This window comes from Streptomyces sp. NPDC005799, assembly GCF_040630525.1.
GTDB classification, from domain to species: domain Bacteria; phylum Actinomycetota; class Actinomycetes; order Streptomycetales; family Streptomycetaceae; genus Streptomyces; species Streptomyces griseorubiginosus_B.
In genome coordinates, this window is sequence record NZ_JBEXXQ010000063.1 from 1 (window position 1) to 57,671 (window position 57,671).

Consider the following 57,671-nt stretch of genomic DNA (forward strand, 5'->3'; position numbering starts at 1 on the left):
GTACGGCCCCCCGTGGCCGTACGACACCGCGCGGCCGTTCGGTGACGAGCCCGGCGGGCAGTGGCCGGACGACGGCGGGCCGCAGAGCCCGGCCGGGTCCGGTGGCGGCAAGCGCCGGCACGACGGGGCCCGTGGCGGGGCCCGTACAACGGGCGGCTCCCGTGGGCGTCGGCAGCGGCGCCGCGGTGAGCCGGCCGGTGAGGACGGTGGCTCCTCTTTCTCGTCGAGGGCCGAGCGGGAGGAGCCGTCGGCGGACCCGGTGGAGCGGGCCCGGGCGATCTGCCTGCGCCTGCTCACCGGGACCCCGCGCACGCGCAAGCAGCTCGCGGGCGCCCTGCGCAAGCGGGAGATCCCGGACGAGGTGGCCGAGGAGGTGCTGTCCCGGTTCGAGGAGGTCGGGCTGATCAACGACAGCGCGTTCGCGGACGCCTGGGTGGAGTCCCGGCATCACGGCAGGGGGCTGGCCCGGCGGGCGCTCGCCCAGGAACTGCGGACCAAGGGCGTCGACTCCACGCTGATCGACGCGGCCGTCGCACAGCTCGACTCCGAGCAGGAGGAGGAGACGGCGCGGGAACTCGTCGCCCGCAAGCTGCGCTCCACGCGCGGTCTCGACCGTGACAAGCGGCTGCGCCGTCTCGCGGGCATGCTCGCCCGCAAGGGCTATCCCGAGGGAATGGCCCTGCGGGTGGTCCGGCGTGCGCTGGAGGAGGAAGGGGAGGACGCGGAGTTCCTCGAGGACGAGGGGTTCTAGCGCTCGGCGTCGAGTGCGGCCCTAGGACGCCACCGGCAACCCCGTCGCCTTCCAGGCCTGGAAGCCGCCGACCAGATCGGTCGCCCGGCGCAGCCCCAACTGGTGCAGTGACGCGGCCGCGAGGCTCGACGCGTACCCCTCGTTGCAGATCACCACGACCCGCAGATCGTGGCCCGTGGCCTCGGGGGCGCGGTGACTGCCCTGCGGGTCGAGGCGCCACTCCAGCTCGTTGCGCTCGACGACGAGGGCACCGGGGATCAGCCCGTCGCGCTCGCGCAGGGCCGCGTACCGGATGTCCACCAGCAGCACCTCACCGGCGAGGGCGCCCTCGTACGCCTCCCTCGCCTCGACCCGGTCGAACCCCGCGCGCACCCGCTCCAGCAACTCGTCGATACCCAGGGGCCGTTCGCCCGCACTGCGCGACGGCCCCGCCACCGTGTCCGTCACTGCCAGTCCTCCGGACGCTCGACCTGCTCCAGGCGCAGGACCTGGCCCACGCGGCTGTACCGGCGGATCTGCGGGAGCGGGGGGTAGTAGGCGTGGACGGAGACGGCGTGCTGGTCGGTGGACTCGTTCAGCACCTCGTGGACGTGGTGACGACCGAAGGCGCGCCCCTTGCCTGCGGGCAGCCGCCGCTCCCGGTCCACCCCGTCGGTCAGTTCGAGGGTCTTCCAGCCGTCGGCGGGCAGCCGCGCGGCGAGCGAGTTCTCCTTCAGCTCGCCCGAGGCAGTGAGGAAGGCGCCGACGGACTCGGCGTGGTCGTGCCAGCCGGTGCCCGTGCCGGGCGGCCAGCCGATCAGCCAGGCCTCGCTGCCGCCGGGACCCTCCAGCCGTACCCAGGTGCGGCCCTCGGGATCGAGCGGGAGCGAGGCGATGAGCTCGGCGTCGGCGGCCGTGCGGCGTACAAAGTCGAGGAGATCGGCCTGCGTCGGCGTGGGGGCCGCGGGAGCCGTCGTGGGCGCGGAGGGGGAGACAGACACGTGACACCGTCCTGAAGAGCGTTCGCGGAGCGCGCGCGACAGCACGGAAGCGGCGCGCGCGGGTGAACAAGGGGATGCGAATTCAGCAGGACTCGCGACACAGGCAGCCCGGGTAGCGGACGAGGTCCAGATGGACCCTCCGCCACAGGCGCACACAGGTGTCGGTCACGATGCGGAGTACACCATGTCGGTGCAGACCGGTCAACTCGCTGTCACTATGTGGACCGCACAGTGACCGGGGGTGCGACGTACGTGCGTACGAGAGTGCCGCAGACCCCCTGCGACACAGACCTCGCGACTCAGACCCCGCGCCACATGCCGCGACGCCCCTGCGCGCTCCGCGTCCGCCTCAACGCGCCCCCGCGCCCGCCTCGGCCTCTGTCTTGGCCGGGTTGCCCAGCGTCGCCTCCGCCGCCGTGTACAGGTCGGCCGGACGAACCCCGCCCAGCGCCGTCACGAGGTGGCCGTCGGGCCGTACCAGGAGCACGGTGTGCGCGGGGGCGCCCGGGTAGCTCTCGGCGACCAGCAGTTCGGCGGGATGGGGCAGCGCGGTCACGGCGGCCGCCAGCCGGGGCATGATCCCGGCGGTCACCCAGTGCTTGCGGTCCCACACGCCCGTACCCGGTGCGACCAGGACGACGAGCAGCGCGCCGCGTCCGAGGCGCTCCCGCAGCTCCACGAAGGAACCGTCCTCCGCGGTCACCAGCACATCGGCGACCGGCGCCCCGGGAGCGGTGGCCACCGGCACCTCGCCCCCGAGGTGCCGGGGCGCGAGCGGCGAGGAGGCGTACGCCCCCGGCGTGCCGAGCGTCCCGCGCCCCAGGTGACCGTCCGTGAGCAGCGCTTCGGCGCCCCGGGCCGCGCCGGGCACGTACGCGCGCAGCCCGCCACCGCCGCGCAGCAGGGGCAGCACCTGGTCGGCGGCGCGCAGCCGGGCGGCGACCGCGCCGCGCCGCTCCGCCTGGTAGCTGTCCAGCAGCGCCTCGTGCGGCCCGTGGTGCCAGGCCAGCGCCAGCTTCCAGGCGAGGTTGTCGGCATCCCTGAGCCCCTCGTCGAGCCCCTGGGTACCCAGCGCGCCGAGCAGGTGCGCCGCGTCCCCGGCGAGGAACACCCGGCCGACCCTCCATCGGCGCGCCAGCCGATGGTGGACGGTGTGGACGCCGGTGTCGAGCAGGTCGTACGGCGGTGTGGAGCCCCCCGTCCAGCCGGCGAGGGTCTCCCGGACGCGGGCCAGCAGCAGCTCGGGTGTGACCAGGTCCTTGCCCGGCGGCAGCAGCCAGTCCAGGCGCCACACCCCGTCCGGCAGCGGTCGCCCGGTGACCTCCCCACCCGAGGATCCGGCCGTCCGCCACGGCGGCATCCGATGGAGCAACGCCTCACCGTCCCACGGAAGTTCCACACGCAGGGCGGCCACGGCGTGTCGCTCGACCGCCGTACGGCCGGGGAAGCGGATGTCCTGGAGTTTGCGCACGGTGGAGCGCGGGCCGTCGCAGCCGACCAGGTAGCTGCCGCGCCACCAGGTGCCCTGCGGGCCGCGGGTGTGGGCAGTGACTCCCGAGGGCTCCTGCTCGACGGAGTCGAGACGGCTGTCGACGGCGATCCTGGCGAGCCGTTCGCCGGCCAGGGCCTGGCGCAGGGCGCCGGTCAGGACGTGCTGGGCGATGTGCAGCGGGGCGGGCTCGTCGTCGCCGAACGCGATCTCGCGCATCACCTGCTTGCGCCGCAGCGACCGCCATCCGGCCCAGCGCAGTCCGGCCTCCTCCACCGGCAGGCCGGTCAGCCGCTCCATCAGGGCGGCGGTGTCCTCGCGCAGCACGACCGTGCGGGCGGGACGCGGCTCGTCCTTGCCGGGCCCCTCGTCCAGCACGACGGAGGGCACTTCCTGACGGGCCAGCGCCAGGGCGAGCGTGAGCCCGACGGGTCCCGCGCCGACGATGATCACCGGGTCCACGGCGCGGCGCCCCCTGCCCGCGACGGTGTCCTGAGGGACATATGTGAACAGGAAGTTGGAGCAGGGTGCACGATCACAGAACGTATGCAACCCATTGGCGGTGTTTGCGTCAAGTGACCGAGGCAGTGGCGATCATGCCACTGCCTCCGTGCGGATCAGCCGAGTTGACTGATCATCAGATGGTGCCGCCGCCCCCGGCCCCGAAGGTGCCGCCGACCGCCGCGGGGTTGAGTTCCTCCATGTCCTCGGCGCCGAGGACCGCGCCCGTGCTCCGCTTGCTGCGCCGCAGTCTGCGCTCCAGCCAGCTCGCGAAGCTGGTGAGGACGAAGTTGACGACGATGAAGATGATCGCAACAACGACGAAGCTCTGGATCACGTTGGCGTAGTTGGCCGCCAGGGTGCTGCGCGTGTTGAGCAGTTCGGGGAAACCGATCATCACGCCGCCCAGCGCGGTGTCCTTCACGATGACGACCAGCTGGCTGACGATGGCGGGCAGCATCGCCGTGACCGCCTGCGGCAGCAGGATGCCGGTCATCGTCTGGCCCTTGCGCAGGCCGATCGCGTACGCGGCCTCCGTCTGTCCCCTGGGCAGGGCGAGGATGCCGGCGCGCACGACCTCGGCGAGCACCGAGGCGTTGTAGAGCACCAGACCGGTGACGACCGCGTACAGCGGGCGGTCCTCGCTGGTCACGCCGGTGGAGCGGGCGTAGAACTCGTTGGCGAACAGCATCAGCAGCAGGACCGGGATCGAGCGAAAGAACTCGACCACCACCCCGGCCGGGACCCGCACCCAGCGGTGGTCGGACATCCGTGCGATACCGAAGACCGCGCCCAGCGGAAGCGCGATGACCATGGCGAGCGCGGCGGCCTTCAGCGTGTTGCCCAGACCCGGCAGCAGATACGTGCTCCACGCCTCGGACGTGGTGAAGGGCTGCCACAGGGACCACTTCAGCTGGCCCTTGTCGTCCAGCTTCAGCCAGACGAACCACACCACCAGGGCGAGCAGGACGACGAAGACGACCGAGAGCAGGGCGTTGCGTTTCCCGGCCCCGGGGCCGGGCGTGTCGTACAGGACCGAACTCATCGCTTCACCGCCAGTCGCTTGCCCAGCCAGCCCAGGATGAGCCCGGTGGGAAGGGTCAGCACCACGAAACCGAGGGCGAAGACCGCGCCGATGAGCAGCGTCTGCGCCTCGTTCTCGATCATCGACTTCATCAGGTAGGCGGCCTCGGCGACACCGATCGCGGCGGCCACGGTCGTGTTCTTCGTCAGGGCGATCAGTACGTTGGCCAGCGGGCCGATGACCGCGCGGAACGCCTGCGGCAGCACGACGAGCCGCAGGGTCTGGCTGAAGCTCAGCCCGATGGCGCGGGCCGCCTCGGCCTGCCCCAGGGGCACGGTGTTGATGCCGGACCGCACCGCCTCGCAGACGAAGGCCGCCGTGTAGGCGATGAGGCCGAGCACGGCCAGCCGGAAGCCCTGCACCTTGAAGTCGGAGGCGCCCATGGTCACGCCGAAGATGTCGGCGAGGCCGAGCGAGGTGAACAGAATGATGACCGTCAGCGGGATGTTCCGGACGATGTTGACGTAGACGGTGCCGAAACCGCGCATCAGCGGGACCGGGCTGACCCGCATCGCGGCCAGCAGGGTGCCCCAGACCAGGGAGCCGACGGCGGAGAGTGCGGTCAGCTTCACCGTCATCCAGAACGCCCCGAGGACGTCATAACCTTGCAGAAAGTCGAACACGATCTCCCGCGCTTCCGGGTGTGTGGCGTACGAGAAGGGCATGGCGCGCCGCCGCCGTGATCGCGAGGTACGGCGGCGCGCCCGGGGAACCCTGGAGAGCCGGGCCCTGCCTTGCTTGAGGATCCGGCTACTTGACGATCTGGCCGATCTTCGGCGCCGGCTCGTTCTTGTAGCCGGCCGGGCCGAAGTTCTTGTCGACCGCCTTCTGCCAGGAGCCGTCGCTGACCATGGTGGTCAGGGCGCCGTTGATCTTCTTGAGAGTCGCGCTGTCGCCCTTCTTCACACCGACGCCGTAGTTCTCGTTGCTGAGCTTGAGCCCGGCCAGCTTGAACTGGTCCTTGTACTTGTCCTGCGATGCGAAGCCCGCGAGGATCGAGTCGTCGGTGGTCACGGCGTCCACGGCACCGCTCTGCAGGGCGGCGATGCACTCCGAGTAGCCGCTGTACTCCTTGAGGTTGGCCTTCGGGGCGATCGTCTTCTGGACGTTCTGCGCCGAGGTGGAACCGGTCACGGAGCACAGCTTCTTGCCGTTGAGGTCCGTGGCCTTGGAGATGTCCGAGTCCTTCTTGACCAGCAGGTCCTGGTGGGCCAGCAGGTAGGGGCCGGCGAAGTCGACCTTCTGCTTGCGCTCGTCGTTGATGGAGTAGCTGGCCGCGATGAACTTGACGTCGCCGCGGGAAAGCGCGTTCTCCCGGTCGGCGCTCTTGGTCTCGACCCACTCGATCTGGCTGGGCTTGTAGCCGAGTTTGCCCGCCACGTAGGTCGCCACGTCCACGTCGAAGCCGGAGAAGGAGCCGCTCGGCTCCTTCAGGCCGATGCCCGGCTGGTCGAACTTGATGCCGACCTTGATCTTGTCTCCGCCGCCCGAGGAACCACTGTCGTTCTTGTCGCTCGACCCGCACGCCGTGGCGGCCACGGCGAGGGCGAGTACGGCGGCCGAGGCGGCGGTGACCTTGCGGAGCTGCATGGTGAACATCCTTTGGCTGGTGAGGAGAGGGGGACCGTCGACGACGGAGCCGGCGCGGGTCAGTGGTGGAGGATCTTCGACAGGAAGTCCTTGGCGCGGTCGCTGCGCGGGTTGCTGAAGAACTGGTCGGGGGTGGCCTCTTCGACGATCCGGCCGTCCGCCATGAACACCACGCGATTCGCGGCCGAGCGCGCGAAGCCCATCTCATGGGTGACGACGATCATGGTCATGCCGTCCCGGGCGAGCTGTTGCATGACCTCGAGGACCTCGTTGATCATCTCGGGGTCGAGGGCCGAGGTCGGCTCGTCGAAGAGCATGACCTTGGGGTCCATGGCCAGGGCGCGGGCGATGGCGACGCGCTGCTGCTGGCCGCCGGAGAGCTGCGCGGGGTACTTGTCGGCCTGGGTGCCCACGCCGACCCGGTCGAGCAGCGCGCGCGCCTTCTCCTCGGCCTGCTTCTTGTCGGCCTTGCGGACCTTGATCTGGCCCAGCATCACGTTCTCGAGCACGGTCTTGTGCGCGAAGAGGTTGAAGGACTGGAAGACCATTCCGACGTCGGCGCGGAGCCGGGCCAGCTGCTTGCCCTCCTGGGGCAGCGGCTTGCCGTCGATGGTGATCGCGCCCGAGTCGACGGTCTCCAGGCGGTTGATGGTGCGGCACAGGGTGGACTTGCCGGACCCGGAGGGCCCGATCACCACGACGACCTCGCCGCGGGCGATCGTCAGGTCGATGTCCTGGAGTACGTGCAACGCGCCGAAGTGCTTGTTGACGCTCTTCAGGACGACCAGTTCGCCGGCCTGGGGCACAGCATCTTCCTTGGCCACCGATACTTCGGTCATCGCTATCGGGCTCCGTCCTCCTCGGTTTCGGAGGACAGTAGTGAGCGGCCGCGACCAGCGTCATTACATCTGAGGGAGATCTGAGCATCACGATCCGATAGCAATCGGACACGAGTCGTAGCAGTTGTCCGCGCAGCTGTATCGGCCGGATAACGGAAGCGGCGCGCGACAGGAACCCGCTTGACTCCGTCTGCGTCCATCAGCGTGACTGCTGGGTGCGAACGCGCGCGTGGACCGCGTTTCTACCCGTCCTGAACGTACGGCCGATGAACCGAAGGGGGCCCGGATGAGACTGCTCCTCGTCGAGGACGACAACCATGTCGCCGCCGCTCTCTCAGCGGTTCTGGCACGGCACGGTTTCGACGTCACACACGCGCGCAGCGGCGAGGAGGCTCTTCAGGCGCTCGTCCCGGAGGGCGACGGCTTCGGCGTCGTCCTGCTCGACCTGGGCCTGCCCGACCAGGACGGATACGAGGTCTGTGGCAAGATCCGCAAGCGCACCAGCACTCCGGTGATCATGGTCACGGCGCGCTCCGACGTCCGCTCCCGCATCCACGGCCTGAACCTGGGCGCCGACGACTACGTGGTCAAGCCGTACGACACCGGGGAGTTGCTCGCGCGCATCCACGCCGTCAGCCGGCGCACCGCCCACGAGGACGCAGCGCACGGTGAGGACAGCGCGCTGCGCCTGGGTCCCGTGCTCATCGAACTGCCCACCCGGCAGGTCACCGTGGACGGTTCGGTCGTCCAACTGACCCGCAAGGAGTTCGATCTGCTCGCCCTGCTCGCGCAGCGCCCCGGGGTCGTCTTCCGCCGGGAGCAGATCATCAGCGAGGTCTGGCGCACCAGTTGGGAGGGGACCGGACGGACCCTGGAGGTGCACGTCGCCTCCCTGCGTGCCAAGCTGCGCATGCCGGCCCTGATCGAGACGGTCCGCGGCGTCGGCTACCGGCTCGTCGCCCCGGCCTCGTAAACGGGCACGCGTGCGTACACGTCTTCTTCCGCTGCTCATCGTCCTGATGGCGGCCGTGCTGCTCGCACTCGGCATCCCGCTCGGGGTGAGCGTGGCCGCGGCACAGCAGCAGAAGGTGGTCGTCGACCGGATCGACGACACCGCGCGCTTCGCCTCCCTCGCCCAGTTCGTCACCGACGCCTGCAGCTCGACCCGCACGTCCACGGACGAGCGCCTGGAGACACTGAGCAGCGAACTGACCAGCTACCACGACGTCTACGACATCCGGGCCGGGGTCTTCTGCCGTACCGACATCCCCATGGCCCAGGCACCGGCGAGCTTCTTCCTGCCCGATGAAGGAGTGGTGCGCGACGCGTTCGACGAGGCGAAGCTCAGCCGCCGCAGCCATGACCCGAAACAGGTGTGGCCTTGGCAGCGGGGACGTCTCGTCGTCGCGTCGCCCGTGATCCGGGACGGTGACGTCGTCGCGGTCGTCGTCACCGACTCGCCCACCGGGCAGATGCGTTCACGCATCCTGCACGGCTGGCTGGTCATCGGCCTCGGCGAGATCGCCGCGATGCTGCTCGCGGTCGGTGCCGCGCTCCGGCTGACCGGCTGGGTGCTCCGGCCCGTAAGGGTCCTCGACGCCACCACCCACGCCATCGCCAGCGGCCGGCTCAAGTCCCGGGTCGCGGCCGCCGGCGGTCCGCCGGAACTTCGGCGCCTGGCCCGTGCGTTCAACGAGATGGCGGACAACGTCGAGGACGTGCTGGAGCAGCAGCGGGCCTTCGTCGCCGACGCCTCGCACCAGCTGCGCAACCCGCTCTCGGCGCTGCTGCTGCGGATCGAACTGCTCGCGCTCGAACTGCCGGAGGACAACGAGGAGATCGCATCGGTCCGCACCGAGGGCAAGCGCCTGGCCGAGGTGCTCGACGACCTGCTCGACCTCGCCCTGGCCGAGCACACCGAGGCCGACCTCAGGACCACCGACATCGGCGCGCTGACCGCCGAGCGCGTCGCCGCGTGGACCCCGACCGCCGAGGCCAAGGGCGTACGGCTGGTGGGCGACTGCCCGCCGACCACCGCCTGGGCCGACCCGGTCACCCTCTCCAGCGCGCTGGACGCGGTGATCGACAACGCGGTCAAGTTCACGCCGGAGGACCAGTGCGTCCAGGTGCGGGTCGGGGCCGACGGCGACAGGTCCACCGTCGCCGTCAGCGACCACGGCCCGGGACTGACCGACGAGGAACTCGCCCGCGTCGGCGACCGCTTCTGGCGCAGCGGCCGCCACCAGAACATCAAGGGCTCCGGACTCGGCCTGTCCATCTCCCGCACCCTGCTCGCGGCGGGCGGCGGCACCATCTCCTACGCCCACCATGAGCCGCACGGGCTGACGGTGACGGTCTCCGTGCCGCGCACCCGCCCTACGGCTTGACCGAGCGGTAGTAGCGCTTGGCGCCCTCGTGCAGGGCCAGCGGATCGGTGTAGATCGCGGTGCGCAGGTCCACGAGCTGCGCGGAGTGCACATGCCAGCCGATGTCGTCACGGCTCTTGATCACCGTACGGGTCACCCACTCGGTGAGCCGGGGGCTGACGTCCGCCCGTGTGATCAGGATGTTGGACACCGCGATCGTCGGTACGGCGACACCGTTCTGGATGCTCGGGTAGGCCGACTCCGGCATGTTGGTGGCGCGGTAGTAGCGGGTGGCGCCGCCCTGTTCGTGCAGTTTGGCGACGAGATCGGCGGGGATCGGAACGAACCTGAAGGTGAAATGCTCCGCCAGGTTCTCCAGCCCCTGCGTGGGCAGTCCGCCCGACCAGAAGAACGCGTCGATCTCGTTCCGTTTCAGCTGATCCGGGCCGGTGTCGATGCCGTCGGCGGACGGCTTGACGTCCTTCTGCGGGTCGAGGCCGGCCGCCTTCAGCACCCGGTCCGCTATCAGCCGTACACCGGAACGGGCCGGCCCTATGGCCACCCGCTTGCCCCGAAGGTCGGCGACGGACCGCACGGTGGAGTCGCGCGGGACGATCAGCTGCACATAGTCGTCGTACAGGCGGGCGACCCCGCGCAGCCGGTCGTGACCGGTCCGATGGCCGAGCTCGTACGTGTCCACGGCGTCGGCCGCCGCGATGGTGAAGTCGGCGCCGCCGGTCGCCACCCGCCGGACGTTCTCCTGCGAGCCGTCGCTGGTCCGCAGGTCCACCTTCAGGTCAGGCATGTCCTTGTGGAAGGCGTTCCGCAGGCGTACGCCGTACTGCTGGTACACCCCGGCGGGCGTTCCGGTGCTGAAGCTGATCGTGCCGCTCGGCGGATTCTCGCCCAGCGGCAGCAGCCACCACATCAGCAGCCCGAACACGACGAAGCCGGCGGCCGCGCCCTGCAGGGCCCGACGCCTGCCGATCCGGGCGAGCACATGGGACATGCGGGCGATCCTGCCAGCCCGCGCGCGGTGCTGACCAGGGCGGAACGCACGGGAGCGCTGTCAGTGGCGGCCGATACAGTCGCGGTATGAGCTCATCGCCCGCCGATCTGGTCCGTGCGTTCCACCTCGCCGTCGGGCTCGACGCCCGCACCACGCCCATGGAGATCCCGCCCCGGCTGGCCGCCCACCGGCGGGAACTGCTCGCCGAGGAGGCCGCCGAGGTCGCCGAGGTCTCGGTGACCGGCCCCCTCGACCGGCTCGCGCACGAACTGGCCGACGTCGTGTACGTGGCGTACGGCACCGCTCTCGTCCACGGCATCGACCTCGACGCCGTCATCGCCGAGATCCACCGCTCCAACATGACCAAGCTGGGCCCCGACGGCCGCGTCGCCCGCCGCGCCGACGGCAAGGTCCTCAAGGGCGAGCACTACGAGGCGCCGGACGTGTCGGGCGTGCTGCGGCGGCAGGGCTGGGTGCCGGGCGTGTCCCCGGGGGAATCCCGGGACAGGGGGTTCACGGGAGCGCCTACCCTTGACGCATGACCAGCAGCAGCGACCGGAGCCTCGCAGTGGACGTCCAGGGACCCAAGACCTACGAAGTGCGTACCTACGGGTGCCAGATGAACGTCCACGATTCCGAGCGATTGTCCGGGCTGCTGGAGGAGGCGGGCTATGTGCGCGCCCCCGAGGGGTCCGACGGCGACGCGGACGTCGTCGTCTTCAACACCTGCGCCGTGCGGGAGAACGCCGACAACCGGCTGTACGGCAATCTCGGCCGGCTCGCCCCGAAGAAGGCCTCGCGGCCCGGCATGCAGATCGCGGTCGGCGGCTGTCTGGCGCAGAAGGACCAGGACACCATCGTGAAGAAGGCGCCCTGGGTGGACGTCGTCTTCGGCACGCACAACATCGGCAAGCTGCCCGTGCTGCTGGAACGCGCGCGGGTGCAGGAGGAGGCGCAGGTCGAGATCGCCGAGTCCCTGGAGGCGTTCCCGTCCACGCTGCCGACCCGGCGCGAGAGCGCCTACGCTGCCTGGGTCTCCATCTCCGTCGGCTGCAACAACACCTGCACCTTCTGCATCGTCCCGGCCCTGCGCGGCAAGGAGAAGGATCGCCGCACCGGTGACATCCTCGCCGAGATCGAGGCGCTGGTCGCCGAGGGCGTCTCCGAGATCACCCTCCTCGGACAGAACGTCAACGCGTACGGTTCCGACATCGGCGACCGTGAGGCGTTCAGCAAGCTGCTGCGGGCCTGCGGCACGATCAACGGCCTGGAGCGCGTCCGCTTCACCTCGCCGCACCCCCGCGACTTCACCGACGACGTGATCGCGGCGATGGCCGAGACGCCGAACGTGATGCCGCAGCTGCACATGCCCCTGCAGTCCGGCTCGGACACCGTCCTGAAGGCGATGCGCCGTTCCTACCGGCAGGAGCGCTACCTCGGGATCATCGAGAAGGTGCGGGCCGCGATTCCGCACGCGGCGATCACCACCGACATCATCGTGGGCTTCCCCGGCGAGACCGAGGAGGACTTCGAGCAGACCCTGCACGTGGTCCGCGAGGCGCGCTTCGCGCAGGCCTTCACGTTCCAGTACTCCAAGCGTCCCGGCACCCCGGCGGCGACCATGGACGGCCAGATCCCCAAGGAGGTCGTCCAGGCGCGTTACGAGCGGCTCGTCGCCCTCCAGGAGGAGATCTCCTGGGAGGAGAACAAGAAGCAGGTCGGCCGCACCCTGGAGCTGATGGTCGCCGAGGGCGAGGGCCGCAAGGACGGCGCCACCCATCGCCTCTCCGGCCGCGCCCCCGACAACCGCCTGGTCCACTTCACCAAGCCCGACCAGGAGGTCCGTCCCGGCGACGTCGTCACCGTCGAGATCACGTACGCCGCCCCGCATCACCTCCTCGCCGAGGGCGCCGTCCTCGGTGTGCGCCGTACGCGCGCGGGGGACGCGTGGGAGAAGCGGAACGCGGCGGAGGCCGCGAAGCCGACGGGCGTGATGCTGGGCCTCCCGAGGATCGGCGCCCCGGAGCCGCTGCCGGTGGTCACGGGGGGCTGCGCGGCGCACTGAGCGACGCCTGGTACGTAGCGGAGAGGGTGGGGCATGGGGCGCTGGGTGGTGGTCGTCGACCGCAGTATCGGCAACCAGCACGACATCGACGAGGTGGCGCATTTCGAAGGCACTCGGGACGAGGCCCGGGCCCGTCTGTACGAGATCGCCTGCACTCACCGGCCGGGTGTCGGCCTGCGGCAGAAACGCCGGCAGGTCTACCGGATCGGTGAGGGAGACGCCTACTACGTGAACGTCGAAGGCGCGATGACGACGCACCGCGTGATGTACCGGCTCGCCGAACTCGCGTGGAGTACTCATCCGGAGTCCTGGCCCTGGGCCTGGAAGTAGGCTGCCGATCATGCTTGTCGCCGCCGCCGTCTGTCCCTGCCCGCCTCTTCTCGTGCCCGAGGTGGCCGCGGGTGCTGCCCCGGAATTGGACGGTGCGCGGACCGCGTGCGCGGACGCGGTCGGGGTGCTCGCCGCGTCCAGGCCCGACCTGCTGGTGGTGGTCGGCCCCGCGGAGCAGAGCGGTCGCGGCACACACCCGGAGGGCACGCCGGGCTCCTTCCGCGGCTTCGGCGTGGACGTCGGCGTCCGGCTGGGCGCGGCCAAGGGAATCGCCGCCGAGCGCGACCTTCCGCCCTCCCTCGCCGTCGCCGCCTGGCTGCTGCGACGGATCGGATGGGCCGATGCCCCGATCGAGGGACTCGGCGTGGGGGAACCTCTCGAGGCCGAGCGGTGTATTCAAGTCGGCAGGGACATCGCCGCCCGGGCCGAGCGGGTGGCGCTGCTGGTGATGGGCGACGCCAGCGCCTGCCGCACGCTCAAGGCACCCGGCTACCTCGACGAGCGGGCGGCGCCCTTCGACGCGGAGGTCGCGCGTGCCCTGGGCGCGGCCGACGTGGCGGCCCTCAAGACGTTGGACGCCGGGCTGGCGTACGAGCTGAAGGCGTCGGGCCGGGCCCCCTGGCAGGTCCTCGCGGGCGCCGCCGAGGGCGCGAACCTCACGGGTGCGCTGCTGTACGAGGACGCGCCGTACGGGGTCGGGTACGTGGTCGCCACCTGGTCGTAAGGACCTGTCCGCAGGGATGGCGGGCGTGGCCGCGCGGTAGCGCCCGCCGATCGTGGGAACGGCGGACGGCCGGGAGCCCTCGGGCCCGGCGGCCGTCCGTCGATGCGCCGGGAAGGTCAGGAAGCCGGCGGTGTCGGGGTGTCCGGCGGCACCGTGCCGGTGCCCGTCCCCGTCCCCGTGTCGCCCTTGTGCGCGAGCCGGTCCATGGCGCCCTTGGCCTTGCCCGTCCCCGTCTGGATCCTGTCGCTGTACTTGCCCTTGGTCTTCTCGTCGACCACCTTCGCGGCCTTGTCGAGACCGTGCGAGATCTTGTCCCCGTGCTGCTGCCCGAGGCCCGAGACCTTGTCCTTCGCCGGGGAGAGCCTGGCCCTCAGATTGTGCAGGAGACCCATGGTCCACCTTCCCTGTAGCCCGGGCCGTTGCCCGTTCCCGGGGCGCTCGCGCGCGGCGGGTTACGTGCGGGCGCCCTCGCCGGCCTCGCTGTCGGCAGCCTCCTCGGCGGACTGCTGCTGGGGGATCTCGACGCCCTCGCCGGAAGTTTCCGCCTCAGTCCCGTTCGTCATCCGCGCGGCCTCCGCCGACCCGTTGGCCTCGGCGGACTCCTTGGCCTCCGCCGGCTCTTCCGTCACCGCCGCGGACTGCGCCGTCGGTGTGCCGTCCTGAGCCGCCGCGGTTGACGCCTCCTCCGTGGCCTTCGACCTCCTGAGAAGTCGTGCGAAAACGCCCATATCCACTCCATACGTTACTTGTGCGGGGGAAATCCCGCGCCGTCCGGTGCGCCGTTTGCGTCACCCGGCTCGCCACCCGCAGAAAGCGGCGACGAAAACCTCCCAACGGGCAACGACCTCGGCCACGCCCCGTCACGTAACTCGTTCGAGGAGTGGTCTCCGCGTTTGGGAGACTGGTCCGGTGAGCAGCGCACCCCCCGCCCCCCGAGTCATCGCCGTCGTCGGTCCCACCGCGGCCGGAAAGTCCGATCTGGGCGTCTTCCTCGCCCAGCGCCTGGGCGGGGAGGTCGTCAACGCCGACTCCATGCAGCTGTACCGGGGGATGGACATCGGCACCGCCAAGCTGACGCCCGAGGAGCGCGGCGGCGTCCCGCACCACCTCCTGGACATCTGGGACGTGACGGTCACGGCGTCCGTCGCCGAGTACCAGAAGCTCGCCCGCGCGCGGATCGACGCGCTGCTCGCCGAGGGCCGCTGGCCCGTCCTGGTCGGCGGTTCCGGTCTGTACGTCCGCGGGGCCGTCGACAACCTGGAGTTCCCCGGCACCGACCCCGAGGTCCGGGCCCGGCTCGAGGACGAACTCACGCTGCGTGGTTCCGGCGCGCTGCACGCGCGTCTGGCCGCGGCCGACCCCGGGGCGGCGCAGGCGATCCTGCCGAGCAACGGCCGCCGTATCGTCCGGGCCCTCGAAGTGATCGAGATCACTGGCCGCCCCTTCACCGCCAACCTGCCCGGCCATGACTCGGTCTACGACACCGTTCAGATCGGTGTCGACGTGGCCCGCCCCGAGCTCGACGACCGCATCACCCGCCGGGTGGACCGCATGTGGGACGCGGGGCTCGTGGACGAGGTGCGCGCGCTGGAGGCGCGCGGCCTGAGCGAGGGGCGTACGGCCTCGCGCGCGCTGGGCTACCAGCAGGTGCTAGCCGCGCTCTCGGGGGAGTGCACGCTGGAAGAGGCGCGGGTCGAGACCGTACGCGCCACCAAGCGCTTCGCGCGCCGGCAGGATTCATGGTTCAGGCGCGACCCACGGGTGAACTGGCTCAGTGGGGCTGCGGCGGACGTCACAGAACTTCCGCGGCTCGCACTGGCGTTGGTCGAACGACCGGTTACAGCCTGATCACGTCATGGCATCGGGACGCTCAGGCCGCCGTCCGGGCCTCCGGCGCCGTGCCATCATCGAGCTTCGATCGACCAAGTGGAGTCCGAGTTGGGAGGGCGCGTGGCGATGGAGGCCGGCCCTCGCGACACTGCACAAGGCACCGAGCCCCTCACCGTCGACAGCGGTGAGCCGGAGCAGGACGAGGATCGTCTGAGCCCCGACGGGCCCGACGAGATGCAGGGCGGAGTGACCGCCGACGGCCCCGAGCCCGAGGAGATGTTCGCGGGCGGGCCCGAGGTCGAGGTCGAGCTGCGCCCGCAGCGCAGGCTGCGCATCTGGCAGCTCGCCCCCATCGTCGCCCTGGCCGCGGTCGGCTCCCTGATGTTCGCTTTCCCGCTCGCCTTCGACTTCGGCGACAGTGGCGCGGTGATCGCCATGCTGGGCCTGCTGATCTGCTCCTGTGCGGCGGGCTGGGGCATGATGGCGGCCCGCCGGGTGGGCTACACCTGGCCCGGGCTGCCGCAGCGCGGCTCCGGCCGCAGACCGGACTGGCGGGTGATCCTGGCGTACGTCGTCGTGGTCGCCGCGATCATCGTGCTCGCCGTGTGGAGAGTCGCCCGGCTGCGGTAGGCGGTGCCTTTCGGCGCTGTCCGAGGGGCACCGTACGATCGAGGCATGAGCACGCGCGCGCGGATCGCCTTCCTCAAGGGCCACGGCACCGAGAACGACTTCGTGATCGTCCCGGACCCCGAGAACACCATTGAGCTGCCCCCGGCCGCCGTCGCCGCCCTGTGTGACCGCAGGGCGGGCATCGGCGGTGACGGTCTGCTGCACGTCGTGCGATCCGCCGCCCACCCCGAGGCACGGCACATGGCGTCCGAGGCCGAGTGGTTCATGGACTACCGCAACGGCGACGGCTCGGTCGCGGAGATGTGCGGCAACGGCGTGCGCGTCTTCGCGCGCTACCTCCAGCGCTCCGGTCATGTCGCCGAGGGCGATCTCGCGGTGGCCACACGCGGGGGAGTGAAGACCGTGCACATCGCCAAGACCGCGTCCGGCAGTGGCTCCGCGGGAGACGTCACCGTCGGCATGGGCAAGGCGCTGCTGCCCGAGGGGGCCGTCACGGTGAGTGTCGGCGAGCGCAGCTGGCCCGCGCGGAACGTGAACATGGGCAACCCGCACGCCGTGGCCTTCGTGGACGACCTCGCACATGCCGGCAACCTGTACGCGCCGCCTCCCTTCAGCCCGGCCTCCGCCTACCCGGACGGGGTGAACGTCGAGTTCGTGGTCGACCGCGGCCCGCGCCATGTCGCCCTGCGCGTGCACGAGCGCGGCTCCGGCGAGACCCGGTCGTGCGGCACGGGCGCGTGCGCGGTCGCCGTGGCCACCGCCCGCCGCGACGGCGCCGACCCGGCGGTCACCGGGACACCGGTGACCTACACCGTCGACGTGCCCGGCGGAACGCTCGTGATCACCGAGCGACCCGATGGTGAGATCGAGATGACCGGTCCCGCGGTGATCGTCGCCGAGGGTGAGATCGACACCGAGTGGCTGGAATCGTTTGTCCGCTGAGCCCCGTGCGGGCTTCGGATCGTAGGCACACGCGTCCGGTGGTGCAGGTGTCAACTAGTGAGGTGTATTGCGGAAGTTCGAAACCACGGTTGTCCGCCATTCGCGTGGCGCGAAACCGTAAACCTGCGGACCTTCGCTCGAATGGGTGATCCGTTTCACGCTCGGCGAGAGGCGGTCAGACGCGCGTGATGGGCTCGGTAGCATCAAGCACCGGCCCGGACGGGGGACCGTTGCCACCCCCTGAGCCGTGTCCGCCCTGGGGCACCCCGTCCGCCGGTCCACGCAGCCGGAGGTGCCCATGAGTGCGGAGGCCACGAATCCCGCGACCCCAGGTCCGGTATCGAGCCCGGCGGCGCGCTGGCGGGCGCGGATCGACCTGCGCCGCCTGGGACGCGCCGCCCTGCTCGGCCCCGCCGCCCGCGATCGGCTGCCCGACGCCATCAGCCATGTCGTCGACGCGCACCGCGCGCACCACCCGAGCGCCGATCTCGACCCCCTGCACCGTGCTTATGTGCTGGCCGAGTCCTCGCACCGCGGCCAGATGCGCAAGAGTGGCGAGCCCTACATCACACACCCCCTCGCGGTCACCCTGATCCTCGCCGAACTGGGCGCCGAGACAACGACCCTGACGGCCTCTCTGCTCCATGACACCGTCGAGGACACCGACGTGACGCTGGATCAGGTCGGGGATCAGTTCGGCGCCGAGGTCCGCTATCTCGTCGACGGCGTCACCAAGTTGGAGAAGGTCGACTACGGCGCCGCCGCCGAGCCCGAGACGTTCCGGAAGATGCTGGTCGCCGCGGGCAGCGACGTCCGGGTGATGTCGATCAAACTCGCGGACCGGCTGCACAACATGCGGACCCTCGGTGTCATGCGCCCCGAGAAACAGGCCCGCATCGCCAAGGTCACCCGGGACGTCCTCATCCCGCTCGCCGAACGACTCGGCGTCCAGGCGCTCAAGACCGAGCTGGAGGACCTGGTTTTCGCGATCCTGCACCCCGAGGAGTACGAACACACGCGGGAGTTGATCGTCGACAACGCCTCCCGCGCGGACGACCCGCTCGCCGACATCGCCGACGAGGTGCGCGGCGTGCTGCGCGACGCCGACATCCCGGCCGAAGTCGTGATCCGGCCACGGCACTTCGTCTCCGTGCACCGCGTCGCCCGCAAGCGCGGGGAGCTGCGCGGCACGGACTTCGGCCGGCTGCTGGTGCTCGTCAACGAGGACGCGGACTGTTACGGCGTCCTCGGCGAACTCCACACCTGTATGACGCCGGTCGTCTCGGAGTTCAAGGACTTCATCGCGGTACCGAAGTTCAACCTGTACCAGTCACTGCACACCGCGGTCGCCCGCCAGGACGGCCAGGTCGCCGAAGTTCTCATCCGCACCCACCAGATGCACAAGGTCGCCGAGGCGGGCGTCATCGCGCTGGGCAACCCGTACGCGCCCGCGCCCGACGACCCGGCCGACGGCGAGCGCGCCGACCCCACCCGGCCCGGCTGGCTCTCCCGTCTCCTCGACTGGCAGGAGGCGGCTCCCGACACCGACACCTTCTGGTCGACCCTGCGCGAGGACCTCGCCCAGGACCGCGAGATCACCGTCTTCCGCCCCGACGGCGGCACGCTGGGCCTGCCCGAAGGCGCCACCTGCGTCGACGCCGCGTACGCGCAGTACGGCGAGGACGCGCACGCGTGCATCGGCGCCCGCGTGAACGGCCGCCTGGCGACGCTGAGCACGGTGCTGCAGGACGGCGACACCGTCCAGCTGCTCATGGGGCAGGACCCCGCCTCCGAGCCCTCCAGGGAATGGCTGGAGCACGCCCACACGCCGGCCGCGCGCATCGCCATCCAGCGCTGGCTGGCGGCCCATCCGGCGCACACGGACACGGCGGAGAACGCCGAGCCCTCGTCCACTCCCCGGCCCACGCCCGAGGGGGCGGTCGCCCGGCCCTTCGCGGACGTCATCGTCGACCAGCCCGACGCGACGGTGCGCCTGGCGGGTTGCTGCACGCCGGTGCCGCCCGACGAGGTGACCGGGTTCGCCGTGCGCGGTGGAGTGGTCACCGTTCACCGGCTCGAATGCGCCGCCGTGGCGCGGATGAAGAGCGGGGGGCGCGCGGAGGTCGGGGTGCGCTGGGGAGACACCACCGAGTGCCGGGTCACCCTGCTCGCCGAATCGTTCGTCCGCCCGCACCTCCTGGCGGACCTCACGGAGGCGATGGCCCTCGAGGGTGCCGAGATCGTCTCCGCGACCATCGAGCCCCCGACCCAACAGCGCGTCCGGCACACGTACACCGTCCAACTCCCGGACGCGGCCCTCCTGCCGGCCCTCATGCGGGCCATGCGCAACGTGCCAGGCGTGTACGACGTGAACCGAACCCAGCCGCACCCATCCAACGCGTGAGACTTCGGCCGCCCGCCTGACAGCTGCCACGCGCGCGTGGGCCCCCCGCTGCGCTGAGCGGAGCCACCCGCTTCTGGCACGGGGTGAGCTTGGCCCTTGAGCATGGGAGTCGTACGGCGCACATGCCCGGCGTGCGCTGAAAGGGAGAGGCGCGCGGGGTGCGGGTCGGGCGCGCGGTCACGTAAAGCGGAGCGCGGGGTGCGGGCCCGGCGTGCGGTGGAGGCGGCCGGCGCGCGCGGAGGTGGCCGGCGTTAGCTGCGCACGCTCGGCATGAGGATGCGCGCTCGGAGGGTGCACGCTCGGAGGGTGCGCGCTCGGCATGAGGGGTGCAGGGCGACGGTGGGGTGTGCAGGACGGTACTGGGGCTGCGATCGGCGTGCGGAGGCGGGCGCGTGCGGGTGCAGTGCAGGACGGGTGTGGAGGCTGCCGGACGGCGTGCGGCGGGCGCGACGGGCGGGCGGGTGCAGGACAGGCGTGGGGCTGCGGGACGGCGTGCGGCGGGGGCCCGCCGGGCGTAGGGCGTTCAGGACAGGCGGGCGGCCTGCGGTCGGCGTGCGGCGGGCGCGTGCGGGTGCAGTCCAGGACGGGTGTGGAGGCTGCGGGGCGGGGTGCGCCGGGCCCGACAGGTGTGCGGGTGCAGTGCTCGCGTGCGGCCGGAGCGAGAGGCGCGCGAGGTGTCGGTAGCGGCGTGTGAGCGCGGGGGCGGTGTGTGATGGCGTGCCGGGCGTATGGCGCATGAGTGCGCGCCTCCGACCCGTTCGGGTGGTACGGGCGCGCGTCGGCTCCGTGGGGCGGGTGCGCGCTGGTAGCCGTGGTCCATGCTGCTCACCCCCCGCGCCCTGGCTGCCTCCACGCGCGCGCGTGCCGTCGCCCCCCGCACCGGAAAGCCCCGCCGGCTCAAGGCGGCCGCGCTGCTCGCTTCCGCCGTCTCCGTCTGCCTTATCGCCGCGAGCGCCCCGCCGGCGCCCCTGGGCGTCGGCGACCGTCTCTTCCCGTACCTCGGCAACCCCGGGTACGACGTGGCGTCGTACGACCTCTCCTTCACCTATTCCGGCTCCAACAGCAAGCCCCTGCAGGCGGTCACCACGATCGACGCCTGGACCACCCGGGACCTGGACCGCCTGAACCTCGACTTCGCGCACGGCAAGGTCGAGTCCGTCGAGGTCGACGGTGAGCCCGCCTCGTTCGCCGACGCGGGCGAGGACCTCGTCGTCACGCCTGAGGAGCCCCTGCAGGAGGGCAGCTGGACGCGGATCACCGTGCGGCACACCAGCGACCCCACGGAGTCCGGGGACGAGGACGGCGGCTGGGTGCGCACCTCGGACGGCCTCGCCATGGCCAATCAGGCCGACGCCGCGCACCTGGTGTTCCCGTGCAACGACCACCCCTCCGACAAGGCGATGTTCACCATCCGGATCACCGCCCCCAACGGATACACGGCCGTCGCCAACGGTCTGCCCGCCGGCGTCGATCGCGCCGGCCGGTCCACCACATGGACGTACCGCACCCGGCACCCGATGGCCACCGAGCTCGCCCAGGTGTCGATCGGCCACTCCACCGTCCTGCACCGCGAGGGGCCCCACGGCCTGCCCGTACGCGACGTCGTCCCCACGAAGGACGTCAAGGTGCTCGAACCCTGGCTCGCCAGAACACCCGACCAGATCGCCTGGATGGAGAGCAAGGTCGGCTCGTACCCCTTCGAGACGTACGGCCTTCTCATGGCTCAGGCCACCACCGGCTTCGAACTCGAGACGCAGACACTCTCTCTCTTCGAGAGAGAGCTCTTCACCGAGCCCGCCTACCCCAAGTGGTACGTCGAGTCGATCATGGTGCACGAGCTGTCCCACCAGTGGTTCGGCGACAGCGTCAGCCCCCGCACATGGTCCGACCTGTGGCTGAACGAGGGACACGCGACCTGGTACGAGGCCCTGTACGCGCAGGAGAAGGCCGGCAAGCCCATGGAGGCGCGCATGAAGGCCGCCTACGCCGCATCCGACCGCTGGCGAGCGGCCGGTGGCCCCCCGGCCGCTCCCAAGGCACCCGCCCCCGGCCAGAAGATCAGCCTCTTCCGGCCGAACGTCTACGACGGCGCCGCCCTCGCCCTCTACGCCCTGCGCCAGGAGATCGGCCGCGAGCGTTTCGAGCGCCTCGAACGCGCCTGGGTGGCCCTGCACCGCGACGGCGTGGCCACCACCGCCGACTTCGAACGGCTCGCCTCCGACATCTCCGGACGTGACCTCGGCGGCTTTTTCAAAGCCTGGCTGTACGGCGAGAAGACCCCGCCCATGCCCGGCCACCCGGACTGGACGTCGGTTCCGCCCGGCAAGGCGGGACCGGGGAAATAAGGCGATGACGAGACGTCCCGTACCGTGCGACCATCTTCTGGCCGGCGCGGCACGGGACTCGGGAATCTCCGGGGACACTCGTGCGTTGTGCAGTACGACGCAGACTCACTGCCCATCGACGTAAGGATCCAATGACCTCCTCTTCATCCCCTTCCCAGGACACGCAGCGCTTCGCGCACACCTATCCCGAAGGTCTTCGGGCCGATGCCCTGATGGAAGAGGACGTCGCCTGGAGCCACGAGATCGACGGAGAGCGGGACGGCGAGCAGTTCGACCGCTCGGAGCGTGCGGCCCTGCGCCGTGTCGCCGGGCTCTCCACCGAGCTCCAGGACGTCACCGAGGTCGAGTACCGCCAGCTCCGGCTGGAGCGGGTCGTCCTCGTCGGCGTCTGGACCTCCGGGACCGCCCAGGACGCGGACAACTCCCTCGCGGAGCTCGCCGCCCTCGCCGAGACCGCCGGCGCGCTCGTGCTCGATGGCGTGATCCAGCGCCGCAGCGAGCCCGACGCGGCGACCTACATCGGCTCCGGCAAGGCGGTCGAGTTGCGGGACATCGTCGTCGAAACCGGCGCCGACACCGTGATCTGCGACGGTGAGCTCAGCCCCGGCCAGCTCATCCACCTCGAGGACGTCGTCAAGGTCAAGGTCATCGACCGCACGGCCCTGATCCTGGACATCTTCGCCCAGCACGCCAAGTCCCGGGAGGGCAAGGCGCAGGTCGCGCTCGCGCAGATGCAGTACATGCTGCCGCGGCTGCGAGGCTGGGGTCAGTCGCTGTCGAGGCAGATGGGCGGCGGCAAGGGCGGCGGCCTCGCCACCCGTGGTCCCGGTGAGACCAAGATCGAGACGGACCGGCGGCGGATCCGCGAGAAGATGGCGAAGATGCGCCGGGAGATCGCGGAGATGAAGACCGGCCGCGAGATCAAGCGCCAGGAGCGCAAGCGCAACAAGGTGCCGTCGGTCGCCATCGCCGGCTACACCAACGCCGGCAAGTCCTCCCTGCTCAACCGCCTCACGGGCGCGGGCGTGCTGGTCGAGAACGCCCTGTTCGCGACCCTGGACCCGACCGTGCGTCGGGCCGAGACCCCGAGCGGTCGGCTGTACACGCTGGCGGACACCGTCGGCTTCGTGCGCCACCTGCCCCACCACCTGGTCGAGGCGTTCCGCTCCACCATGGAGGAGGTCGGCGAGTCCGACCTGATCCTGCACGTGGTGGACGGCTCACACCCGAACCCGGAGGAGCAGCTCGCCGCCGTGCGCGAAGTGATCAGGGACGTCGGCGCCGTCGACGTACCGGAGATCGTCGTGATCAACAAGGCGGACGCGGCCGACCCGCTGACCCTGCAGCGGCTGCTGCGGGTCGAGAAGCGTTCGATCGCCGTCTCGGCGCGCACCGGCCTGGGCATCGCGGAACTGCTCGCCCTCATCGACAACGAACTGCCCCGGCCGTCCGTCGAGATCGAGGCACTGGTGCCGTACACCCACGGCAAGCTGGTGGCGCGCGCGCACGACGAGGGCGAGGTGATCTCCGAGGAACACACCCCGGAGGGCACCCTGCTCAAGGCGCGGGTGCACGAGGAACTGGCGGCGGACCTCGCGCCGTACGTGCCCGCCCCCGCGGTCTGATCGACAGCGCGAAGGCCCGCCCTCCGAACGTTCGGAGAGCGGGCCTTCGCCATGTCCCGGGATCACCGACCGCCGTACGTCCTGCTCATGTTCTGGTAGAGCCTCTCGGCACCCTTGCCGAGCTGCGGACCCGCCAGCCAGGTGTTGGTGGTCGGGCCGATCGAGGTGTTCGACACCAGTTCGGTCTTTCCGTCGACCACCCGGAACCAGCCGCCGCCGGACGAACCGCCGGTCATGGTGCAGCCGATGCGGTACATCGTCGGCAGTGACGGGCTCAGCGACAGCCGTCCGGGCCGGTCTATGCACTTGAACATCTTCAGGCCGCTGTACGGCGGCGCCGCCGGGTAGCCCCAGGCGCCCATCCGGGTCACCTCGGTCGCCGAGGGCGCGGAGAAGTCGACGGGCAGGGCCGCGCCGACCGTCTCCTCCAGGGACTTCGAGCCCTGCTCCGGCTTCACGTGCAGGACGGCGTAGTCGTACGCGGCACCCGCGCCGCCCGTCTCGGAGCCGCCCTGGATCCACTGGCTGGAGGTGGAGGCCCAGTCCGCCCACCAGGTGCCGTACGGGGCTATCTCGGAGGCGTCGGCGTTGCTCAGCCGGGACGCGGACCGGGCGAGGTCGTTGTAGGCCGGCACGAAGGCGATGTTGCGGTACCAGCCGCCGCTCTGCCCGGCGTGCACGCAGTGGCCCGCCGTCCACACCAGGTTGGACTTCCCCGGGTGGTTGACGTCCTTGATCACCGTGCCCGAACAGACCATCGAACCCTCGGGGGAGTCGAAGAAGACCTTGCCCACCGGGGCCGCGTACCGGTGGTACGGCGTCTTCTCGGCCGCCGCCTCGACGGGCGCCGGCTCAGGCTCGCTGACGCCCTGGTCGGCGGCTGCGTCCTGGGTGGAGAGCGTCTTGTTGGCCTCTTTCGCGGACTTCATCCGCTCCGGCTTCCACAGCCCCTCGATCACCGGGTTGGCGAAGTCCTTGGCCGCCCTGAGCCACTTGTCCTTGTCCCCGTCCTTCCAGCCGCCCTTGGCCCACTGGTCGATGTCGATGCCGTGGTCCTTGAGCTTGCCGCGATGTCCGCCGGGATCCCGATCTTCCCGTCGCCGCCGCTCGCGGAGGCGGTGATGGTGGCGTCGGGCTTGTCGCTCGCGCTGTCGCCGGAACCGTTGCACGCGGTCGCGGTCAGGGCCAGGGCGGCGACCAGGCCGGTGGCGGCGAGCGCGGTGCGGCGGATGGTGCGCCGCCCGCGCGGTGGTGCGGCGGGCGCAGGTGTGGAACGCATGGTGCGGTAACCCTCGTTGGAGCGTGGTGTGGCATGGGCCTGCCGGGGGCAGGTGGTCCCACCCCCGGAGCGACACCACTATGCCCGCGCAGTTGAGGGCGAACGGGGACGGGACGGTGAAGGTTTCCGTGAGGCGCCCGGCCCCGCCCGTGCCTACCGGCCGGTCACTGACCGGCGAACTTCTTGCTCACGGATGCGTACACGCCCTTGGCCACGTCCCCCAGCCTCGGTCCCGCCAGCCAGCCCGAACTGACCGGGCCGATCGAGGTGTTCGACACCAGCGCGGGCTGGCCGTCCGAGCCGGTCTCGACCCAGCCGCCGCCGGAGGAACCGCCGGTCATGGTGCAGCCGATGCGGTACATCGTCGGATCCGAGGCGTTCAGCGAAAGCCGTCCCGGCTTGTCCGTGCACCGGTACATCTTCTGTCCGTCGAACGGCGCCGCAGCCGGGTAACCGGTCGCGGTGATGCTGGGAACCTTCGGCACCGCCGGGGCGTTGAAGTTCACAGGAAGTGCCGAACCGACGGTCTCCTGAAGTGACTTGCCGTTGCCGCCCTTCTCCGGCGTCACATGGATGACGGCGTAGTCGTACGGTGCCCCGTCGCCGCCCGTCTCACCGCCCTGCTCGATCCACTGCTGCGAGGTCTGCGCCCAGTCCGCCCACCAGACGCCGTAGGGAGCCACCTGCTCCCGGGTGGCGTTCTGCAGCTCGGCCGCCGTCCTGCCCGAGTCGTTGTACGACGGCACGAAGGCGATGTTGCGGTACCAGCCGCCCTTCTTGCCGGCGTGCACACAGTGCCCCGCGGTCCAGATCAGGTTGGACTTGCCGGGGTGGGCCGGGTCCTCCACGACCGTCGCCGAACAGACCATCGTGCCCTGGGGGGAGTCGAAGAACACCTTGCCGGAGGTCGCCGCGTTGGCGTGGTACGTAGACGCGACGGCCTTCGCGTCCACCGGCGCGGGCGTCGGGTCGGTCACGCCCTGGTCACCGGAGAGGTCGTTGTTGTCGACGCTCTTGTCCGGGTCGTTGGCCCGCCGCATCCGGTCCGTGTTCCACAGGCCCTTGATGATCGGGTTGATGAAATCGTCGGCCTCGCGCAGCCAGTCGTCCTTGTTCCAGTTCTTCCAGGCGCCGTTCTTCCACTTGTCGATGTCGATCCCGTGCTCTTTGAGCTTCTTCCTGATGTCGTCCGGGATCTTGATCTTGCCGTCGCCGCTGCTCGCGGTGTCGGACGCGGACGCGGAGGACTGACCGCCCGCGTTGGTGTCGTTGCCGTTGCAGGCGGTGGCGGTGAGTGCCAGCACCGAGGAGAGCGCTACGACGGCGAACACGGGGGTGGTCCTGCGACTCGCACCCCCGCCTCGCCGGACGTGGAACGACGGCCGTATGGATCGCATGGTCTGAACTCCCCCTGAGATGAACGCGCCGGGCTTCTGCCGAACCGGCCCGTCTGCCGTACCGGGCCCGTGTGGAACGGCATCACACACTATGTGCTCGCTGTCGGGGACTTCCCACGGAACGGCAACGGTTCCGTCACGGAAAGGATCTTGAAGCGACCCGTAACCCGGTGCGGCGAAGGAGGTTGGTAGCGGTGGGTGTTCCGCTGTCCGTGGGCGGTCCCCAGCGGGAGGACATGAGGTCGTGGCCGAGTCTGCGTGTGAGGGGAGTGCGTCCGAGGGAATCGGCGCGGCCGGTGGGGTCTCCGTGTCGGCGCGGGGCGCGTACGACGGGATCCTGCGGCGTCAGTCGGCGCGCGAGTCGGCGGCGCGCACCTATGCGCGTGCCCTGCCGATCGTTCCCGTGCGGGCCCGGGGACTCACCATCGAGGGCGCCGACGGGCGCCGCTACCTCGACTGTCTCTCCGGCGCGGGGACGCTCGCCCTGGGCCACAACCACCCGGTCGTCCTCGAAGCGATCCGCAAGGTCCTGGACTCGGGCGCACCCCTGCACGTCCTCGACCTGGCCACACCCGTCAAGGATGCCTTCGTCACCGAGTTGTTCCGCACCCTGCCCTCCGGGCTCGCCGACCAGGCGCGCGTGCAGTTCTGCGGGCCGGCCGGAACCGACGCGGTGGAGGCCGCGCTGAAACTCGTACGGGCCGCGACCGGCCGCGCCGGGATCATGGCCTTCAGCGGCGCCTACCACGGCATGACCGCCGGAGCCCTGGCCGCATCCGGGGGCGCCCCCGACGTACGGGTCGCCCGACTGCCCTTCCCACAGGACTACCGCTGCCCCTTCGGCATCGGCGGACCTCAGGGCGCCGAACTCGCCGCCCGCTGGACCGAGTCCGTCCTCGACGACCCCAAGTCGGGCGTGCCGTACCCCGCCGGAATGATCCTCGAGCCCGTCCAGGGCGAGGGCGGTGTCATTCCCGCGCCGGACGTCTGGATGCGGCGGATGCGCGAGGTCACGGCAGCCCGGGCCATTCCGTTGATCGCGGACGAGGTCCAGACGGGCGTCGGCCGCACGGGAACCTTCTGGGCGGTGGAGCACAGCGGCATCACCCCGGACGTCATGGTCCTCTCCAAGGCCATCGGCGGCAGCCTCCCCCTCGCGGTGATCGTCTACCGCGAGGACCTGGACGTCTGGCCTCCTGGCGCTCACGCCGGCACCTTCCGCGGCAACCAACTCGCCATGGCCGCGGGCACCGCGACCCTCTCCTACGTCCGCGAGAACGACCTCGCCGCCAGAGCGGCAACGCTCGGCACCCGGATGCAGGACCAACTCCGACAGCTCGGCCGGGAGTTCGCATGTGTGGGGGAGGTGCGGGGGCGGGGGCTGATGATCGGGATCGAGTTCGTGGACACGGAAGGCGACGGGGGCGGAGACGCTGATGCCGGCCTTCGCGATGGTCTCGCCGGTGCGCTTGGTGCGCCCGGTGTTCCTGGTGTGCCTGAGGCGACCCGTGAGTCCGGTGTGCCCTATGTGCGTTGTGAGGCCGGTGCGACCGCCACGGCGGCTGAGCGGTCCGAAGGCCCCCGCCCCGCCGCTCCCGACCTCGCGGCCGCCGTTCAGCGGGAGTGTCTGCGGCGCGGTCTCATCGTCGAACTGGGCGGGCGCCACGCCAGTGTCGTACGTCTGCTCCCCCCACTGACGATCAGTGACGAGCAGGCGGCCGCAGTGCTCGATCGCCTGGCCGACGCCGTGGCTGCGGCAGCCCGAGCCCACGCCGGCCGACCGCTCTCGCCCCGCCGATCGAACGGGGCCCCTCCGCGCAGCCGGAAGGACGAGCGAGCCCAAAGGGCGGGCTGGCGCGGCGACTGACGCTCGCACGCCCCCCTGGTCAACCAGGCCGACCTAAACCTCCGTGACGCAGCACCCGATTCGCCACACCGCGAGTCAGAGCCACCCATGAGGACCGCTTTGAACACCACCCCCACTCCGAAGACCCCCGGACCTGCGACGCCCTCCCGCGGCGCCACCGACGAACCGTGTGTCGACCTGAACCAGCCCACACCGACGGGAACAACCCCGCGGCGGGGTGGAACGAGCGCGGAAGAGGGCAGGGTCCCCGCGCAGCGAAGGGTCCCGTCGTGGGCTTCGGTCACAGCCAACCCGCCGGAGCCCGCCGAAGACTCGTGCCACGGCATGGCCGACCTCCTTGAGTACCCCGATCCACACACCGCAGCCGACGCCGCGGCCATCGAGAACCTGCTCCGCTGCTGGGTCCGCGAGACCGATCTTCCGGCCCCTGACAGCGGTGCGCTCCGCATCTCCCTGCCCGCCAGCGGCACGGCACTGCTCGTCCCGGTCAACTACTGGTCGCCCTCGGGATGGCACCGCTTCGGCCCTCCGAGTCTCGCCGACTCCTCCGATCAGTCCCCGCCTGCCGATGCCGTCACCATCGCCGCCCTGCTCGCCCGCGAGACAGCCACATGCAGCGTCCCGAACGCACGGCCCGCTCTCCCTCCCTTCTCCGTGACCGCTTCCGACCTGGTCACCCGCGTAGCCGACTCCTCCCGTCGTACCGCAACTTTCATCCGTGAACGCCGGGAGCACCCTTCCGACGGCTCGGACCTCTTCCTCTCCGCCGAGCAGGCACTCGTGCTCGGCCACCCACTGCACCCCACCCCGAAGAGCCGCGAAGGTCTCTCCGAGTACGAAGCCCGCCTGTATTCACCCGAGTTGCGCGGCTCCTTTCCTCTGCACTGGCTGGCCGTCGCTCCCTCCCTGCTCGCCACCGACTCCGCCTGGACCGAGCGCGGCCGCCCCGTCCCTGCCCCGCAACTCACCACTCGACTCGCCGAATGCGAACTGTCGCTACCGGACGGCCATGCGGCCCTTCCCCTCCACCCCTGGCAACTGCGCGAGGTCCGCCGCCGCCCCGAGCTCTCGCCCCTGTTCGACGTCGGATTGCTCCGCGACCTCGGCCCCCAAGGGTCTCCGTGGCACCCCACCTCCTCCGTTCGCACCGTCCACCGCACCGGCGCCCCCGCGATGCTCAAACTGTCGCTGGCCCTGCGTATCACCAACTCCCGTCGCGAGAACCTCCGCAAGGAACTGCACCGGGGCGTCGAGGTCCACCGCCTGCTGCGCAGCGGCCTGTCCCAGCAGTGGCGGGCCGCGCACCCGGGGTTCGACATCGTCCGTGACCCGGCCTGGCTCGCCGTCGACACCCCGGACGGCGAACCGGTGCCCGGCCTCGACGTGATGATCCGGCACAACCCGTTCCGCGCCGCCGACGACGTCTCCTGCGTGGCCGGACTCGTCGCACCCCGGCCACTGGACCCGTCCGCCCCTCCGGCGAGCCCGGCCCACCGCCCGGAGGCCGATCCGCAGCCGATGCGGTCCCGCCTGGCCATGGTGGTCACCCGTCTCGCCCTTCGGACGGGACGCCCGCGCGGAGCCGTGGCCGCCGAGTGGTTCCTGCGCTACCTCGAGCAGGTCGTCCGTCCCGTGCTGTGGCTGGACGCGGAGGCAGGCATCGCCCTGGAAGCCCACCAGCAGAACACGCTGCTCCTGCTGGATGCCGACGGCTGGCCCACAGGCGGCCGTTACCGCGACAACCAGGGCTACTACTTCCGTGAATCCCGCCGTACGGAACTCGATGCCCGGCTGCCCGGCATCGGCGAGCGCAGCGACACCTTCGTTTCCGACGAGGTCACCGACGAGCGTTTCGCGTACTACCTCGCGATCAACAACGTCCTCGGCCTCATCGGGGCGTTCGGCTCCCAGCGCCTGGCGGACGAAGGGCTGCTGGTCGCCGCCTTCCGCCGCTTCCTCGGCGGCGTCGCCTCCGGTCCCGCTGCACTGCGCACTTCGCTCCCGGCCCACCTGCTCGACTCGCCCGTCCTGCGGTGCAAGGCCAACCTGCTGACCCGGCTGCACGGCCTCGACGAACTCGTCGGCCCGGTCGACACCCAGTCCGTCTACGTCACCATCGCCAATCCCCTCCGTCTGTGAGAACAGCTGGTCGCACACCCCTCCCCGCTTTCCCGAGCACCGACTCCCTTCATCGCTGAGGAACATGCCCCACCCGCACTTCTGAGAGGAGCGTCGCCGTGTCTTCCACCGACGCCGGCGCACACGCAGCGCCAGCCCCTGCTCCCCGTACCGACACCGACGCCGAGACCGGCCCCCTTCCGGCCGGGAGCGGCACCGTGAGCACGGACAGCGACAGCGAGGACACGCTGGAACTGCGCCTGCCCGACGAACTGATCGCGCTCTTCTCCGAGGAGGAGGGGGTCCATGCCGACGAGGCACCGGGGCGGCGTGAGATCAGGACCGCGCCCTCTCGCGCACCCTCCATCGACGGCGACCTCCTGGACGACGTCGGAGACTGGGGACCTGTGACCACACCCGCGGGCGCGTTCCACCTCGTCCCCGTGCACATCGAGCGGGACCTTCCGCTGGTCAGCCGCTGGATGAACGACCCTGCCGTCGCCGAGTTCTGGAGGCTGGCCGGTCCTCCGGCAGTGACAGAGGACCACCTGCGCGCCCAGTGCACCGGCGACGGACGCAGCGTCCCGTGTCTCGGTGTGCTGGAGGGCACCCCGATGAGTTACTGGGAGATCTACCGGGCGGACCTGGACCCGCTGGCCCGCCACTATCCCGCCCGACCTCATGACACCGGAATCCACCTCCTCATCGGTGCTGTCGCCGACCGTGGGCGAGGTCTCGGCAGCATCCTGCTCAGAGCCGTCGCCGACCTCGCTCTCGACAAGCGCCCTGTCTGCGCGCGCGTCGTCGCGGAACCGGACCTTCGCAACACCCCCTCCATCGCCGCCTTTCTGAGCGCCGGTTTCCGGTTCTCCGCCGAGGTCGAACTTCCCGCCAAACGGGCCGCTCTCATGGTCCGAGACCGGTTGCTGCGCGATCTGCTGTGACTCCGTGTCGCGACGTCGTCACTTTTGGTACACCGGCCGGGCCGATCCGGTTCCCACTTCGCACCGTCGACCGCTTCGACGCCGAAATTCACCCAGCTCATGTCGAAACCGAGCGACGGTGGCTCTCGCCCATCCAGAACGGCACTCACTCCATCCATCGACGGTCACTGACGATCCGAAGCGGTCCGATCCGAACCCGGCCACGGCGCACCCGGCCCTGATGCCGCCCCTCGTCCCCGCCGTGATCACCCTTTTGTCAGTGCCGCGCCGTAGGGTGGTCGCGCTATGACGAAGCCCTCACTCCCCGAACTCCTGCATGCTGCCGTCACTGCCGTCGGCGGTACGGAGCGCCCCGGCCAGGTGACCATGGCCGAAGCCGTCGCGGAGGCGATCGACGACGGCTCCCATCTGCTGGTGCAGGCGGGCACCGGCACCGGAAAGTCGCTGGGCTATCTCGTGCCCGCGCTCGCGCACGGGGAGAGAGTCGTCGTGGCGACGGCGACCCTCGCCCTGCAGCGTCAGCTCGTCGAGCGGGACCTGCCGCGCACGGTCGAGGCCCTGCACCCCCTGCTGCGCCGCCGTCCGGAGTTCGCGATGCTGAAGGGCAGATCGAACTACCTGTGCCTGCACCGCCTCCACGAGGGTGTTCCGCAGGACGAGGAAGAAGGCCTGTTCGACCAGTTCGAGGCGGCCGCACCCACCAGCAAGCTGGGCCAGGACCTGCTGCGGATGCGTGACTGGGCCGACGAGACCGAGTCCGGCGACCGTGACGACCTCACCCCCGGCGTCTCCGACCGCGCCTGGTCCCAGGTGTCGGTCTCGTCCCGTGAGTGCCTGGGCGCGTCGAAGTGCGCGTACGGCGCCGAGTGCTTCGCCGAGATGGCACGCGAGCGCGCCAAGCTCTCCGACGTGGTCGTCACCAACCACGCGCTGCTCGCCATCGACGCCATCGAGGGCGCGCCGGTCCTGCCGCAGCACGAGGTGCTGATCGTCGACGAGGCGCACGAACTGGTATCCCGTGTCACCGGAGTCGCCACCGGCGAACTCACACCCGGCCAGGTCAACCGCGCGGTGCGCCGCGCCGCCAAGCTGGCCAACGAGAAGGCCGCCGACCAGCTGCAGACCGCCGCCGAGGGCTTCGAGCGGCTCATGGAGCTGGCCCTGCCCGGCCGTCTGGAGGAGATCCCCGAGGACCTCGGCTACGCGCTCATGGCGCTGCGCGACGCCTGCCGCACGGTCATCTCCGCGATCGGTGCGACCCGTGACAAGTCCGTGCAGGACGAGGACGCGGTTCGCAAGCAGGCGCTGGCGTCCGTCGAGGCGGTGCACGACGTGGCGGAGCGCGTCACCAACGGCAGTGAGTGGGACGTCGTCTGGTACGAGCGCCACGACCGGTTCGGCGCCTCCCTGCGCGTCGCCCCCATGTCGGTGTCGGGCCTGCTGCGGGAGAAGCTGTTCGCCGACCGGTCCGTCGTCCTGACATCGGCGACGCTGAAGCTGGGCGGGGACTTCAACGGCGTCGGCGCCTCACTCGGACTCGCCCCGGAGGGCACGGAGGGCGAGGACCTGCCCAAGTGGAAGGGCGTGGATGTCGGCTCCCCGTTCGACTACCCCAGGCAGGGCATCCTGTACGTCGCCAAGCACCTGGCGCGCCCCGCGCGTGACGGCGACCGGGTGGACATGCTGGACGAACTGACCCAGCTGATCCAGGCGGCGGGCGGCCGTACGCTCGGCCTCTTCTCGTCCATGCGGGCTGCCCAGCTCGCCGCCGAGGAACTCCGCTCCCGCATCCCGGAGTTCCCGATCCTGCTGCAGGGCGAGGAGACCCTGGGGGAGCTGATCAAGAACTTCGCCGCCGACCCGCAGACCTGTCTGTTCGGCACGCTGTCGCTCTGGCAGGGGGTCGACGTCCCGGGCCCCAGCTGCCAGCTGGTCGTCATGGACAAGATCCCGTTCCCGCGCCCGGACGACCCGTTGATGAGCGCCCGCCAGAAGGCGGTGGAGGACGCCGGGGGCAACGGCTTCATGGCGGTCGCCGCCACCCATGCCGCGCTGCTCATGGCTCAGGGTGCCGGCCGCCTCGTACGCGCGTCGGGAGACCGGGGTGTGGTGGCCGTACTCGACCAGCGTCTGGCCACGGCCCGGTACGGCAGCTATCTGAAGGCGTCACTGCCCGACTTCTGGTACACGACGGACCGTCATCAGGTCCGGAAGTCCCTGTCGGCGATCGACGCGGCCGCCAAGAAGGCGGAGGCGGAGGCGGAATGACGGGTGGGTAGCCTGACGCGGCGCCGCGTCAGGCTACCCACCCGTCCTCGATCTCCGGCCCCGGGGGCCGGGCACAACACAGGGCCCCGGAACCGGCGCAGGGGTCCCGGGGCCCGGTCAGGGGGCGGCCGCCACAGAGCCGCCCGCCGCGGCCGTCATACGCGCCGCAGCACCGCCACCACCTTGCCGAGGATGGTCGCGTCGTCGCCGGGGATCGGCTCGTACGCGGAGTTGTGCGGGAGGAGCCAGACATGGCCGTCCTCGCGCTTGAAGCGCTTCACGGTGGCCTCGCCGTCGAGCATCGCGGCGACGATGTCGCCGTTCTCCGCGACGGGCTGACGGCGGACCGTGACCCAGTCGCCGTCGCAGATCGCGGCCTCGATCATCGAGTCGCCGACGACCTTCAGGACGAACAGCTCGCCGTCACCGACCAGCTGGCGGGGGAGAGGGAAGACATCCTCGACCGACTCCTCGGCGAGGATCGGGCCACCGGCGGCGATCCGGCCGACCAGCGGGACGTACGACGCGGCGGGCTTGCCGGCGGTGTCGGTGGGCTGCACGGTGGCCGCCTGGTCGGAGCCGCGCACCTCGTACGCGCGCGGGCGGTGCGGGTCGCGGCGCAGGAAGCCCTTGCGCTCCAGAGCCATCAGCTGGTGTGCGACGGACGAGGTGCTGGAGAGGCCGACCGCCTGGCCGATCTCCCGCATCGACGGCGGGTAGCCGCGCCGCTGGACGGAATCCCTGATGACCTCGATCACCCGGCGCTGCCGGTCGGTGAGTCCGGAGCTGTCCGCCCGGATGCCTGGAGGTCGGCCCGGCAGGGAGCGCTTGTGCCCCTCCGGATTCACGGCTTCGTTCATCGCATGCACCGGCTCGAGTCGGCCCTGGGAGCGGTCCTGGGCAGTGATGGTGGCACTGTCTGCGGTGGTGGTCACGTCGGCCCCTCTCGATGGTCTCCCTGCTGGACAACGGTAGTTGCTTTCGAAAGGTTGCGCCAAACACACGTTCGAGTGAAAAAACGCGGATCGCCTTACTTGATCACGTGTCTGGGTGTATGGCTAACGCGGCACCTGGCGGACGAAAGGGCTCATTGTTGTACTCTTTACCGCCGGGGTGATGGCCTCGTGGGTTGGTGCCCCAGTCTGCCATCCGGCGTCCCCGCAACCGGGAACCGGCCCCCATTTCTGCGGGAGTCGCACGCCCTCTCCTTGTGGCGCCCACGGTATCTCCCCACGTGCCGTAACGGTACGCCTGTACGCGTGTGCATTCCGTGCGGCGGAGCAGCCGTATGGCACATGCCAATACGCGCGCGACACGCGTGTACGGCGTGTATGTATGAGCCAATCCCCACATCTAGTGGTTGGATTGCAGCAGCAGCCCAGAAGTTGTGGTCCCCCGGGTCTCCGGACCCATGGTCATCGCCTATGCTTGGGGCTGCTTCGAGGGGCCCATGGGGCTTAGCGAGGCTATTGAGTCTGCTGTGAGGAGGGTTGGGAGATCATGCACTGCCCCTTCTGCAGGCACCCCGACAGCCGCGTCGTCGACAGTCGTACGACCGACGACGGCACGTCGATCCGCAGGCGCCGTCAGTGTCCTGACTGCTCCCGTCGTTTCACGACGGTGGAGACGTGCTCACTGATGGTGGTCAAGCGGTCCGGAGTCACCGAGCCCTTCAGTCGTACCAAGGTCATCAACGGTGTGCGCAAGGCATGCCAGGGACGGCCTGTCACCGAGGACGCCCTCGCCCAGCTCGGCCAGCGGGTCGAGGAGGCGGTGCGGGCCACCGGAAGCGCCGAGCTGACCACCCACGACGTGGGGCTGGCCATACTCGGCCCGTTGCAGGAACTCGACCTTGTCGCGTATCTGCGATTCGCCTCCGTCTACCGGGCGTTCGACTCGCTCGAGGACTTCGAGGCCGCGATCGCGGAACTCAGGGAGGAGACGCGACGCGTCGGCGCGGACGACGACGACCGTGAGGACGCCGGCGCGGGGAGCCGGGAAGACGACATCGGGCCCGGAGGGACCGCCCAGGTCCCCGAGCCCGTGCACGCCGCCGACTGATCGGCGGGCCGGAACGCGGGGCGCAAGGCCCCTTCGTCCGGCCGAACGGCGGCGATCGAGACCTGTTGCGGGCGTAGCGAGTGGGTGCCCGCAACACCAGACAGAACACCGTGCCACGGGAACAACGGGGCACTTCAGGGCGTTTTAGCCCGTACAGGGAGGCGGCATGACAGAGACGGCGAGCGGTCCGGCACGGAGTTCCCGCGCCAAGGGCACCAAGGCGACCAAGGGACTGCGTATCGAGCGCATCCACACCACCCCCGGCGTGCACCCGTACGACGAGGTGGCCTGGGAGCGCCGTGACGTCGTCATGACCAACTGGCGCGACGGCTCGGTCAACTTCGAGCAGCGCGGCGTCGAGTTCCCCGACTTCTGGTCGGTGAACGCGGTCAACATCGTCACCAGCAAGTACTTCCGCGGTGCCGTGGGCACCCCGCAGCGCGAGACCAGCCTCAGGCAGCTGATCGACCGCATCGTGAAGACGTACCGGAAGGCCGGCGAGGACTACAAGTACTTCGCCTCGCCCGCCGACGCGGAGATCTTCGAGCACGAGCTGGCGTACGCCCTCCTGCACCAGGTCTTCAGTTTCAACAGCCCCGTCTGGTTCAACGTCGGCACCCCGCAGCCCCAGCAGGTGTCCGCCTGCTTCATCCTGTCCGTCGACGACTCCATGGAGTCGATCCTCGACTGGTACAAGGAAGAGGGCATGATCTTCAAGGGTGGCTCCGGCGCCGGCCTGAACCTCTCCCGAATCCGCTCCTCCAAGGAACTGCTGTCCTCCGGTGGCAACGCCTCCGGCCCGGTCTCCTTCATGCGCGGCGCCGACGCCTCCGCCGGCACCATCAAGTCCGGTGGCGCCACTCGCCGGGCCGCGAAGATGGTCATCCTCGACGTCGACCACCCGGACGTCGAGGACTTCATCGAGACCAAGGTGAAGGAGGAGGAGAAGATCCGCGCCCTGCGTGACGCGGGCTTCGACATGGACCTCGGCGGCGAGGACATCACCTCCGTCCAGTACCAGAACGCCAACAACTCGGTCCGTGTCAACGACGAGTTCATGACGGCGGTCGAGCAGGGCGGCAAGTTCGGCCTCCGCGCGCGGATGACCGGCGAGGTCATCGAAGAGGTCGACGCCAAGGCCCTGTTCCGCAAGATGGCCGAGGCCGCCTGGGCCTGCGCCGACCCGGGCATCCAGTACGACAACGTCATCAACCAATGGCACACGTGCCCGGAGTCCGGCCGTATCAACGGCTCGAACCCGTGCAGCGAGTACATGCACCTGGACAACACGTCCTGCAACCTCGCCTCGCTGAACCTGATGAAGTTCCTCAAGGACGACGGCAAGGGCCACCAGTCCTTCGACGTCGAGCGCTTCTCCAAGGTCGTCGAGCTCGTCATCACCGCGATGGACATCTCCATCTGCTTCGCCGACTTCCCCACCCAGAAGATCGGCGACAACACACGCGCGTTCCGCCAGCTGGGCATCGGATACGCCAACCTCGGCGCGCTGCTGATGGCCACCGGCCACGCCTACGACTCCGACGGCGGCCGCGCCCTGGCCGGCGCCATCACCTCCCTGATGACCGGCACGTCGTACAAGCGCTCCGCCGAACTCGCCGCGGTGGTGGGCCCGTACGACGGCTACGCGCGCAACGCCAGTGCCCACAACCGCGTCATGAAGCAGCACGCCGACGCCAACGGCACGGCCGTGCGCATGGACGACCTGGACACGCCGGTATGGGCCGCCGCCACGGAGGCCTGGCAGGACGTGCTGCGTCTCGGTGAGAAGAACGGTTTCCGTAACTCCCAGGCGTCCGTCCTCGCCCCGACCGGGACCATCGGTCTGGCGATGTCCTGCGACACCACCGGCGTCGAGCCCGATCTGGCCCTGGTCAAGTTCAAGAAGCTCGTCGGCGGCGGCTCCATGCAGATCGTCAACGGCACGGTCCCGCAGGCCCTGCGCCGCCTGGGCTACCAGGAGGAGCAGATCGAGGCGATCGTCGCCCACATCGCCGAGCACGGCAATGTGATCGACGCCCCCGGGCTCAAGCACGAGCACTACGAGGTGTTCGACTGCGCCATGGGCGAGCGGGCCATCTCCCCGATGGGCCACGTGCGCATGATGGCCGCGATCCAGCCGTGGATCTCCGGCGCCATCTCCAAGACGGTCAACATGCCGGAGTCGGCGACCGTCGAGGAGGTCGAGGAGATCTACTTCGAGGCCTGGAAGCTGGGCGTCAAGGCGCTCGCCATCTACCGCGACAACTGCAAGGTCGGCCAGCCCCTCTCCGCGAAGACCAAGGAGAAGGAGAAGGCCCAGGTCACGGAGAAGGCCGAGGCGACCATCCGCGAGACGGTCGAGAAGGTCATCGAGTACCGCCCGGTCCGTAAGCGCCTCCCGAAGGGCCGCCCCGGCATCACGACGTCCTTCACGGTCGGCGGCGCCGAGGGCTACATGACCGCCAACTCCTACCCGGACGACGGTCTCGGCGAGGTCTTCCTGAAGATGTCCAAGCAGGGTTCGACTCTCGCGGGCATGATGGACGCCTTCTCCATCGCGGTCTCCGTCGGCCTCCAGTACGGCGTGCCCCTGGAGACGTACGTCTCGAAGTTCACCAACATGCGCTTCGAGCCGGCCGGTATGACGGACGACCCGGACGTACGGATGGCGCAGTCGATCGTCGACTACATCTTCCGCCGCCTGGCGCTGGACTTCCTGCCGTTCGAGACGCGCTCCGCGCTCGGCATCCACTCCGCCGAGGAGCGCCAGCGTCACCTGGAGACCGGGTCCTACGAGCCGGCCGAGGACGAGGTCGACGTCGAGGGTCTCGCCCAGTCGGCGCCCCGTGCCCAGGAGCTGAAGGCCGTCGCCATGCCGCGTGCCGAGGTCCAGGCGGCCAAGCCCGCTCCGAAGCAGGCCCACACCAGCGCCGAGCTGGTCGAGATGCAGCTGGGCATCCAGGCCGACGCCCCGCTGTGCTTCTCCTGCGGCACGAAGATGCAGCGGGCCGGTTCCTGCTACATCTGCGAGGGCTGCGGGTCGACCAGCGGCTGCAGCTGATGTGACCTAGCCGGTCAGGGCGGTGGCACCGGGACTCCGGTGTCACCGCCCTTCGCGCTCTTCGGGGGCGGGGCACCTGTGTCAGGACGCCGCCTTCGTGTACTTGAGAATTCCACTTTCCCCACAGAAGGATCACAGGTTAGGCTCCCCCGGCGCACGACCGGCGCGAACATCGGGGTGGGGGACGTGGGGGACATGGTCGACGAATTCGCCGACACCAAGCAGAACATGGGCAGCGAGCCCGCAACGGGCGCCGGCAAGCCCGAGAAGAGCGTGGACACGGGTGCTCAGGTCATCGCGGCGATCGTGGTGGTCGTCGGCCTCGCAGGCGCCTTGTGGGTCCTCGGGGGAGGCCGGGACGCGGCGGGTGACACCAAGCCCGCCGTCTGCGACACCACGCACGGCGCCACATCGCCCAGGCACATCTCCGCGGCACAGCTGTGCACGGCGCTCAACCGTTCCGACCTGCCGACGCTCCTCGGCACGCCGGACGAGCAGGCGATCAGTGCCAGCGGCAACGTGAGCACGTTCACCTCCGCCGACGGCACGAAGACGTCTTCCCCGGAGGCGGACGTCGACCTGAAGACGTACTCCCTGGAGCTCACCGCGTCCGACGACGACTTCCCGGTGTCCGAGCTGGCCGACTTCCTCGGCGGCACCGTCCAGAAGAGGAGCTTCCTCGGCCACCCTGCGGTCCTCTACTCGGACCACACCACCGCCCTGCGCTTCAACCTGGGCGGCGGCAAGGTCCACACGGGCCCCGGAGGCATCGCCCGCACTCTGATCGTCGCCAAGGACGCCAAGGACGGCGGCGGGTCCTTCGAGGTGTCCATCTGGCGTCAGGACTTCGCGACACCCGACGACGCGGCGCTTTTCCGCGTCGCCGAGAAGGTGCTGCCGACGGTCCCGGGGTGGACCGCCGGCTGACCGGAGGTCAGGGCTGGTCGATCCGGCCCATGGTCCGGGTGAACGTCGCGGGGTCGTCCTCGTGACCGTGGACGCCCGGACGGAAGTTCCAGGAGCCCGACTCGTCCCGCACGAACTCCCCGACGGTGGCCGCCGTGGCCCCGAGGACGTCCCCGAAGTCGTCCTCGGCGAGCACGGTGTAGCCCTCCCGTATGCGCCACCCCGGGTTGACCACGCTGACGAAGGTCCGGTGCGCCGCGCGCTGCTGGATGACGACGCCGACGACCACGCGCGCGTACCGGTCGCTGAGCCGGTCCAGCTCCAGCGTCATGACCTCGTCCCAGCCGAAACCCTTGCCGTCCTTGCTGTCGCGGTTGAGGTAAATGGTGCCGTCGGGAGAGCGGCTGTCGAAGTGCACCACATAGGCCGGATCGCCGTACGCGTCGCCCACCGGGTAGGTGGCGGCAACGATGTCCAGATCGGTGGGCGGCTGACCAGCCGGACTCGGATCCCACTTGAGGGCGATCTCGGCCTTGCGGATCCCCTTGTTGAGGCCGTTCACCACAGCTCCCCTTCCCCGTCTCCCCATGTCCTCCTTGCGGCCCGAATCCCCGGGCGGACAAGGCCAGTTGCCCATCCTGCCACGTGTGCGCGCACACGCGCGCGGGAGCTGTCCGCCGGAGCGTGACCGGCGCCACGCTCCGTGGCCTTACCATGGCGCGGTGCTGGTCAAGTGGATTCGCTGCACCGTGGTGGACCGCCGCGGGTTCGAGCGGGGGCAGCGGAAGTGGGCGGGGCTTCTGGGGGAGCCGGGGTTTCGGGGACAGGGTGGTGGCTGGAGCCGGGGGCGGCCGGGCGTGGCGCACATCGTCTCGTTCTGGGAGAGCCGTTCCTTCTACGACTCCTTCATGGCCCGTTCGCACGACCGGCTGGCGGCGGCCCAGTCCGGCACGTTCAAGGACGCCCAGGTGAGGCTCTTCGACTACCGCTTCGACGTGAAGACCGGCTTCGAACCGCGTTTCACGGACGCCGATCTGCTGCGTGTGGCCCTGTGCCGGGTGCACGAGGAACGCGCGGAACACTTCACCCTGATGCAGGAGAAGGTCTGGAACCCCGCCATGGCCGGCTCCCCGGGCATGATCCGAGGGCTGTTCGGCGAGGCGCCGGGACATGAGTTCCTGGTGCTGTCGATGTGGCGCTCGGCGGCCGAACACGGCAAGTACCGTACCGAGCGGGTGGAGCGGCTCGCACTGCGGGCCCAGACGGAGGCGGACGTCGCGGCGCTCACCGGAGACATCGTGGCACTCGAGCCGACCTGGATCGTCTGAGGTGTGGGTTTGAAAAATGGACGCGCAAATCGTGCGCTCCGGGGGGTCTGTGATGCGAAAACTATGTGACCTATGCCGTATGGGGCCCGTACGAGTGCTCGATCGGCCCCCACTCGATCTAGGGTTTTGGCATGGCACGACCACGGCGCATCGTCCTTGTCCGGCACGGAGAGTCAACGGGCAATGTTGATGACACCGTGTACGAGCGTGAACCCGACCACGCCCTCGCCCTGACCGACCGCGGCTTGCAGCAGGCGGAGGAGACGGGGAAACGGCTGCGTGAGGTGTTCGCACGCGAGCGCGTGAGCGTGTACGTCTCCCCGTACCGCCGTACGCACGAGACCCTGCGTGCCTTCCATCTCGACCCCGACCTCATACGGATCCGGGAGGAGCCCCGGCTGCGCGAGCAGGACTGGGGGAACTGGCAGGACAGCGACGACGTCCGGCTGCAGAAGGCCTATAGGGACGCGTACGGCCACTTCTTCTACCGCTTCGCGCAGGGCGAGTCCGGCGCCGACGTCTACGACCGCGTCGGCGGCTTCCTGGAGAGCCTGTTCCGCAGCTTCGAGGCCCCCGACCACCCGCCCAACGTCCTGCTGGTGACCCATGGCCTGGCCATGCGCCTGTTCTGCATGCGCTGGTTCCACTGGACGGTCGCGGAGTTCGAGTCGCTGGCCAATCCGGGGAACGCGGAGATGCGGATGCTCGTTCTCGGGGACGACGGCAAGTACACGCTTGACCGTCCCTTCGAACGCTGGCGAGATCCGGAGCCGTACGGGATCACCGGATAGAGTGGCGGAACGATGACCCCTGACTCCTCTCAAGAGCGCCTGGAGCGCGCTCTGGCCAGCCTGCGCGGACTGGCGGTGGGGGACGCCCTGGGCTCCCAGTTCTTCGTACCGGCGAACTATCCGCTGCTGCAACGGCGTGAGTTGCCGCCCGGATCCTGGCAGTGGACCGACGACACGGAGATGGCCTGTTCCGTGGTCGCCGTCCTCGCCGCCCATGGCCGCATCGACCAGGACGCCCTGGCGCTCTCCTTCGCCGAACACCATGACTTCGACCGCGGATACGGTCCGGCCGTCAACCGCCTGCTCCGACTGGTCCGCGAGGGCGGCGACTGGCGAGAGCTGGCGGCCGAGCTCTTCAACGGGCAGGGGTCCTGGGGCAACGGCGCGGCGATGCGGATCGCCCCGCTGGGCGCCTGGTACGCGGACGACCCGGAGCAGGCGACCCATCAGGCGGAGATCTCCGCATACCCCACCCATCAGCATCGTGAGGCGGTCGTGGGCGCCATGGCCGTGGCCGCGGCGGCCGCGCTGGCCGGCTCACCCGGTGGCCCTCCGAGCCCGGAGGCCCTTCTCGACCGTGTCGTCGAACTCGTCCCCAAAAGCGCTGTCGGCGCGGGGCTGCGGCGGGCGCGGGACATGCTCGACTACGACGATCCGGGCACCGTGGCGGCCGTGCTGGGCTGCGGACGGCGTACGTCGGCCCACGACACCGTGCCCTTCGCCGTGTGGTCGGCGGCGCGGGCGCTCGGTGACTACGAGCGGGCGTTCTGGGCGACGGCCCAGGTCGGCGGGGACGTGGACACCACCTGCGCCATCGTGGGCGGTGTGATCGCCGCCGGGAAGGCGGGAGTGCCGCCGACCGCGTGGGCGGAGCGGACGGAGACTCTGCCGGATTGGGTGCCCCACACCACGTGACGCCCGTCTGAGGGGGCGGCCGCAGGTCCGCAAGGCCCGGTGGAAACTCTACGTAATCATCGGGAACTCTGCGTCACTGCTCGTCCGTTGTGCCAGGTGACGGTCCCGCCGCGGGCGGATGGAGCTGGGCAGGGGAGTTCTGGGGGTGGTCATGCGGTTGGCGTTCTGGTGCGCTGCAAGCGGTGTGCGGACGGCCGGGACGGCGTCCTCGCCGTCGGTCCCCTGGACCCGCCCCGGCCATCCGCGGCTCTGTGCCAGTGGCCGCTCAGACCGCTCCCGGGGTCGCCGTCCCGGCGAGCGCCTCCAGGTCGCTCTTGCGGACCCGGATCACCAACCAGGCGGTGCCGAGAGCGAGTACGGCCATGGCCGCGGCCGCCACGAAGCCCATCGAGATGCCGTGGGCGAGCACCTGGTGGCCCCAAGTGCCGGGCAGCTGATGCGTCTTGGCGAACTCCTCCTTCTGCGCCGCCGAACCGTCGGCGAGGAACTTCGGCAGTTGCTTGCGCGCCTCGTCCTTGCTCGCCGAGCCGAACACCGTGGTCAGGATCGACAGGCCGAGCGAACCGCCCACCTGCTGCATGGCGTTCAGCAGCCCGGAGGCCGCGCCTGCCTCGTGCTGGGCGACCCCGGAGACCGCGGTCACCGTGAGTGTCACGAAGTTGAGGCCCATGCCGAAACCGAACACCAGCATCGGACCGAGCACTCCGCCCGCGTACGAGCTGTCGGAGCTGATCAGCGTCTGCCAGGCAAGCCCGATCACCGCGAGGGCCGAGCCCGTGAGCATGAACGGCTTCGGGCCGAGCACCGGCAGGAAACGCTGCGACAGCCCCGCGCCGATCGCGATCACGACCGTCACCGGCAGGAAGGCGAGGCCGGCCTGGATCGGGCTGTACCCCAGCACGTTCTGCACGAAGAGGACGATGTAGAAGAACATGCCGAACATCGCCGCGGCCAGGCTGAGCATGATCACGTATGTGCCGGAGCGGTTGCGGTCGGCGAACATCCGCAGCGGGGTGATCGGTTCCTTGGCCCGGGACTCGACGAGGGCGAAGGACACCAGGAGGATCACGGCAGCCGCGAAGGAGCCGATGGTCAGGCTGTCCCGCCAGCCGTCGTCCGCCGCGCGGATGAAGCCGTAGACGAGGGATGCCATGCCGGCTGTCGAGGTCAGGGCACCGCCGATGTCGAAGCGCCCGGTGTGGCGTTCGGACTCGTTGATGTAGATCGGCGCGAGCAGGGCGATCACCACGCCGATGGGCACGTTCACGAAGAGCACCCAGCGCCAGTCGAGCCACTCGGTGAGCATGCCGCCTGCGAGCAGGCCGATCGCACCACCGCCCGCGGAGACCGCGGCGAAGACCCCGAAGGCACGGTTGCGCTCGGGCCCCTCCGGGAACGTCGTGGTGATCAGTGCCAGCGAGGTGGGCGACGCGATCGCGCCACCCATGCCCTGCAGGACACGGGCGGCCAGCAGCTGCCAGGGCTCCTGGGCGAGTCCGCCGAGCAGCGAGGCGAAGGTGAACAGCAGGATGCCGGTCATGAAGACCCGGCGACGGCCGAGGATGTCGCCGGCCCGGCCGCCCAGGAGCAGCAGACCGCCGAAAGTGAGTGTGTAGGCGCTGACCACCCACGTGAGGTCCGTGGTGCTGAACTGCAGCGCGTTTTGAATGTGCGGGAGCGCGATGTTCACAATCGTCGCGTCGAGTACCACCATGAGTTGGCAGGCCGCGATGACCGCGAGTGCGATCCCGGGACGCCCGTCCCGGCGCGCCGCACCTGGCTTCTGGTCCTTGATCAACTGAGAGGTTGTCACTATGGGTCCCCCACGAATACGTTAGTGAACGCTCGCGTTCACTGTCGCGTCAACCGTAGTGAGTCCCCCATAGTGAACGCAAGCGTTCACTTAAATTGGCGTCGCGCGGCGAGTCCCCCGTCGTTGCCGCGCGGTGCGACTCCGCCCCCGAGACACCCGCTCCCCATGCTCGCTGGAGACACTCAGATGGTTACCTCGCGCTGGACGGCCGCCCCCGCTCAGGCGGCCTCCTTCCGTCGGCGCGGCGCCGTGCTCGAACGCGCCATCCTCGATGCCGCCCTGGATCAGCTCAGTACGGTCGGCTGGAACGGCCTCACCATGGAAGGTGTCGCCGCGGGCGCCCAGACCGGAAAGGCCGCGGTGTACCGGCGCTGGCCCTCCAAGGAGGACCTCGTCGCCGACGCGCTGCAGGCCGGACTGCCCCGCTTCGAGGAGGCGCCCGACCTCGGCAGTGTGCGCGAGGACCTGCTGGCCCTCTGCCGCAACGCGCGCGACGCGATGTTCTCGCGCCCCGGTTCCGCCGTCCGCTCCGTCATTCACGAGTGCGATCCGACGCAGGCCGAGCGCTTCCATGGCGTGATCTTCAACGGGATCGTGGAGCCCACGGTCAAACTGCTCCATGAGGTCATCGAGCGCGGAATAGAGCGGCATGAGGTGCGGCCCGACGCGGCGAACAGCTATGTCTTCGATGTCATCCCGGCCATGATGATGTACCGCAACAAGATGCGCGGAAGCGAATGGCCCGACCGTGACCTCGAGGAGATGATCGACCGGTTGATGGTTCCGCTGCTGCGCCCCAACGGCGCCTGACGGCAGGGGTCGTCGCTCCTGACATGACTTTGGCAAGGCGGGGTGTCGCCGGGTGATCCGCGGGGCGTACGCTAAGGACGCCATGCCGTACGAACCACCTACTCACACCGTCGAGCGCTCACTCCGCGCCACGACCGGGGCGAAGATCATTGCCGGTGTCGACGAGGTGGGGCGTGGCGCGTGGGCCGGCCCCGTCACCGTCTGCGCGGCGGTCACCGGACTGCGCCGGCCACCCGAAGGCCTCACCGACTCCAAACTGCTCACCGTCAGGCGGCGTACCGCGCTCGCCCAGGAGTTGGAGAAGTGGGTGACCTCGTTCTCGCTGGGTCACGCCTCCCCCGAGGAGATCGACGATCTGGGCATGACGGCCGCCCTGCGGCTGGCCGCCGTTCGAGCCCTGGAGACTCTTCCGGTCCGGCCGGACGCGGTGATCCTGGACGGGAAGCACGACTACCTGGGGACCCCGTGGAGGGTCCGTACGGTCATCAAGGGCGACCGTTCGTGTGTGGCGGTCGCGGCGGCTTCGGTGATCGCCAAGGTTCAGCGCGACAAAATGATGGCCGAACTGGGTATCGACCATGCAGACTTCGGTTTTGCGGACAATGCCGGGTATCCGTCGCCCGTGCACAAGGCCGCACTGGAGGTGCGGGGGCCCACCCCGTACCACCGGTTGTCGTGGGCGTATCTTGATGCGCTGCCCCAGTGGCGTCACCTCAAGAAGGCCCGCAGCTGGGCGGACGGAAACGTTCCGGAGATCGAGGGGCAGCTCGGCTTCGATTTCTGACGATTCCGCTCGCCCTCAGGTGCCACCCGGCGACGCCAGCCGCACCAACGTTTGATAAATATCAGCCCATGCCTCTCATTCCCGAGGAGCCTCAGATTCACGAGAGTGCCCAGGGTCCCCGCGTCACTCCGGCCAGTGGCCGCACCGCGCCGACCCCTCGTCCCGTACCCGGCCCCCGTCCCGCGGCCCCGCCGCGGCCCGGTCGTCCCGGTCCGCACCGGCCCACTCCGCCGGTGCAACGTACGTCGCGCGACGCGGCCGCGGCCACGCCCGGGCCTTCGGGCCCGGCTGCTCCCGCGTCCCCCGTCGCCGCTTCGGCGACCCCGCAGATCCAGCTGATCCCGGCCTCGGCCGACGGCGCGCTCGACGCCGCCGAAGAGGCCGTGGACCTGCTGCTCGAGTCGGGGCGCGCTCCTGGCGACGTACTCGTCATCACCACCGGCGAGCAGCACCCGTGGGCCGCCCACGAACTGTCCTTCGGTGAAGCCTCCTACTGGGCGCAGCACGACGCGGGCGACGACGTCTTCTACGCCGACGCATCGGTCGCCTCGCGCGCGACGTCGCGTCCCGTGGTCGTGGTCGCCGTCAACGGTGGTCCCGCCGCTGCCGCCGCCACCGCCCTCCCGCTGGCCCATGCCCGGGCCGGCGCCCTGCTGATCGTCTGCGGCGACCCGCAGCAGATCAACTCGGTACTGGGCGCTGGCGTCTGAGCCCCCAGGTTCCTCCGGGGGGGCCGCCCAGGCGGCCGGGGCGCCGTTGCGGTGGCATCAGCACGGTGGACGCTTTCGCGTGCGCGCACGACCTCGGCGTGGGACGCCGGGTGGGTGTCTCCGTCCGACTTCGCGGCCGCCGCCGCGCGGTCCAGTCGGCCGCTCAGGGACATGGTGGTGCGGTCACTCCGGCATGCGCGAAGCTGACCGATCGACTTGCTCGGTCGGGTGTGCCCGTGACGGACGGACCGGCCGAGTTCCGCCCTGACGGGGCGGGTTGAGTCGGTGCGGGCGGCCGGGTGCGCCGGCGAGCGGTCGTACGGAGCGCGGCCGGGCGTGACCGATGTGTGTACGCGGTCATGGTCGTGCGGGCCGCGCACGTACGAGAGAAGGTGTGCCGTCCGGGCCGCGCGGCCCGGCGATGCGATCAGCGGGCGGCGGCGCGGCGCAGGACCTCCGAGGCCGCACCGCCGGTGCGGGGCAGCGGAAGCGGCGCCTCGGACATGCCGAAAGGTTCCGGCGAGGAGTCCGCGCTCGGACGGCGACCGCCGCGCCCCTCTCCGAGCACCTGCCAGCCGTCCCGGGTCAGCGTGATGTACGCGCCGCAGCGCAGACCGTGCAACGTGCACGCGTCACGCAGGCCCCACATCCACGCGCCGTCCTCCTCCGTCCAACGGGAGTCGCCCTCACGGCAGTAGAGCAGCACCGCGGTGCGCACCGGAGTGCGAAGGCGGAGGTCGTGGGGGATGACCCGGCGCAACTGGGCGAGCAGGGCGTTGCGGAACATCCAGCCGTCGGCGGGGGCCGGGCGGCGGACGAACGAGGCGCTCGCCCGCAGCCGTTCGTCCGGATCGAGTACGGCCACGATCGCGGTCGCGGGTTTGGGGCGGTGCCGGGAGTGCAGACCGCTGACGACCTCGCGGGGATTGCGCAGCAGCGGGATTCCCGCAGCGGCCCACTCCGCCGGTTCGAGCATGCGGACAAGGGGGTTGACGGATGCGGCGGACAGGTCGGCAGACGTCGACGTGGATGCCGCGGAGGACGGAGCGAATCCGAAGGTCACGGTCCTCCCTTCGGCTACGTGCCCACACTGCGGGCGAGGTCGGATCGGGGGAGCGCGCACCGCAGCAGAGCCCTACCGGACCACGGGTGAGCCGTGCGGGGAGCGGAGTTCAATTCTTGCTGTCGAACTTGGATGCGGCAACGAGCAATTGGGGCCACTGACCGATATCTGACGGTCTGTGGTTTATATCCCTACCCAGTGGGCTGTGTTGCGACGCATGAGGTGACCGTTCACCTCGCGTTCGTACATCGTTGGGGTATAGGCCGTCCATAGGGGGTGCCGATTGGCGGAGCGGACCAGGCTTGTCGTGCACGGGCGCAGGTGACGGCGGTCAGCCCTGGACGGCCAGAACAAGCGGCAGCACCCCCTCCGCACCGGCGCGGAGGAGTAGGCGGGCCGTGATCGCCAGGGTCCAGCCGGTCTCGGTGAAGTCATCGACCAGCAGCACTGGGCCGCCGGCCCCGACAAGGGCGGAGGCCAGAGCCGGCGACACGGTCAGCGCGCCGTCGAGTGCCTTCAGACGCTGCGCGCTGTTGCTGCGGGGAACGCGGGTCGCGTCCTGCGTGTACTCCACCGAACCCAGCAGCGGCAGTCTGCCCACCTCCGAGATGCGGGCGGCCAGCGAACCGACCAGCTGGGGTCGGCTGCGAGAGGGGACCGTGACCACCCCGACCGGACGCGGCTGCGTGTCCTCCACCCCTGGCGCCCAGCCGCCGGGGCCCCTGGCCCAGTCGGCAAGCACGCCCACGACAGCCTTCGCCACGTCGTCCGGCACGGGGCCGTCCGGAGCGTCGGAAGCAAGCAACGGGCGCAGCCGGTTGCCCCAGCCGATGTCCGACAGACGGCCCAACGCCCTTCCGGCGGTGGCCTGTTCAGCGGCCGGAATACGCCCCTTGAGATCGACGCCGATCGCCGGCAGCCCGGTCGGCCACATGCGACGCGGCTCCACCTCCACGCCCGCCCGGCCCAGATCGTCCCGCGCCGCGTCCAGGGCGGCCGCAGACGTGCCGGCCGTGAACCGTGCTCCCGCGCAGTTGTCGCAGCGGCCGCAGGGCTTGGCGCCCTCGTCGTCCAACTGGCGTTGCAGGAACTCCATGCGGCAGTCCGCCGTCGACGCGTAGTCGCGCATCGCCTGCTGCTCGGCCGCACGCTGCCGGGCGACCCACGCGTAGCGATCGGCGTCGTACGTCCAGGGGCGGCCGGTCGCGATCCAGCCGCCCTTGACCCGCTTGACCGCACCGTCGACGTCGAGCACCTTGAGCATGCTCTCCAGGCGGGAGCGGCGCAGCTCCACCAGTGGTTCCAGGGCGGGCAGGGAGAGCGGCCTGTCCGCGCGCGTGAGGACGTCGAGCGTGCGGCGCACGAGGTCCTCCGACGGGAAGGCCAGCGACGCGAAGTACTCCCAGATCGCCTCGTCCTCCTTGCCCGGGAGCAACAGCACCTCGGCGTGCTCGACCCCGCGTCCGGCGCGGCCCACCTGCTGGTAGTAGGCGATGGGGGAGGAGGGCGAGCCGAGGTGCACCACGAAGCCGAGATCCGGCTTGTCGAAGCCCATGCCGAGCGCGGAGGTGGCGACCAGGGCCTTCACCCGGTTGGCGAGGAGGTCGTCCTCGGCCTGCAGCCGGTCGGCGTTCTCCGTCTTGCCGGTGTAGGAGGCGACGCTGTGCCCGCGATGCCGGAGAAAGGCGGTGACCTCCTCGGCGGCGGCCACGGTGAGCGTGTAGATGATCCCGGAACCCGGCAGCTCGTCCAGGTGATCGGCCAGCCAGGCCATCCGGTGCGCGGCGTCCGGCAGCCGCAGAACCCCCAGGGTCAGGCTCTCCCGGTCCAGCGGACCGCGCAGTACCAGGGCGTCCGACGTGCCCCCGGTGCCGAGCTGCTCCGCGACATCGGCGGTCACCCGGGCGTTGGCGGTCGCTGTGGTCGCCAGTACGGGAACCCCCGGCGGGAGGTCGCCCAGCATGGTGCGCAGCCGTCGGTAGTCGGGGCGGAAGTCATGGCCCCAGTCGGAGATGCAGTGCGCCTCGTCGACCACGAGCAGCCCGGTCGCGGCGGCGAGCTTGGGCAGCACTTGGTCCCGGAAGTCCGGGTTGTTGAGCCGCTCCGGGCTGACCAGCAGCACGTCGACCTCGCCCGCCGCGATCTCGTCCTGGACCGTCTCCCAGTCCTCTGTGTTCGAGGAGTTGATGGTCCGTGCATGGATTCCGGCCCGCGCCGCGGCCTCGACCTGGTTGCGCATGAGCGCGAGCAGCGGGGAGACGATCACCGTCGGTCCGCTGCCCTGGGCGCGCAGCAGCGAGGTCGCCACGAAGTACACCGCGGACTTGCCCCACCCCGTGCGCTGCACGACCAGTGCCCGGCGTCTGTCGGCGACCAGCGCCTCGATCGCCCGCCACTGGTCCTCACGCAGCCGGGCCGCGCCGGTGCTGTCCCCGACGAGTCGGGCGAGGACCGCGTCGGCGGCCGCCCGCAGTTCCGCGTTGCTCGTGTGCTCCATGTGTTCCATCCAACAGGACGCCACTGACAATCCGGACCAGGGCGGGTGGCACGTTGTCGGGGCGGTGTTCGGCGTTGAGGTGTCCCTGGTCAGGGTTATCCACAGGGCAAAGCGGAACTCCATGATCCGCGAGATCGTCTGCGCATGACGAATCACAGCGAAAGCACTGGATCCCCCGAAAACGCCAGCGCGAAAAACGGCAGCGCCGAAAACGGAAGGACCGCCGGGCAGGCAGGCCCGACCGCATACGACAGCCACGGCCCCGAACATCAGGTCACGCTCCGCACCCCGGCCGAACTGGCCGACGCCATGCCGTATCTGCTCGGCTACCGCCCCGAGGACAGCATCGTCCTCGTCGCCCTGCACGACAGGGACGGCCAGGGCCGGTTCGGCGGCCGCGCGCGGCTCGGCATTCCCGCGAACCCCGACGACTGGCCATCCGTCGCGCGGCAGCTGGCCCATGGCCTGGTCACCGGGAGTGAGCGCCGAGGAACCCGGCCCGAGCAGATGGTCGCCTACCTCTGCCAGGAACCCGCGCAGGGCGAGTCCGGCCGCCAGGTCATGGAGCGACTGCGCCCGCTGGCCCAGAAGCTCCGCATCGAGTGCGGTCAGCTGGACGTACCGGTGATCGAGGCGCTGTGCGTCTCGGACGGCCGCTTCTGGTCGTACTGCTGCAGCAACGAGGTCTGCTGCCCGTCCGACGGCCTGCCCATGGGGCTGCCCGGCACCTCCGTCCTGGCCGCCGCGGCCACCTACGCCGGCCTTCAGGTGCGCGGCACCTTGCGCGAGCTGAGGGCCAGGTTGCAGCCGTGGGAGACCGCGGCCGCTCTGGAGCAGGAGATCGCCCTGGACACCGCGAGCATGGCCGTGGTCCCGCGGATCCTCGACGACGCCAACCGTGCGGACGTGGCCGAGGAGACGCTCGAACTCGCCGAGCGGATCATGAGCCGCCTGGCCGAGGCCGCGCCGGTGACCGGCGCCCTCGCGGCGGACGTCCGCGACGACCAGCTCCTCGGCCACGACGAGGCCGCGACGCTGATCCTCGGCCTGCAGGACCGCGCCACCCGAGACCGGGCGGCCGAGTGGATGGAGGGCGACGACGCCGCTCCCGCGCTGCGCCTGTGGAGGGCTCTCGCCCGCCGCTGCGTCGGACCCTACGGAGAGCACGCCGCGGCACCGCTGACCCTGGCGGGTTGGGTCGCCTGGTCGTCCGGAGACGACATCGAGGCCCGAGAGGCGCTCGCCATGGCACTCGGTGCGGATCCGGACTATCTCTTCGCCCGCCTGCTGCACCAGGCCTGCAACGAGAACCTGGACCCGGAGTCGATCCGGCGCTGCCTGCGCGCGGAACGCCGGGATCGCGTCCGGGGGTCGGTCCGGCAGGGCGCGAGTGAGGAGGCTGCCGCTGTGTCCACGGCGGCCGAGCCCGCTGAGCCGGGCCCGGCGCCGGAGGGGGGCGGGCGAGCGCGACGCCGCTCCCGTTCAGGCGCCACGGTTGGCGGACGGACCCGTGTGGCACGGGCGGCGGACGGTGCGAAGAGCACCGTGGGCGTCCCCCGCTCACGGCCGTCGACGGCCGAGGGGACGCGTCCGGGCGCCGGGCGAAAGGGCAGCACGCACCCGAGTCCGTCCGGGAAGCAGTCCACGCGCCACCGCGACAACCGCCCCGGCAGCGCCCGCTTGGGAGGCGACGGCACCGAGGGGGAGGTGTGAGCACCGGCCGGCAGGGCTCCAGGGACTGCCGTCGGGATGATGACGGTGGGCGAGCGGGAGTTGTGGAGCCCCGACCGCGACCGGTGGTCGGGAGCGGTCGGCGCACTCACCGCCATTCGGTCGGCGTGGCCGACAGTAGGCGTGACCCGGAGGAGTCCCATCGCGTTCACCTGAGTGGCGGAGCGCCTGCACGGGCCGAGCCGTCGTCCCCCACACGTCCGTCCGGATCCCTCCACCCGGCGCCGCACACGCCCGGGGTGCACCGAGCGCAGAAGAAGCCACCGCATGCATCAGCCGACCTCGCTCTCCGAGCCCTCCGAGCCTTCCGCCGACTGTTCCGTCAGTGGTCGATGGAAGCCGCCCTCCCGGCAGGGAGCCGATCCGCCGGTGCCTGCGGTTCTCGCGGACCGCGCCGATCAAGAGGCAGCCGGCGCGGCACCGCGTACTTCCTCGCACCCAGGGATCGACGTGTCCCTGTCCTTGCCCGTCGACCAGGAGGGCCAGGAGGGGAGAGTGCCCCTCATCCGGAGCCGGGAAGGGCTTTCGACCGCGTTCACGGCCGGGCCTTGGCCCGCGGCGAACGGCCGGGAGGCGCCCCGGGCTGGTTTCCCTGGACAAGGGAATTGCCCGCCTACGCCAACCGTTGCGGCCCCGTCGCTGAGTCGGCCCGGGTCCGGCGAAGGAGCGGCCCCGCGCAGTCGAAGCAGCGGCAGGCCTGCGGATCCGGCAACGAACACCTCACGACCATTGCGCCAGCCCTGGGTGACTGGCAGGACACCCGACCGGCATCAGACACCCGGCGAGGGACGGACCACGCCCGCGCCGGTCGCCCAGCCTCGCCCCGCGCCCACCTTTCCGCCTGGAGGACCAGCCCCGCCGCCCCGCGGCACCCTGGGCCCGACTCCTCGTCGATCTACCGAGTTACCGCCAGCCCATACCGTCATGATCTGTGTCGCCCTTCCCGGCCTTGCCATCTCCACGGAACAGGGACAGATGACCGGTCAAGGACTGGAGGGGTTCTACTGCGCGGGCAGACGCGTGCTCTCCCGCTGCCAGGTCCGCGTGGCCGGGCGAGAACCGCTGGCGTTGCAGGCCCGGATGACGGCGGCCGACCAGGCCCGCTTCGTGGGCGCCGTGCACGTCTCCCCGCACTCCGGTCCGGACCCGGACCTCATGGTGGAACGCGTCCGCCACGCGGACGGCACGGAGCGGATCACGCTGCACAATGCGGTCCCACGCGCCCTGCGCCTCCCGGTCGAGGTGTCCCTGGGGACGGACCTGGCGGACCTGGGCGCGATCGCATCCGGCAGAGCGGGGCGCGAACTCCCCGCCACCGTCCACGACTCGGGGCTGCGCTGGTCCAGCGCCGGCGGTACCTCGTCGGTCACGGCGGATCCACCGCCCGCGGACGCGCTGGCCTCTGCAGGGCTGCTGCGCTGGGAGTTGGATCTGCCTCCCGGCGGCAGCACCAGCGTGGAGCTGAGAGTACGGCCCGACAGAGTGGCGGCCGTCCGAGCCGTTGGCCGTACCGCGGCCGACCCCTTCGCCGTCGCGCGGGCGTCGGGCGACGATCCCAGGCTCCAGCCGCTCCTGCGGACGAGCATCGAGGACCTCCAGGCTCTGCTGCTGCGCGACCCCGCCCGTCCTTCCGACACCCACCTCGCGGCCGGCGCTCCCTGGCGCTGTGGTTCGGCCCCCGCCGAAGCGCTCGCCGCGGCAAGGATGACGCTGGCGCTCGGCACTCGGCTCACCGCGGGCACGCTGCGTACCCTGGCCCGCACCCAACTCACCGGCCCAGGGCGGCAGTCCGGCCTGATCCCGGGACCACGACGGGACGCGGGCCCCCATCTGCCACCGGGCTGCACGGCCACGGAGGCCACGCTGCTCTACCCGGTGCTCCTCGCGGAGGCCCGCCGATGGGGGCTGTCGGAACAGGAGACGGAAGAACTGTTGCCCCCGGCCGAACGCTGTCTGACCTGGCTGCGGACGACCATCGGCGACGGTACCTACCTCAACGACCCCGACCCCGGTGGCCCCGCCCGCTGCGAGACACAGGCCCATGCGCACCGGGCGGCACTGCTCGGTGCCGATCTGCTCGACGTCTACGGCCGGCCTGGTGGGGAGGAGTTGCGGCAGTGGGCGCGGGCATTGCGGACGGCGTTTCGGGAGGAGTTCTGGATCGACGATCGCGGCGGAGGCCGGCCCGCGGCCGCACGACTCCCGGACGGCAGCCCGGTGCCGTACCTGGGCGCGGCCGCCGTCCATCTGCTCGACACCGGCCTGCTCGGCGCGGGCGAACAGGCACCGTGCCTGCTCGACAAGGTGCGGACGCAACAACTCGCCAGGCTGCTCGGCGGCCCCGCCATGGACTCCGGCTGGGGGTTGAGGAGTCTGGGCACGAAGGAACCGGGGCACAACCCGTTCGGGCACCGGAGCGGGGCCGTGCGGGTGCACGAAACGGCCGTGGCCGTAGCGGGCCTCGCCGCCGCGGGCTACGAGAAGGAAGCGGGTTCCCTGTTGCGTGGCGTTCTTGCGGCGGCCGAGACCTTCGGCCACCGGCTGCCCGAGATGTACGCAGGGGATCAGCGCACCGAGGCGAGCGCCCCGCTCCCGCACCCGGCGGCCTGTCGGCCGGCCGCCACCGCCGCGGCCGCCGGCGTGCTCCTGTTGACCACGCTCGCCGGGATCCGCCCCGATGCCCCCGCCCGCTCGGTCACGCTCCGCCCCTTGCGCAGCGCGCCCCTGGGCGAGATCGTCCTGACCGGCCTACGGGTGGCCGACGCCCCCTTCTCCGTACGGGTCGGTCGGCTCGGACTCGCCATGGTCGAGGAGGCGGCCGAAGGGCTGTCACTGGGAGTGTGACCTCGCACGACGCATCACCGCACAACACCTGGGAGGAGACGGTGCGGCTCATACCGGACCGAAGTGACCGAAGTCGATCAACCATCGAGGCGGCCGACGAATGGAGTGTTTATCGTCAGGCAGACGACTATGATCGCCGCATGCCCTACGACCCGTCAGCCTTTCCGCCCTTCGCCGTCACCGTTGACCTGGTCGTGCTGACCGTGCGCCGCCATGCCCTGTGCGCGCTGGCGGTACGCAGGGGCGAACCGCCTTTCCAGGGCCGTTGGGCGCTTCCCGGTGGGTTCGTACGGGCCGACGAGGACCTGGCGCAGGCGGCGGCGCGCGAGCTGGCGGAGGAGACCGGACTGCGCGCCCATGACCCGTCCGTCCCCGCCCAGGACAACGGCGCGCACCTCGAACAGCTCGCGACCTACGGCGACCCCAAGCGGGACCCCCGGATGCGGGTCGTCAGCGTCGCCCACCTCGCCCTCGCCCCCGACCTGCCGGCACCCCGAGCGGGCGGCGACGCCAGCAACGCACGCTGGGCACCGGTCGACGAGCTGCTGCAGCAGGGCGGTTACGGCCGGGACGGCGAACCGGTGGCGCCGCTCGCCTTCGACCACGCCCAGATCCTCTCCGACGGCGTGGAGCGCGCCCGCTCCAAGATCGAATACTCGTCCCTCGCCACGGCGTTCTGCCCCACAGAGTTCACGGTCGGCGAGCTCCGCCGGGTCTACGAGGCGGTGTGGGGCGTGGCGCTCGATCCACGCAACTTCCATCGCAAGGTGACGGGCACCCCGGGATTCCTCGTGCCCACAGGCGGCACGACCACGCGCCAGGGCGGCCGCCCGGCACAGCTCTTCCGTGCCGGTGGCGCCACTCTGCTCAACCCCCCGATGCTGCGCCCCGAAGTGTGACGGCACGCTTCACGGAGCGCGGTGGAACCGGTCCGGGAGCTAACGGCGAGCAAGGTTCCGGAAACGTGGGGCGACGGGCCGCGAACTGGCCCTGTGCTGCCCGAAAAAACGGACATAGCGCGCTATCTTGCTACGAGTGATCCAGGCCTTCGGACTGACCAGCAATCCCCGCAAGGACCTCCCGCCCGCCGTCGACGACGTCTCCTTCGACGCGCGAGCGGGCCACGTCACCGCGCTGCTCGGCGCAGCGGGAGCGGGCAAGACCACGGCGCTCAGACTCATGCTCGAACTGCAACAGGGCCGTGGCATCACCTACTTCAGAGGCCGTCCCCTGCACCGCATCGCCCACCCCTCACGCGAGGTCGGCGTGCTCCTGGGAGACGTACCCGGACACCCGGCGCGCACGGTCCGCGGCCATCTGCGCATGCTGTGCGCCGCCGCCGGAGTCCCCGTCCGCCGGGCCGACGAGGTCCTCGAAGTGGTCGGCCTGGTCAGCCTGCGCGACGAACGCCTCGGCACCCTCTCGCGCGGCATGGACCGCCGGCTCGGCCTCGCCTGTGCCCTGCTCCCCGACCCCCACACGCTGGTCCTCGACGACCCCGCCGACGGCCTCTCCGGGCGTGAGACCCGTTGGCTGCACAGCATGCTGCGCGCCCACGCCACGCAGGGCGGCACGGTCCTGCTCACCGTGGCCGACCCCAAGGAGGCCGCCCGCAACGCCGACCGGGTCGTCACCCTGGAGCAGGGCAGACTCGTCGCAGACCAGGACGCCGCCGAGTTCGCCCGGACCCGGTTGCGCCCCCGCGTCGCCGTCCGCAGCCCGTACGCCGCGCGCCTGGCCGATCTCCTCGCGAAGGAGGCCCGCGCCGCCCAGCGCTCGGTCGAGGTCGTTCGCGAGGGCGGCAACCGCCTGTCCGTGTACGGCAGTACCTGCGCCGACATCGGCGAGGCCGCCTTCCGTCACGGCATTCTCGTCCACCAACTCGCCGACGAGGTGGGTGACATGGGTCCGGGAGCCGGAGATGTTCCCCGGACCGGGCCGACGGCTGAGGCACTGCGGCTCGGCGAGGCGAAGGTCGGCCAGCCCGATGCCGGTCAGGTCGTTCAGATGCGCGACGAGCCGCATGCGACGGGCCGGGACCGGCATGCGGAGGTTGGTCAGGTTCTTCAGCAGCGCGCCGACACGAGTGCGGCGGGCGGGAACGGGCATGCCGATGCCGGCCAAGTTCCTGCGGCGCGGGACGACTCGATCGTGGCAGGTGGGGAGCGGCATGCCGACGGCAGCCAGGTTTCTCAGACGCGGGACGACTCGCGTGCGGCGGCCAGGGATCGTGATGTCGACGCTGGTCAAAATCTTCGGCTGCCGGACGTAACGCACTCGGCGGGCTCCGACGGGCGCCCCGAAGCCGCCGCCCACGCCCCCACTGCGCCCTCCGCGCACCCCCGTCCGGCATCGACCGTGCCTGTGCCCGCGCAAAATTCTCGCCCCGCCGAAGCTCGCTCCGCCGACCCCCTCTCCCCCCTCCCGCCCCCCATCTCCGTCCGCCCAGCCCCCAGCCCCCTCCGCCCCCTGCGCTACGAGATCCGCCGCGCCGCCGGGATCGGCACGGGGTTCCTGGTCGCCGGGGCCGTACTGCTCGCGTCGGCCCTCACCGCCGTACTCACCGCGAGGATCGGGCACACACCGCAGGCGCGGCTGCTGGCCGCCTGGCCGTGGGAGCTGCCGTTGCCGCCCGCCGCGCTCGGGGCGGGGCTGCTCGGCGCGCTGGCCTTCGGCGACGAGTTCCGCCACCCCGCGCTGGCGGCGGACCGGGGCACCGTGCCCCGTCGGCTGGGGCTGCTCGTCGCGAAGCTCCTCGTCGCCACGGCCACCGCGCTGACCCTGGCCATCCTCACGGTCGGCTGCGACGCCGAGGTGCTCTACGTCGTCTACGGACGGGAGCTGACGGAAGTTCCCGGCGACTGGCCCGCGCTCGGAGCGAGTTGGACCGGGCTCGTCGTCGGGTGTGCGTGGGCCGGAGTACTGGCGGCCGGTGTGTTCCGGTCCACCACCGCGGGTCTCGCGGCCGTGCTCGCCGTGC

Annotated in this window: 46 protein-coding genes and 1 pseudogene (1 of these 47 running past the window's edge); 30 read left to right on the forward strand and 17 right to left on the reverse strand. The window is 70.7% G+C overall.

Going from position 1 to position 57,671, the window contains the following annotated elements; all coding sequences use genetic code 11:
- The coding region (gene recX, locus ABZ453_RS41940) for a recombination regulator RecX (protein WP_359023833.1) at positions 1-751 on the forward strand (751 nt) is incomplete at its 5' end.
- A gap of 21 nt (positions 752-772) precedes the next feature.
- Here the strand turns inward: recX and ABZ453_RS41945 are convergent.
- The 7 genes from ABZ453_RS41945 to ABZ453_RS41975 all read right to left on the reverse strand — a co-directional run bounded on the left by ABZ453_RS41945 (position 773) and on the right by ABZ453_RS41975 (position 7,234).
- On the reverse strand, positions 773-1,198 hold the full coding sequence (locus tag ABZ453_RS41945; protein ID WP_359023835.1) for a rhodanese-like domain-containing protein: 426 nt from the start codon (positions 1,196-1,198) through the stop codon (positions 773-775).
- Positions 1,195-1,731, reverse strand: coding sequence for a cysteine dioxygenase (locus ABZ453_RS41950; RefSeq protein WP_359023837.1), 537 nt, complete (start codon positions 1,729-1,731; stop codon positions 1,195-1,197). Before ABZ453_RS41950 ends, ABZ453_RS41945 begins: the two co-directional genes overlap by 4 nt.
- A gap of 349 nt (positions 1,732-2,080) precedes the next feature.
- On the reverse strand, positions 2,081-3,682 hold the full coding sequence (locus ABZ453_RS41955) for an FAD-dependent monooxygenase (protein ID WP_359023839.1): 1,602 nt from the start codon (positions 3,680-3,682) through the stop codon (positions 2,081-2,083).
- 175 nt (positions 3,683-3,857) lie between these two features.
- Positions 3,858-4,766, reverse strand: coding sequence for an amino acid ABC transporter permease (locus ABZ453_RS41960; protein WP_359023841.1), 909 nt, complete (start codon positions 4,764-4,766; stop codon positions 3,858-3,860).
- Positions 4,763-5,428, reverse strand: a complete 666-nt coding sequence (locus ABZ453_RS41965; RefSeq protein ID WP_359023843.1) for an amino acid ABC transporter permease — start codon at positions 5,426-5,428, stop codon at positions 4,763-4,765. The genes ABZ453_RS41960 and ABZ453_RS41965 overlap by 4 nt, the downstream gene beginning before the upstream one ends.
- Positions 5,429-5,555: 127 nt before the next feature.
- On the reverse strand, positions 5,556-6,395 hold the full coding sequence (locus ABZ453_RS41970; protein WP_359023845.1) for a glutamate ABC transporter substrate-binding protein: 840 nt from the start codon (positions 6,393-6,395) through the stop codon (positions 5,556-5,558).
- A gap of 59 nt (positions 6,396-6,454) precedes the next feature.
- Positions 6,455-7,234 (reverse strand): amino acid ABC transporter ATP-binding protein, encoded by a 780-nt coding sequence (locus ABZ453_RS41975; RefSeq protein ID WP_359023847.1) that lies wholly within the window; start codon positions 7,232-7,234, stop codon positions 6,455-6,457.
- Positions 7,235-7,520: 286 nt separating this feature from the next.
- On the opposite strand from ABZ453_RS41975, the gene ABZ453_RS41980 reads away from it, so the two are divergent.
- Positions 7,521-8,207: a response regulator transcription factor gene (locus ABZ453_RS41980; protein WP_208780423.1), complete on the forward strand. Its 687-nt coding sequence runs from the start codon at positions 7,521-7,523 to the stop codon at positions 8,205-8,207.
- A 10-nt stretch (positions 8,208-8,217) separates the two neighbouring features.
- A complete protein-coding gene (locus ABZ453_RS41985; RefSeq protein ID WP_359023849.1) occupies positions 8,218-9,621 on the forward strand; it encodes a HAMP domain-containing sensor histidine kinase in 1,404 nt (467 codons plus the stop codon).
- Here ABZ453_RS41985 and ABZ453_RS41990 read toward each other — a convergent pair.
- Positions 9,611-10,609, reverse strand: coding sequence for a TAXI family TRAP transporter solute-binding subunit (locus ABZ453_RS41990; RefSeq protein WP_359023851.1), 999 nt, complete (start codon positions 10,607-10,609; stop codon positions 9,611-9,613). The genes ABZ453_RS41985 and ABZ453_RS41990 overlap by 11 nt on opposite strands.
- 86 nt (positions 10,610-10,695) lie before the next feature.
- Between ABZ453_RS41990 and ABZ453_RS41995 the strand changes: the two genes are divergently transcribed.
- Genes ABZ453_RS41995 through ABZ453_RS42010 form a run of 4 tightly spaced genes read left to right on the forward strand, consistent with a single transcriptional unit; the run spans position 10,696 to position 13,728 of the window.
- Positions 10,696-11,151 (forward strand): MazG nucleotide pyrophosphohydrolase domain-containing protein, encoded by a 456-nt coding sequence (locus tag ABZ453_RS41995; protein ID WP_359023853.1) that lies wholly within the window; start codon positions 10,696-10,698, stop codon positions 11,149-11,151.
- A complete protein-coding gene (gene miaB / locus ABZ453_RS42000; RefSeq protein WP_359023855.1) occupies positions 11,148-12,674 on the forward strand; it encodes a tRNA (N6-isopentenyl adenosine(37)-C2)-methylthiotransferase MiaB in 1,527 nt (508 codons plus the stop codon). The genes ABZ453_RS41995 and miaB overlap by 4 nt, the downstream gene beginning before the upstream one ends.
- A 33-nt stretch (positions 12,675-12,707) precedes the next feature.
- A complete protein-coding gene (locus tag ABZ453_RS42005; protein WP_359023857.1) occupies positions 12,708-13,004 on the forward strand; it encodes a hypothetical protein in 297 nt (98 codons plus the stop codon).
- A 10-nt stretch (positions 13,005-13,014) separates the two neighbouring features.
- Entirely contained in the window at positions 13,015-13,728 is a 714-nt protein-coding gene (locus tag ABZ453_RS42010; RefSeq protein WP_359023859.1) for a class III extradiol dioxygenase subunit B-like domain-containing protein, read from the forward strand.
- Positions 13,729-13,844: 116 nt separating this feature from the next.
- On the opposite strand, the gene ABZ453_RS42015 is transcribed toward ABZ453_RS42010, so the two are convergent.
- Both ABZ453_RS42015 and ABZ453_RS42020 read right to left on the reverse strand, forming a co-directional pair.
- Positions 13,845-14,120: an antitoxin gene (locus tag ABZ453_RS42015; protein WP_359023861.1), complete on the reverse strand. Its 276-nt coding sequence runs from the start codon at positions 14,118-14,120 to the stop codon at positions 13,845-13,847.
- A 60-nt stretch (positions 14,121-14,180) separates the two neighbouring features.
- Entirely contained in the window at positions 14,181-14,456 is a 276-nt protein-coding gene (locus tag ABZ453_RS42020; protein ID WP_359023863.1) for a hypothetical protein, read from the reverse strand.
- 181 nt (positions 14,457-14,637) lie between these two features.
- Between ABZ453_RS42020 and miaA the strand changes: the two genes are divergently transcribed.
- The 6 genes from miaA (at position 14,638) to hflX (ending at position 23,504) form a co-directional block, all read left to right on the forward strand.
- Positions 14,638-15,576: a tRNA (adenosine(37)-N6)-dimethylallyltransferase MiaA gene (gene miaA / locus ABZ453_RS42025; RefSeq protein WP_359023865.1), complete on the forward strand. Its 939-nt coding sequence runs from the start codon at positions 14,638-14,640 to the stop codon at positions 15,574-15,576.
- A gap of 108 nt (positions 15,577-15,684) precedes the next feature.
- On the forward strand, positions 15,685-16,188 hold the full coding sequence (locus ABZ453_RS42030; RefSeq protein WP_208780439.1) for a hypothetical protein: 504 nt from the start codon (positions 15,685-15,687) through the stop codon (positions 16,186-16,188).
- A 45-nt stretch (positions 16,189-16,233) separates the two neighbouring features.
- Positions 16,234-17,130, forward strand: coding sequence for a diaminopimelate epimerase (gene dapF, locus ABZ453_RS42035; protein ID WP_359023867.1), 897 nt, complete (start codon positions 16,234-16,236; stop codon positions 17,128-17,130).
- 298 nt (positions 17,131-17,428) lie between these two features.
- Positions 17,429-19,534, forward strand: coding sequence for an HD domain-containing protein (locus ABZ453_RS42040; RefSeq protein WP_359023869.1), 2,106 nt, complete (start codon positions 17,429-17,431; stop codon positions 19,532-19,534).
- A gap of 818 nt (positions 19,535-20,352) precedes the next feature.
- Positions 20,353-21,879, forward strand: coding sequence for a M1 family metallopeptidase (locus ABZ453_RS42045; protein WP_359023871.1), 1,527 nt, complete (start codon positions 20,353-20,355; stop codon positions 21,877-21,879).
- Positions 21,880-22,010: 131 nt separating this feature from the next.
- Complete coding sequence (gene hflX, locus ABZ453_RS42050; RefSeq protein WP_359023873.1) at positions 22,011-23,504, forward strand: GTPase HflX; 1,494 nt, start codon at positions 22,011-22,013, stop codon at positions 23,502-23,504.
- A gap of 62 nt (positions 23,505-23,566) precedes the next feature.
- Here the strand turns inward: hflX and ABZ453_RS42055 are convergent.
- Together ABZ453_RS42055 and ABZ453_RS42060 are read right to left on the reverse strand one after the other, a co-directional pair.
- A pseudogene (locus tag ABZ453_RS42055) lies at positions 23,567-24,783 on the reverse strand (hypothetical protein).
- Positions 24,784-24,947: 164 nt separating this feature from the next.
- Entirely contained in the window at positions 24,948-26,180 is a 1,233-nt protein-coding gene (locus ABZ453_RS42060; RefSeq protein ID WP_359023875.1) for a hypothetical protein, read from the reverse strand.
- A gap of 283 nt (positions 26,181-26,463) precedes the next feature.
- On the opposite strand from ABZ453_RS42060, the gene ABZ453_RS42065 reads away from it, so the two are divergent.
- From ABZ453_RS42065 to ABZ453_RS42080, 4 genes are all read left to right on the forward strand, one after another.
- Positions 26,464-28,047: a diaminobutyrate--2-oxoglutarate transaminase family protein gene (locus ABZ453_RS42065; protein WP_359023920.1), complete on the forward strand. Its 1,584-nt coding sequence runs from the start codon at positions 26,464-26,466 to the stop codon at positions 28,045-28,047.
- Between the two features lie 324 nt (positions 28,048-28,371).
- Positions 28,372-30,186 (forward strand): IucA/IucC family protein, encoded by a 1,815-nt coding sequence (locus ABZ453_RS42070; RefSeq protein ID WP_359023877.1) that lies wholly within the window; start codon positions 28,372-28,374, stop codon positions 30,184-30,186.
- A gap of 197 nt (positions 30,187-30,383) precedes the next feature.
- Complete coding sequence (locus ABZ453_RS42075; protein ID WP_359023879.1) at positions 30,384-31,109, forward strand: GNAT family N-acetyltransferase; 726 nt, start codon at positions 30,384-30,386, stop codon at positions 31,107-31,109.
- A gap of 285 nt (positions 31,110-31,394) precedes the next feature.
- The gene (locus tag ABZ453_RS42080; protein WP_359023881.1) at positions 31,395-33,377 is read left to right on the forward strand and encodes an ATP-dependent DNA helicase; all 1,983 of its coding nucleotides are present in this window, start codon (positions 31,395-31,397) and stop codon (positions 33,375-33,377) included.
- A 155-nt stretch (positions 33,378-33,532) separates the two neighbouring features.
- Here ABZ453_RS42080 and lexA read toward each other — a convergent pair whose 3' ends face one another.
- Positions 33,533-34,312 carry a transcriptional repressor LexA gene (gene lexA / locus ABZ453_RS42085; protein WP_208783605.1) on the reverse strand — a complete coding sequence of 260 codons (780 nt, stop codon included), beginning with the start codon at positions 34,310-34,312 and terminating at the stop codon, positions 33,533-33,535.
- Positions 34,313-34,877: 565 nt separating this feature from the next.
- Here lexA and nrdR point away from each other — a divergent pair.
- From nrdR to ABZ453_RS42100, 3 genes are all read left to right on the forward strand, one after another.
- Positions 34,878-35,438, forward strand: coding sequence for a transcriptional regulator NrdR (nrdR, locus tag ABZ453_RS42090; protein ID WP_359023884.1), 561 nt, complete (start codon positions 34,878-34,880; stop codon positions 35,436-35,438).
- A 166-nt stretch (positions 35,439-35,604) separates the two neighbouring features.
- Positions 35,605-38,499 (forward strand): vitamin B12-dependent ribonucleotide reductase, encoded by a 2,895-nt coding sequence (locus ABZ453_RS42095; RefSeq protein ID WP_359023886.1) that lies wholly within the window; start codon positions 35,605-35,607, stop codon positions 38,497-38,499.
- A 195-nt stretch (positions 38,500-38,694) separates the two neighbouring features.
- Positions 38,695-39,426, forward strand: a complete 732-nt coding sequence (locus tag ABZ453_RS42100; RefSeq protein ID WP_359023888.1) for a DUF6215 domain-containing protein — start codon at positions 38,695-38,697, stop codon at positions 39,424-39,426.
- A 7-nt stretch (positions 39,427-39,433) separates the two neighbouring features.
- On the opposite strand, the gene ABZ453_RS42105 is transcribed toward ABZ453_RS42100, so the two are convergent.
- The gene (locus ABZ453_RS42105; RefSeq protein ID WP_208783601.1) at positions 39,434-39,967 is read right to left on the reverse strand and encodes a TerD family protein; all 534 of its coding nucleotides are present in this window, start codon (positions 39,965-39,967) and stop codon (positions 39,434-39,436) included.
- A 160-nt stretch (positions 39,968-40,127) separates the two neighbouring features.
- Between ABZ453_RS42105 and ABZ453_RS42110 the strand changes: the two genes are divergently transcribed.
- The 3 genes from ABZ453_RS42110 to ABZ453_RS42120 all read left to right on the forward strand — a co-directional run bounded on the left by ABZ453_RS42110 (position 40,128) and on the right by ABZ453_RS42120 (position 42,439).
- Positions 40,128-40,733: a YdbC family protein gene (locus tag ABZ453_RS42110; protein ID WP_359023890.1), complete on the forward strand. Its 606-nt coding sequence runs from the start codon at positions 40,128-40,130 to the stop codon at positions 40,731-40,733.
- 131 nt (positions 40,734-40,864) lie between these two features.
- A complete protein-coding gene (locus ABZ453_RS42115; RefSeq protein ID WP_359023892.1) occupies positions 40,865-41,524 on the forward strand; it encodes a histidine phosphatase family protein in 660 nt (219 codons plus the stop codon).
- Between the two features lie 12 nt (positions 41,525-41,536).
- Positions 41,537-42,439 carry an ADP-ribosylglycohydrolase family protein gene (locus ABZ453_RS42120; protein WP_359023894.1) on the forward strand — a complete coding sequence of 301 codons (903 nt, stop codon included), beginning with the start codon at positions 41,537-41,539 and terminating at the stop codon, positions 42,437-42,439.
- A 265-nt stretch (positions 42,440-42,704) separates the two neighbouring features.
- Here ABZ453_RS42120 and ABZ453_RS42125 read toward each other — a convergent pair whose 3' ends face one another.
- Positions 42,705-44,252 (reverse strand): MFS transporter, encoded by a 1,548-nt coding sequence (locus ABZ453_RS42125; protein WP_359023896.1) that lies wholly within the window; start codon positions 44,250-44,252, stop codon positions 42,705-42,707.
- A 186-nt stretch (positions 44,253-44,438) separates the two neighbouring features.
- Here ABZ453_RS42125 and ABZ453_RS42130 point away from each other — a divergent pair, with 186 nt between their 5' ends.
- From ABZ453_RS42130 to ABZ453_RS42140, 3 genes are all read left to right on the forward strand, one after another.
- Positions 44,439-45,062: a TetR/AcrR family transcriptional regulator gene (locus ABZ453_RS42130; protein WP_359023898.1), complete on the forward strand. Its 624-nt coding sequence runs from the start codon at positions 44,439-44,441 to the stop codon at positions 45,060-45,062.
- Between the two features lie 82 nt (positions 45,063-45,144).
- Positions 45,145-45,846, forward strand: coding sequence for a ribonuclease HII (locus tag ABZ453_RS42135; protein WP_359023900.1), 702 nt, complete (start codon positions 45,145-45,147; stop codon positions 45,844-45,846).
- Positions 45,847-45,914: 68 nt separating this feature from the next.
- Complete coding sequence (locus ABZ453_RS42140; protein ID WP_359023902.1) at positions 45,915-46,556, forward strand: hypothetical protein; 642 nt, start codon at positions 45,915-45,917, stop codon at positions 46,554-46,556.
- Positions 46,557-46,983: 427 nt separating this feature from the next.
- Here ABZ453_RS42140 and ABZ453_RS42145 read toward each other — a convergent pair whose 3' ends face one another.
- Both ABZ453_RS42145 and ABZ453_RS42150 read right to left on the reverse strand, forming a co-directional pair.
- Positions 46,984-47,619 carry a hypothetical protein gene (locus ABZ453_RS42145; protein WP_359023904.1) on the reverse strand — a complete coding sequence of 212 codons (636 nt, stop codon included), beginning with the start codon at positions 47,617-47,619 and terminating at the stop codon, positions 46,984-46,986.
- 331 nt (positions 47,620-47,950) lie between these two features.
- Entirely contained in the window at positions 47,951-50,116 is a 2,166-nt protein-coding gene (locus ABZ453_RS42150; protein WP_359023906.1) for a RecQ family ATP-dependent DNA helicase, read from the reverse strand.
- A 144-nt stretch (positions 50,117-50,260) separates the two neighbouring features.
- Here ABZ453_RS42150 and ABZ453_RS42155 point away from each other — a divergent pair, with 144 nt between their 5' ends.
- From ABZ453_RS42155 to ABZ453_RS42170, 4 genes are all read left to right on the forward strand, one after another.
- Positions 50,261-51,829, forward strand: a complete 1,569-nt coding sequence (locus ABZ453_RS42155; protein WP_359023908.1) for a DUF4192 domain-containing protein — start codon at positions 50,261-50,263, stop codon at positions 51,827-51,829.
- Between the two features lie 942 nt (positions 51,830-52,771).
- Positions 52,772-54,691: a glycogen debranching N-terminal domain-containing protein gene (locus tag ABZ453_RS42160; RefSeq protein ID WP_359023910.1), complete on the forward strand. Its 1,920-nt coding sequence runs from the start codon at positions 52,772-52,774 to the stop codon at positions 54,689-54,691.
- Positions 54,692-54,831: 140 nt separating this feature from the next.
- A complete protein-coding gene (locus tag ABZ453_RS42165; protein ID WP_133046155.1) occupies positions 54,832-55,590 on the forward strand; it encodes an NUDIX hydrolase in 759 nt (252 codons plus the stop codon).
- Between the two features lie 136 nt (positions 55,591-55,726).
- Positions 55,727-57,671, forward strand: partial view of an ATP-binding cassette domain-containing protein gene (locus ABZ453_RS42170; protein ID WP_359023912.1) — the 5' portion only. Its footprint extends 239 nt past the window's final position; 1,945 of the gene's 2,184 nt are visible here — the first part of the coding sequence; the start codon lies at positions 55,727-55,729; its stop codon lies off the right edge, out of view.

Bases quoted from the DNA above. Each gene is read 5' to 3' on its own strand.
- ABZ453_RS41960 (WP_359023841.1), bottom strand. From the start codon at position 4,766: ATGAGTTCGGTCCTGTACGACACGCCCGGCCCCGGGGCCGGGAAACGC.
- ABZ453_RS41970 (WP_359023845.1), bottom strand. From the start codon at position 6,395: ATGCAGCTCCGCAAGGTCACCGCCGCCTCGGCCGCCGTACTCGCCCTC.
- ABZ453_RS41975 (WP_359023847.1), bottom strand. From the start codon at position 7,234: ATGACCGAAGTATCGGTGGCCAAGGAAGATGCTGTGCCCCAGGCCGGC.
- ABZ453_RS41980 (WP_208780423.1), top strand. From the start codon at position 7,521: ATGAGACTGCTCCTCGTCGAGGACGACAACCATGTCGCCGCCGCTCTC.
- ABZ453_RS41990 (WP_359023851.1), bottom strand. From the start codon at position 10,609: ATGTCCCATGTGCTCGCCCGGATCGGCAGGCGTCGGGCCCTGCAGGGC.
- ABZ453_RS41995 (WP_359023853.1), top strand. From the start codon at position 10,696: ATGAGCTCATCGCCCGCCGATCTGGTCCGTGCGTTCCACCTCGCCGTC.
- miaB (WP_359023855.1), top strand. From the start codon at position 11,148: ATGACCAGCAGCAGCGACCGGAGCCTCGCAGTGGACGTCCAGGGACCC.
- ABZ453_RS42005 (WP_359023857.1), top strand. From the start codon at position 12,708: ATGGGGCGCTGGGTGGTGGTCGTCGACCGCAGTATCGGCAACCAGCAC.
- ABZ453_RS42010 (WP_359023859.1), top strand. From the start codon at position 13,015: ATGCTTGTCGCCGCCGCCGTCTGTCCCTGCCCGCCTCTTCTCGTGCCC.
- ABZ453_RS42015 (WP_359023861.1), bottom strand. From the start codon at position 14,120: ATGGGTCTCCTGCACAATCTGAGGGCCAGGCTCTCCCCGGCGAAGGAC.
- ABZ453_RS42020 (WP_359023863.1), bottom strand. From the start codon at position 14,456: ATGGGCGTTTTCGCACGACTTCTCAGGAGGTCGAAGGCCACGGAGGAG.
- ABZ453_RS42030 (WP_208780439.1), top strand. From the start codon at position 15,685: ATGGAGGCCGGCCCTCGCGACACTGCACAAGGCACCGAGCCCCTCACC.
- dapF (WP_359023867.1), top strand. From the start codon at position 16,234: ATGAGCACGCGCGCGCGGATCGCCTTCCTCAAGGGCCACGGCACCGAG.
- ABZ453_RS42040 (WP_359023869.1), top strand. From the start codon at position 17,429: ATGAGTGCGGAGGCCACGAATCCCGCGACCCCAGGTCCGGTATCGAGC.
- ABZ453_RS42045 (WP_359023871.1), top strand. From the start codon at position 20,353: ATGCTGCTCACCCCCCGCGCCCTGGCTGCCTCCACGCGCGCGCGTGCC.
- hflX (WP_359023873.1), top strand. From the start codon at position 22,011: ATGACCTCCTCTTCATCCCCTTCCCAGGACACGCAGCGCTTCGCGCAC.
- ABZ453_RS42060 (WP_359023875.1), bottom strand. From the start codon at position 26,180: ATGCGATCCATACGGCCGTCGTTCCACGTCCGGCGAGGCGGGGGTGCG.
- ABZ453_RS42070 (WP_359023877.1), top strand. From the start codon at position 28,372: ATGGCCGACCTCCTTGAGTACCCCGATCCACACACCGCAGCCGACGCC.
- ABZ453_RS42080 (WP_359023881.1), top strand. From the start codon at position 31,395: ATGACGAAGCCCTCACTCCCCGAACTCCTGCATGCTGCCGTCACTGCC.
- nrdR (WP_359023884.1), top strand. From the start codon at position 34,878: ATGCACTGCCCCTTCTGCAGGCACCCCGACAGCCGCGTCGTCGACAGT.
- ABZ453_RS42095 (WP_359023886.1), top strand. From the start codon at position 35,605: ATGACAGAGACGGCGAGCGGTCCGGCACGGAGTTCCCGCGCCAAGGGC.
- ABZ453_RS42100 (WP_359023888.1), top strand. From the start codon at position 38,695: ATGGTCGACGAATTCGCCGACACCAAGCAGAACATGGGCAGCGAGCCC.
- ABZ453_RS42115 (WP_359023892.1), top strand. From the start codon at position 40,865: ATGGCACGACCACGGCGCATCGTCCTTGTCCGGCACGGAGAGTCAACG.
- ABZ453_RS42120 (WP_359023894.1), top strand. From the start codon at position 41,537: ATGACCCCTGACTCCTCTCAAGAGCGCCTGGAGCGCGCTCTGGCCAGC.
- ABZ453_RS42130 (WP_359023898.1), top strand. From the start codon at position 44,439: ATGGTTACCTCGCGCTGGACGGCCGCCCCCGCTCAGGCGGCCTCCTTC.
- ABZ453_RS42135 (WP_359023900.1), top strand. From the start codon at position 45,145: ATGCCGTACGAACCACCTACTCACACCGTCGAGCGCTCACTCCGCGCC.
- ABZ453_RS42140 (WP_359023902.1), top strand. From the start codon at position 45,915: ATGCCTCTCATTCCCGAGGAGCCTCAGATTCACGAGAGTGCCCAGGGT.
- ABZ453_RS42150 (WP_359023906.1), bottom strand. From the start codon at position 50,116: ATGGAGCACACGAGCAACGCGGAACTGCGGGCGGCCGCCGACGCGGTC.
- ABZ453_RS42155 (WP_359023908.1), top strand. From the start codon at position 50,261: ATGACGAATCACAGCGAAAGCACTGGATCCCCCGAAAACGCCAGCGCG.
- ABZ453_RS42160 (WP_359023910.1), top strand. From the start codon at position 52,772: ATGATCTGTGTCGCCCTTCCCGGCCTTGCCATCTCCACGGAACAGGGA.
- ABZ453_RS42165 (WP_133046155.1), top strand. From the start codon at position 54,832: ATGCCCTACGACCCGTCAGCCTTTCCGCCCTTCGCCGTCACCGTTGAC.